This window comes from Micromonospora sp. U56 (assembly GCF_018070095.1).
GTDB classification, from domain to species: Bacteria; Actinomycetota; Actinomycetes; order Mycobacteriales; family Micromonosporaceae; genus Micromonospora; species Micromonospora purpureochromogenes.
Genome location: NZ_JAGPYL010000058.1, coordinates 1 through 42,154 on the forward strand (window position 1 = coordinate 1; position 42,154 = coordinate 42,154).

General features: G+C 72.3%; 38 protein-coding genes and 2 pseudogenes. 26 read left to right on the top strand and 14 right to left on the bottom strand.

The genetic code is table 11. The annotated features are described in order from the left end of the window. A pseudogene (locus KBX37_RS19555) lies at positions 1-1,323 on the bottom strand (permease); the annotation flags it as partial. Between the two features lie 157 nt (positions 1,324-1,480). Then, complete coding sequence (locus KBX37_RS19560; RefSeq protein WP_210777385.1) at positions 1,481-2,908, bottom strand: UDP-glucose/GDP-mannose dehydrogenase family protein; 1,428 nt, start codon at positions 2,906-2,908, stop codon at positions 1,481-1,483. Positions 2,909-3,157: 249 nt separating this feature from the next. On the opposite strand from KBX37_RS19560, the gene KBX37_RS19565 reads away from it, so the two are divergent. Next, entirely contained in the window at positions 3,158-4,321 is a 1,164-nt protein-coding gene (locus KBX37_RS19565) for an acyl-CoA dehydrogenase family protein (protein WP_210777386.1), read from the top strand. Between the two features lie 607 nt (positions 4,322-4,928). Continuing rightward, the gene (locus KBX37_RS19570) at positions 4,929-5,489 is read left to right on the top strand and encodes a GNAT family N-acetyltransferase (protein WP_210777387.1); all 561 of its coding nucleotides are present in this window, start codon (positions 4,929-4,931) and stop codon (positions 5,487-5,489) included. Here KBX37_RS19570 and KBX37_RS19575 read toward each other — a convergent pair. Further along, positions 5,479-5,912 (bottom strand): annotated as a pseudogene (locus tag KBX37_RS19575) (SitI3 family protein). The gene KBX37_RS19570 and the pseudogene KBX37_RS19575 overlap by 11 nt on opposite strands. A gap of 74 nt (positions 5,913-5,986) precedes the next feature. Here KBX37_RS19575 and KBX37_RS19580 point away from each other — a divergent pair. From KBX37_RS19580 to KBX37_RS19590, 3 genes are all read left to right on the top strand, one after another. Next, on the top strand, positions 5,987-6,430 hold the full coding sequence (locus KBX37_RS19580) for an HIT family protein (protein WP_210777388.1): 444 nt from the start codon (positions 5,987-5,989) through the stop codon (positions 6,428-6,430). A 414-nt stretch (positions 6,431-6,844) separates the two neighbouring features. Beyond that, entirely contained in the window at positions 6,845-8,098 is a 1,254-nt protein-coding gene (locus KBX37_RS19585; RefSeq protein WP_210777389.1) for an IS701 family transposase, read from the top strand. Between the two features lie 287 nt (positions 8,099-8,385). Beyond that, on the top strand, positions 8,386-9,027 hold the full coding sequence (locus KBX37_RS19590) for an IS701 family transposase (protein ID WP_374103801.1): 642 nt from the start codon (positions 8,386-8,388) through the stop codon (positions 9,025-9,027). Positions 9,028-9,227: 200 nt separating this feature from the next. Here KBX37_RS19590 and KBX37_RS19595 read toward each other — a convergent pair whose 3' ends face one another. Next, positions 9,228-9,890, bottom strand: coding sequence for a hypothetical protein (locus tag KBX37_RS19595; protein WP_210777390.1), 663 nt, complete (start codon positions 9,888-9,890; stop codon positions 9,228-9,230). Positions 9,891-9,913: 23 nt separating this feature from the next. Here KBX37_RS19595 and KBX37_RS19600 point away from each other — a divergent pair, with 23 nt between their 5' ends. Beyond that, positions 9,914-10,432 (top strand): acyl-CoA thioesterase, encoded by a 519-nt coding sequence (locus KBX37_RS19600; protein ID WP_154939395.1) that lies wholly within the window; start codon positions 9,914-9,916, stop codon positions 10,430-10,432. A gap of 171 nt (positions 10,433-10,603) precedes the next feature. Further along, entirely contained in the window at positions 10,604-12,652 is a 2,049-nt protein-coding gene (locus tag KBX37_RS19605) for an acetoacetate--CoA ligase (RefSeq protein WP_210777391.1), read from the top strand. Between the two features lie 44 nt (positions 12,653-12,696). On the opposite strand, the gene KBX37_RS19610 is transcribed toward KBX37_RS19605, so the two are convergent. Continuing rightward, the gene (locus KBX37_RS19610; protein ID WP_210777392.1) at positions 12,697-13,386 is read right to left on the bottom strand and encodes a TIGR03089 family protein; all 690 of its coding nucleotides are present in this window, start codon (positions 13,384-13,386) and stop codon (positions 12,697-12,699) included. Between the two features lie 151 nt (positions 13,387-13,537). Between KBX37_RS19610 and KBX37_RS19615 the strand changes: the two genes are divergently transcribed. Together KBX37_RS19615 and KBX37_RS19620 are read left to right on the top strand one after the other, a co-directional pair. Beyond that, positions 13,538-14,683, top strand: coding sequence for a glycosyltransferase family 1 protein (locus KBX37_RS19615; protein ID WP_210777393.1), 1,146 nt, complete (start codon positions 13,538-13,540; stop codon positions 14,681-14,683). 63 nt (positions 14,684-14,746) lie between these two features. Next, positions 14,747-15,838 (top strand): mannose-1-phosphate guanylyltransferase, encoded by a 1,092-nt coding sequence (locus tag KBX37_RS19620; RefSeq protein ID WP_210777394.1) that lies wholly within the window; start codon positions 14,747-14,749, stop codon positions 15,836-15,838. Positions 15,839-15,862: 24 nt separating this feature from the next. On the opposite strand, the gene KBX37_RS19625 is transcribed toward KBX37_RS19620, so the two are convergent. Further along, positions 15,863-16,468, bottom strand: coding sequence for an NUDIX domain-containing protein (locus tag KBX37_RS19625; RefSeq protein WP_210777395.1), 606 nt, complete (start codon positions 16,466-16,468; stop codon positions 15,863-15,865). 39 nt (positions 16,469-16,507) lie between these two features. On the opposite strand from KBX37_RS19625, the gene KBX37_RS19630 reads away from it, so the two are divergent. Further along, positions 16,508-17,548, top strand: coding sequence for a hypothetical protein (locus KBX37_RS19630; RefSeq protein ID WP_210777396.1), 1,041 nt, complete (start codon positions 16,508-16,510; stop codon positions 17,546-17,548). Positions 17,549-17,825: 277 nt separating this feature from the next. Further along, on the top strand, positions 17,826-18,830 hold the full coding sequence (locus KBX37_RS19635) for a helix-turn-helix transcriptional regulator (protein WP_210777397.1): 1,005 nt from the start codon (positions 17,826-17,828) through the stop codon (positions 18,828-18,830). Between the two features lie 44 nt (positions 18,831-18,874). On the opposite strand, the gene KBX37_RS19640 is transcribed toward KBX37_RS19635, so the two are convergent. Both KBX37_RS19640 and cofD read right to left on the bottom strand, forming a co-directional pair. Next, positions 18,875-19,963, bottom strand: coding sequence for a coenzyme F420-0:L-glutamate ligase (locus KBX37_RS19640; RefSeq protein ID WP_210777398.1), 1,089 nt, complete (start codon positions 19,961-19,963; stop codon positions 18,875-18,877). Next, the gene (gene cofD / locus KBX37_RS19645; RefSeq protein WP_210777399.1) at positions 19,960-20,907 is read right to left on the bottom strand and encodes a 2-phospho-L-lactate transferase; all 948 of its coding nucleotides are present in this window, start codon (positions 20,905-20,907) and stop codon (positions 19,960-19,962) included. The genes KBX37_RS19640 and cofD overlap by 4 nt, the downstream gene beginning before the upstream one ends. A gap of 97 nt (positions 20,908-21,004) precedes the next feature. On the opposite strand from cofD, the gene KBX37_RS19650 reads away from it, so the two are divergent. From KBX37_RS19650 to KBX37_RS19675, 6 genes are all read left to right on the top strand, one after another. Beyond that, the gene (locus KBX37_RS19650; protein ID WP_210777400.1) at positions 21,005-21,934 is read left to right on the top strand and encodes a hypothetical protein; all 930 of its coding nucleotides are present in this window, start codon (positions 21,005-21,007) and stop codon (positions 21,932-21,934) included. 220 nt (positions 21,935-22,154) lie between these two features. Next, positions 22,155-24,662: a bifunctional FO biosynthesis protein CofGH gene (locus KBX37_RS19655; RefSeq protein ID WP_210777401.1), complete on the top strand. Its 2,508-nt coding sequence runs from the start codon at positions 22,155-22,157 to the stop codon at positions 24,660-24,662. A 126-nt stretch (positions 24,663-24,788) separates the two neighbouring features. Continuing rightward, positions 24,789-25,070, top strand: coding sequence for a hypothetical protein (locus tag KBX37_RS19660; protein WP_088963882.1), 282 nt, complete (start codon positions 24,789-24,791; stop codon positions 25,068-25,070). Between the two features lie 103 nt (positions 25,071-25,173). Further along, positions 25,174-26,571 (top strand): DUF4331 domain-containing protein, encoded by a 1,398-nt coding sequence (locus KBX37_RS19665; RefSeq protein ID WP_210777402.1) that lies wholly within the window; start codon positions 25,174-25,176, stop codon positions 26,569-26,571. A gap of 16 nt (positions 26,572-26,587) precedes the next feature. Then, positions 26,588-26,932 carry a phospholipase gene (locus KBX37_RS19670; RefSeq protein ID WP_210777403.1) on the top strand — a complete coding sequence of 115 codons (345 nt, stop codon included), beginning with the start codon at positions 26,588-26,590 and terminating at the stop codon, positions 26,930-26,932. A 470-nt stretch (positions 26,933-27,402) separates the two neighbouring features. After that, the gene (locus KBX37_RS19675; protein ID WP_088980572.1) at positions 27,403-27,660 is read left to right on the top strand and encodes a WhiB family transcriptional regulator; all 258 of its coding nucleotides are present in this window, start codon (positions 27,403-27,405) and stop codon (positions 27,658-27,660) included. 83 nt (positions 27,661-27,743) lie between these two features. Here KBX37_RS19675 and KBX37_RS19680 read toward each other — a convergent pair whose 3' ends face one another. Then, positions 27,744-28,193 (bottom strand): metallopeptidase family protein, encoded by a 450-nt coding sequence (locus tag KBX37_RS19680; RefSeq protein WP_210777404.1) that lies wholly within the window; start codon positions 28,191-28,193, stop codon positions 27,744-27,746. Positions 28,194-28,347: 154 nt separating this feature from the next. Here KBX37_RS19680 and KBX37_RS19685 point away from each other — a divergent pair, with 154 nt between their 5' ends. Beyond that, positions 28,348-28,716, top strand: coding sequence for a DUF3499 domain-containing protein (locus KBX37_RS19685; RefSeq protein WP_179803193.1), 369 nt, complete (start codon positions 28,348-28,350; stop codon positions 28,714-28,716). Between the two features lie 144 nt (positions 28,717-28,860). On the opposite strand, the gene KBX37_RS19690 is transcribed toward KBX37_RS19685, so the two are convergent. The 4 genes from KBX37_RS19690 to KBX37_RS19705 form a co-directional block, all read right to left on the bottom strand. Next, positions 28,861-30,237, bottom strand: coding sequence for an FAD-binding oxidoreductase (locus KBX37_RS19690; protein ID WP_210777405.1), 1,377 nt, complete (start codon positions 30,235-30,237; stop codon positions 28,861-28,863). Next, a complete protein-coding gene (locus KBX37_RS19695) occupies positions 30,237-31,070 on the bottom strand; it encodes a pyridoxamine 5'-phosphate oxidase family protein (RefSeq protein ID WP_210777406.1) in 834 nt (277 codons plus the stop codon). Before KBX37_RS19695 ends, KBX37_RS19690 begins: the two co-directional genes overlap by 1 nt. After that, positions 31,055-32,401 carry an aspartate aminotransferase family protein gene (locus KBX37_RS19700; RefSeq protein WP_210777407.1) on the bottom strand — a complete coding sequence of 449 codons (1,347 nt, stop codon included), beginning with the start codon at positions 32,399-32,401 and terminating at the stop codon, positions 31,055-31,057. Before KBX37_RS19700 ends, KBX37_RS19695 begins: the two co-directional genes overlap by 16 nt. A 187-nt stretch (positions 32,402-32,588) precedes the next feature. Next, entirely contained in the window at positions 32,589-33,032 is a 444-nt protein-coding gene (locus KBX37_RS19705; protein ID WP_210777408.1) for a MarR family winged helix-turn-helix transcriptional regulator, read from the bottom strand. Between the two features lie 183 nt (positions 33,033-33,215). On the opposite strand from KBX37_RS19705, the gene KBX37_RS19710 reads away from it, so the two are divergent. After that, complete coding sequence (locus KBX37_RS19710) at positions 33,216-33,392, top strand: hypothetical protein (protein WP_210777409.1); 177 nt, start codon at positions 33,216-33,218, stop codon at positions 33,390-33,392. 247 nt (positions 33,393-33,639) lie between these two features. On the opposite strand, the gene KBX37_RS19715 is transcribed toward KBX37_RS19710, so the two are convergent. Further along, the gene (locus KBX37_RS19715) at positions 33,640-34,152 is read right to left on the bottom strand and encodes an Lrp/AsnC family transcriptional regulator (RefSeq protein WP_210777410.1); all 513 of its coding nucleotides are present in this window, start codon (positions 34,150-34,152) and stop codon (positions 33,640-33,642) included. 209 nt (positions 34,153-34,361) lie between these two features. Here KBX37_RS19715 and KBX37_RS19720 point away from each other — a divergent pair, with 209 nt between their 5' ends. The 7 genes from KBX37_RS19720 to speB are packed head-to-tail and all read left to right on the top strand — an operon-like array spanning position 34,362 to position 42,145. Next, complete coding sequence (locus KBX37_RS19720) at positions 34,362-35,546, top strand: spermidine/putrescine ABC transporter substrate-binding protein (RefSeq protein WP_210777411.1); 1,185 nt, start codon at positions 34,362-34,364, stop codon at positions 35,544-35,546. Positions 35,547-35,551: 5 nt separating this feature from the next. Further along, positions 35,552-36,703, top strand: coding sequence for an ABC transporter ATP-binding protein (locus KBX37_RS19725; RefSeq protein WP_210777412.1), 1,152 nt, complete (start codon positions 35,552-35,554; stop codon positions 36,701-36,703). Beyond that, positions 36,700-37,614 carry an ABC transporter permease gene (locus KBX37_RS19730; RefSeq protein WP_210777413.1) on the top strand — a complete coding sequence of 305 codons (915 nt, stop codon included), beginning with the start codon at positions 36,700-36,702 and terminating at the stop codon, positions 37,612-37,614. Before KBX37_RS19725 ends, KBX37_RS19730 begins: the two co-directional genes overlap by 4 nt. 58 nt (positions 37,615-37,672) lie before the next feature. Further along, the gene (locus KBX37_RS19735) at positions 37,673-38,515 is read left to right on the top strand and encodes an ABC transporter permease (RefSeq protein WP_210777414.1); all 843 of its coding nucleotides are present in this window, start codon (positions 37,673-37,675) and stop codon (positions 38,513-38,515) included. Beyond that, on the top strand, positions 38,512-39,933 hold the full coding sequence (locus KBX37_RS19740; protein ID WP_210777415.1) for an FAD-binding oxidoreductase: 1,422 nt from the start codon (positions 38,512-38,514) through the stop codon (positions 39,931-39,933). The genes KBX37_RS19735 and KBX37_RS19740 overlap by 4 nt, the downstream gene beginning before the upstream one ends. Then, positions 39,933-41,135 (top strand): saccharopine dehydrogenase family protein, encoded by a 1,203-nt coding sequence (locus KBX37_RS19745; RefSeq protein ID WP_210777416.1) that lies wholly within the window; start codon positions 39,933-39,935, stop codon positions 41,133-41,135. Before KBX37_RS19740 ends, KBX37_RS19745 begins: the two co-directional genes overlap by 1 nt. Further along, positions 41,132-42,145 carry an agmatinase gene (speB, locus tag KBX37_RS19750; RefSeq protein ID WP_210777417.1) on the top strand — a complete coding sequence of 338 codons (1,014 nt, stop codon included), beginning with the start codon at positions 41,132-41,134 and terminating at the stop codon, positions 42,143-42,145. Before KBX37_RS19745 ends, speB begins: the two co-directional genes overlap by 4 nt. The last annotated feature ends 9 nt before the right edge of the window (positions 42,146-42,154 follow it).

Sequence of the window (42,154 nt, forward strand, 5' to 3'; positions counted from 1 at the left end):
GACGGCCAGCGTCATGATGCCGGCGGCCACGTCGGGCAGCGGCGGTCGCCGCAGCACCAGCGCGCCGGCCAGGGCCACCGCCGCGGCCAGCAGCAGCGCGGCGCCGGCCACCGTGGCCGCCGGTACGGTGGCCGCCCTCAGCAGCGCGGTGACCGCGTACGCCAGGGCGAGCGCCACCGCCGCTCCGTGCAGCAGCCAGGTCACCTGGGGCAGCCAGGGCACCGGCCGGACGACCTCGCCCGGTGCCGGGGCCGCCGTCGCGCCGAGCACCTCGCCGGCCTCCTCGGGTGCCGCCTCGGGTCGGCCCTCGGTGGCGGGGCGCTGCCGGGGCGCGGTCGGCGCGGCCGGCGGGTCGACCGGCAGGTCGCGGCGGACCGGGCGTTCCAGCAGCAGCGACGAGCGGGCCAGCCAGAGGGCGAGCACGGCGACGACGGTCAGCGCGCACGCCCACCCGCCGGGGCCGGTGAGCCGGTCGTACGCCAGCAGCGGCACCACCGGTTGGGCGGCGAGCACGGCGGCGAAGCGGGGCGCGCGCAGGCCGGTGCCCCGGGCGTACCCGAGGGCGACGGCGGCGGTGACCGCGAAGATCACCCCGGAGAAGACCGCGCCGGAGGCGCCGCCGGCGCCGATCCGGTCCACCGCCCACAGCGCGTACCCGGCCAGCGGCACCAGCAGCAGGCCGACCGCGGCGATCGTCTCGGCGGTCGAGGTGAGCCCGCGCCGGGCGAGCACGGGCGGGGCGAGCAGCAGCAGCACGGTGGCGACCAGCAGGATGCCCAGCCGGGCGAGGGCGTCCATCGAGCTGGTGGCGACGGCGGCGAAGACCACCGCGGCCACGGCCAGCAGCAGCGCGCCGAGCCCGAGCGGGATGTTCTGCACCTCGCGGGAGGACGCCTCCGGCGGGTGCTCCGGATCGTCGGCGTCCAGCCAGGTGGCGGTGGCGCGCGGTGGCGGCGGCGGACCGTCGTCGGACCCGGGCGGCGCGGCGCCCTGCCGGGGCACCCGGGGCGGGGCGCCGGTGGCGGCGGTCGGCGGTCGGCGGCCGGGCTTGCGGCGCAGCACCCGGCGCGGGCGGGTGGCCTGCCTGGTCCGCTCCTCACCGGCGTGGGCGAGGATGTCGCGCTGGAAGAGGGCGGCCTGCATCTTGGCGGCGATCTGCCGCTGCTCGGCGAGGATGGCCGCCTCGCGCGCCTTCATCTCCGCGATGGACCGCTCGATCTCGGCCAGGTGTTCCCGCCACTGCGGCTGCTCGGCGCCGCAGTGCGGGCAACGGGCGGCCGGCTGAATCTGCCGCCCGCACGAGGAGCACTGAAAGCTCTCCACGACACCCCTCCACCCGGCCGGCCCGCACTGTGGACCTCCAGTGTCGAGCATGCCCTGCCCCGGCGCGGATTTCGACACCTGCCGCTGGCGATCCGGCACAACGACGAGCGCCGGCCGGGAAGCGGTGCTTCCCGGCCGGCGCGTCGGCGCGTATCCGTCAGGGGCGGCCCATGCCGCGGTATTCCCAGCCGGCCTGGGTCCACAGTGTGGAGTCGAGGCAGTTGCGCCCGTCGACCACCTTGCGCCCGGCGGCCAGCTCGCCGAGGACGAGCGGGTCGGCGTTGCGGAAGTCGGCCCACTCGGTGAGCACGCAGACCAGGTCGGCGCCGGTCACCGCGTCGTTCATGCTGGCCTCGTAGGTCAGCTCGGGGGCGACCCGGCGGGCGTTCTCGGTGCCCTGCGGGTCGTACACGTGCACGTCCGCGCCGGACTTGGCGAGCAGGGCGGCGACGGCGAGCGCCGGGGCGTCGCGGACGTCGTCGGTGTTGGGCTTGAAGGTGGCGCCCAGCACGGCGATCCGGGTGCCGGAGAAGTCCGGGCCGGCCGGGCCGGAGCGGCGGCCGAGCAGGTCGGCGGCGAGCTGGAGGACCCGGGTACGGCGGCGGAGGTTGATCAGGTCCACCTCGTGCAGGAAGCGCAGCGCCTCGCCGGCGCCCAGCTCCTGGGCCCGGGCCTGGAAGGCGCGGATGTCCTTGGGCAGGCAGGCGCCGCCGAAGCCGAGCCCGGCCTGGAGGAACCGGTTGCCGATGCGCGGGTCGTACCCGATCGCCCGGGCCAGCTGGGTCACGTCGCCGCCGGAGGCCTCGCAGACCTCGGCCATCGCGTTGATGAAGGAGATCTTGGTGGCCAGGAAGGCGTTCGCGGCGACCTTGACCAGCTCGGCGGTGGCGAAGTCGGTGACCACCAGGGGCACCTCGCGGTCCTCGGTGGCGGCCAGGTCGAAGACGCCCTTGTGGGCGGCGTAGAGCATGCCGTTGGCCCACTCGGTCTTGACGCCGACCACGATCCGGTTGGGGCGCAGCACGTCGTCGACGGCGAAGCCCTCCTGGAGGAACTCGGGGCTCCAGGCCACCTCGACGCCCAGGTCGTTGGGGGTGTGCTTGCCGACGAGCTGCTCCACCCACTCGGCGGTGCCAACCGGCACGGTGGACTTGCCGACGATCAGCGCCTTGCGGGTCAGGTGCTGGGCCAGGCTGGTCACCGACGCCTCGACGTACGACAGGTCGGCGCCCATCCCGTCGGCGCGCTGCGGGGTGCCCACGCAGATGAAGTGCACGTCGCCGAAGTCGGCGACCTCGCCGATGTCGGTGCTGAACCGCAGCCGACCGGCGGCGAGGTTGCGCCGGAGCAGCTCGTCCAGGCCCGGCTCGTGGATCGGGACCTCGCCCGCGTTCAGCTTGGCGATCTTGTTTGCGTCGACGTCGAAGCCGAGGACCTCGTAACCCAGCTCGGCATAGCAGATGGCGTACGTCGCGCCGAGGTAACCGGTCCCGAGGAAGGTCACCCGCGGTCGCGGGGCACCCGAGGGCGGCGTCACCGGGGTGATGGCCGGTACCGGCTGGATGTTCGGGTACGGGATCGTCACGCCTGTCTTCTCCGCTCGCACTGGCGGCGCGTCGCTGCGTCGCGTTCGGCTGGGGCGCCATGGCCGGCGCCGAGGGAACTTTGTCGTCTTGTGTGAGGATAGTCGTGCCGTGTCGACGCTGGTCGTGCGCGAGCCTACCCGCCGGTAAGGTCCGGCCGGACCTGGTAGCTATCCTTCACCCTGCGGCAGTCGGCGGACCCTCAGGACGCCACAGACTGCGCATGATAGCGGTGAAAGGGGAGGGCCGACATGGCCGCAGAGCAGTCGTTCGACGTCTACCGGTTGCCGGAGGAGCACGAGGCGATCCGGGAGGCGGTCCGTGAGGTCTGTGCCGCGAAGGTGGCCCCCAACGCCGCCGAGGCGGACGAGACCGGTGAGTTCCCCAAGGCGTCCTACGACGCGCTGCGGGCCGCGGACTTCCACGCCCCGCACATCCCCGTCGAGTACGGCGGCGCCGGCGCGGACGCGCTGGCCACGGCCATCGTGATCGAGGAGGTGGCGCGGGCCTGCGGCTCGTCCTCGCTGATCCCGGCGGTGAACAAGCTCGGCACCATGCCGCTGATCCTGGCCGGCTCCGAGGAGCTGAAGCAGAAGTACCTGACCCGGGTCGCCTCGGGCGACGCGATGTTCTCGTACTGCCTCTCCGAGCCGGAGGCGGGCAGCGACGCCGCGTCGATGACCACCCGGGCGGTGCGCGACGGCGACCACTGGGTGCTCAACGGCGTGAAGCGGTGGATCACCAACGCGGGCGTGTCGGAGTACTACACCGTCTTCGCTGTGACCGATCCCACAGCGCGTTCGCGGGGCATCTCCGCCTTCGTGGTGGAGAAGGCCGACACCGGCGTCAGCTTCGGCGCGCCGGAGAAGAAGCTCGGCATCAAGGGCTCGCCGACCCGCGAGGTCTACCTCGACAACGTCCGGATCCCGGCGGACCGCATGATCGGCGCCGAGGGCACCGGCTTCGCCACCGCGATGCAGACCCTGGACCACACCCGGGTCACCATCGCCGCGCAGGCCGTCGGCATCGCCCAGGGCGCGCTCGACTACGCCAAGGGATACGTCAGCGAGCGCAAGCAGTTCGGCAAGGCGATCGCGGAGTTCCAGGGCATCCAGTTCATGCTCGCCGACATGGGCATGAAGCTGGAGGCGGCCCGGCAGCTCACGTACGCCGCCGCCGGCAAGTCCGAGCGCGGCGACGCCGACCTGACCTACTTCGGCGCGGCGGCCAAGTGCTTCGCCTCCGACGCCGCCATGGAGATCACCACCGACGCGGTGCAGCTGCTCGGCGGCTACGGCTACACCCGCGACTACCCGGTCGAGCGGATGATGCGGGACGCCAAGATCACCCAGATCTATGAAGGAACGAACCAGGTGCAGCGCATCGTCATGGCCCGGCAGCTTCTGAAGGGCTGATTCGGGGCTGTTTTCGCAGCTCAGAGCAGGTGTGGCCGGGCCGACCGGCGCGGCCACGCAGCGTAGCTGAGTGATTACGTTGCGAGGTGTTTTCCGGTTACCCCAGAGCGCTTTTAGTTGGCGTTCTGGGGAGATCCTGGGGAGCTCCACCTATGCATCCGCATGTGCAGATTACATAGTGGACAATCCAGCGTGGTCGGGATATAGGTAGACGTCTCGGAAGAGACGTCTCGCCCAATCGATGGGGTTTGACTAAATGTCGCTGGGCTGGCGGTTACGTAGAGTGCGGGGCTGGGGCTCCGTCGGCCCGATCGTGGCGGCTGCGTCGTCCCTGGAGGTCCTCGGGCGGGAGCGGCCTGAGCCGGACCCGTCCGGCAATCAGCAAGCTCACGTAGGGGGACCGGCTGTGCGTCAGGCGGTGCAGGCGTTATCGGATTGGCCCTCACCCGATCACAGCGAACCTAGACAGTGGGGACGGGTTGGCCGCAGCGACGCCGATCAGCCCACCATGGCTGAGAGGTGGGCCCCCCGCTGTGGGCTGAACTGACGGCCTCGGGTCGCAGCCGCAGGAGTTGCTCCAGCGGAGCCCCGCAGGAGGTGTCGACAGGTGGATGTAGCGGTGGCCGGGTCGGCTGATCATGCTGGTTTCATCGCCTTGGCGGGTGAGGTTGAGCAGTGGTTCGGGCCGATGATCGACGATCCGGAGTTCCAGGAGACGCTGGACAAGAACATCCGGCGCGGCTCTGCGCTGTGCGTGAGGGGCGGCGACGATCAGGTGCTCGGTGGTTTGCTGCTGAGCGCGCGGCCCTCGAGGTATCGGATCGGTTGGCTGGTCGTGGCCGGCGACTTCCGTGGTCGGGGAGTGGGCAGAGCTCTTGTCGCTGAGTCGATCAAGAGGATGGTTCCACCCGTAAGCATCCTCGAAGTGTTGACCTTCGGAGCTGAGCACCCGGCCGCTGTCCCCAGCGGGGCCAGGCCCTCTACGAGAGGCTGGGATTCCAGCCGGGCGAGATCATCGAAAGTCCCGGGCAGGACGGCCCGCGTCAGTGGTTCAGGCGGGATCGGCTGTCACACGGTACCCATTTACGGGGATTCGAGTTCCGCAGAAAGCTGGGACGGGTCAAGTTGCCGAATGGTCGCGTGGAGCGCGGACGTGCTCAGGGGATGAGCTGGTTGGCGCCGTAGTTGTCCCACCAGGAGCGCCTGTGCTTGCGCACCAATCGAGTGAGCGGCACCCAGTTGCCGTCTAGTACAAGCGCGGCGTCCTCCGGCCGGGCAGCGAGCACCCGGGCTGCGGCCGCGACCATGTTGGGTGTCGCTCTGTCGGATGAGTCGTCCTTTGCCATGTGGAAGACGATGTTGACGTCGTGCTGGGTTCCCACTCTCACTGGGAATCGTTGTCGTCCTCGGCGTCGGAGTAGCCGTTGGTGCCCCCGTAGATGCTGGTCGTATATCCGGCCTCGTCTCGCAGGTCCGCACCGAGCAGCCGGGGGTAGCCAGGCAGCCTCGACTCCTCGACGCCTTTTCAAGCGGCGAGTTCGGCCACCTGGTCCAGCTGGATGTCGCCCGCCAGCGTCAGTTTGCGCGCGATCTCTGAGCCGGTCGCACCCGCCACCGGGGAGGATGGGCCATGAAGCGTGGGGCTCGAATCCGGGAGATGCGATCTTGAATCTGTCGTGCGTGTTTTGCTCGGTGACGGCGGGCGTTACCGATCCCGGCGTCTGCCTTGCCGTCAACAACGAGTTCGTTGTCTTCCCAGCACTTCACCAGCGGCCGAACAACCGAGGTCACATGCTGCTCGTTCCGGCCGGTCACTTCGGCGGCATCGCTGACGTGCCTCCCGAGAAGGCGGTCCCCATGCTGGCCGCGCTCCAGGTGACGACACAGGCGGTGAAGGCGGCGTTCGGCGCGAGCGGGACGACAGTGCGGCTTAACCTTGGGCCTCCCGCTCAAGACATCTTCCACCTGCACTGGCACATCGTTCCGCGGTACGTCGGCGATGACTTCAACAGTGCCAAGTCCACCGAGGTGCCTCTGAGTGAACGTTTGCAGCTCACGGCGAAGCTCGGCCCAGCACTTCGCCAGACGAGCTTCGGCCCGAGTCCGTAAGTGATCAGTCACCGGCGCTGGCACCAGCCGTGATCCCCACTGAAGCTGGAAGGCTCGCGACATCGCCCGCAGCCTCGGTTCTACTGCGGCGGGGACCAGAAAAGGTTCCTACGAACAGGTGACAGCCTGCACGTGCGGCAAGCAGCGGTTCGGGGCAGCGGCGCCTGGGTGGTTGGCGCGCGAGCAGCGGGTTCGCGGGGAAGGACGCAAGCCCCGGGTTAGCTCTTCCTCATCGGTACGGCGTCCAAGCAGCGTCGAGGTCGCCGTTGCGGAGGGTTCTCATTCGATGCCGCCACTGATCGCCAAGAGATGGATTCCCTCGTAGCACTGGAAGGACGCTGGTCACTAGTAGTACTTTGTCACGTTTTGGTCAAGGATGGTGGTTGTTGATAGCTGCTACTCGTTGGTTCCTGTGTGGACGGATTCGAAGTGACGCGGCTTCGTGATGACCTGGCTGATTTTGCTGGGGATGTGTTCGGGTCGTTGACCCGGGTCGGGTGGCGGGACCGGGCGGTGTCGTACCTGCAGGGGCTGATGTTGGACGGGCGGCGTAAGTCGATCCAGCCGATGGCGGCCCGGCTGGCCGGTGTGCACGATCAGGCGTTGAACCACTTCGTGACGAACAGCCCGTGGGACGCCACGCCCGTACGGCGTCGGTTGGCCCAGCGGATACATGAAGTGATCGGGCCGGTGGCGTGGGCGGTTGACGACACCGGGTGGCTCAAGTGCGGAGCCGCCTCCCCGGGGGTGGCCCGTCAGTACACGGGCACTGCGGGCAAGGTCACGAACTGCCAGATCGGGGTGAGCGTCAACCTGGTCACCGACACCGCGTCCTGTCCTACCAACTGGCGATTGTTCCTGCCCGCCGCCTGGGACCCCTGCTCGCCTGATGCCGGCCCGGACACGGTCCGGCGGCGGGAGCGGGCCGGGATCCCCGATGAGGTTGGGCATCGGGAGAAGTGGCGCCTGGCGTTGGACATGACCGACGAGCTGACCGGGTGGGGCCTGCGGGCCCCGCTGATCGTGGCCGACGCCGGATACGGCGACGCGGCCGAGTTCCGCCACGGCCTGGCCGAGCGGGGCCTGTCCTATGTGGTGCAGGTGTCAATACGCGCCGGCGTATACCCGCAGGAGGCGGTACGCAACACGCCGCCCTACCAGGGTGTCGGGAAGTATCCCGAACCGCGTTACCGGGAACCCGCCACCTCGGTGAAGGACCTGATCCTGACCTGCGGCCCAGCCCAGGCCCAGTCGGTGGCCTGGCGCGACGGCTCCCGAACCCGAGCCGGCAAGCCGGTCAAGATGCGGTCCCGGTTTGTGTTCACCCGCGTCCGACCGGCCGGGCGGACCCTCCTCGCCGCGCACCGCGGCCAGGACCTGCCCGAAGCGTGGCTGATCGCCGAATGGCCACCCGGCTGCGACGAGCCGACCAAGTACTGGCTGTCGAACCTTCCCACCACTACCGCGAAACGCACCCTCATCCGCTGGGCGAAACTGCGCTGGCGCATCGAACACGACTACCGCGAACTGAAAACCGGCCTCGGCCTGGACCACTACGAAGGCCGCACCTGGCAAGGCTGGCACCACCACGTCACCCTCGTCTCCGCAGCCCACGCCTTCTGCACCCTGCAACGCCTGCACCACCCAAAAGCAGCAGCGCCGGCCTGAGCCTCTACGCAGTCCCCCGCGACCTGCAACACCTCCTCGTCCGCCTCGCCGGCGCCTGCCCCACCTGCAAAACCCGTTTCCCTACCAGACGAAAACCCCGAAACCGTATCCGATCATGACAAAGCACTACTAGTACTCCAGCCGGAGATCTTGACCTTGGCTGATTGGGAGATGGTTCCCGGGGCTGACGTGGGAGCAGCCACCGTCGAACATGGACGGTTGGGTGGACTGACCATGATGCGGCGGTGGCTGCCGCCTACGGGGTAGGCGCCCGGCGGTGGCGGGAGTTGTTTGACGAGCTGATGGTGACCGTCGGAGTCCGTTTCCGCAGGCCGGAGCCCCGCTGGCGGGTGCTGGACTTCGTGCGGGGGTTGTTGGCGCCGTTGCCGCGGAAGAACTGCTGGACGATCGCTGAGCACGCCGGTGACGCCTCGCCGGACGGGGTGCAGGATCTGCTTGCCCGCGCTCGGTGGGACGACGGGCAGGTCCGCGCGGACGTGCGCGGGTTCATTGCTGGGCAGCTGGGTGACCCGGACGCGGTCCTGATCGTGGATGGGACGGGGGATCTGAAGAAGGGCCGACACACGGTCGGGGTCCAGCGCCAGTACTCGGGCACGGCCGGGAAGATCGAGAACTGCCAGCTCGCGGTGCATCTGGTCTATGCCACCGAGGCCGGGCACGCGCTGGTTGACGCGGCGCTCTACCTGCCGCGGGCCTGGTGTGAGGATCCGCAGCGCAGGGCCGAGGCCGGTGTCCCCGACGACACGACGTTCGCCACGAAGCCGCAGTTGGCCCGACGAATGATCGACTCCGCAGTCGCCGGCGGGCTGCCGTGTCGGTGGGTGGCAGCCGATGAGGCCATTCGACGTTCCATCGCGCAGCATTGGACGCTGCTAGTCGTTGCTGCGACGCGCCGTCACTCGCCGTGACCCGATTTCGGTAGGGCAGTTCAGCGAGTTTTCCCAGCTCAGCGGCTGTGCGCTCGTTGTTCACCCAGATCTACGAGGGCACCAACCAGGTGCAGCGCATCGTGATGGCCCGTCAGCTCCTCAAGGGCTGACGACGATCCTGAAGGGCTGACGACGACTCGTCGGGCGGGCGGGCCGGTTCTCCGGCCCGCCCGCAGCCGTCAACGGTTGTCGGTGCTGTCGCTCGCGGACCCGTAGCGGGGCGGCGCGGTCCACGGCGACTCCGTGCCGCTGCGCCGGGGCAGCGGCTCGGTGGAGGTGCCCACGTCCGGGTAGCCGAGGGTGAGCGGAGCGTTGTCCTGCTCGCTCCGCGCCCCGGACGGCGGCCAGTCGCCGAGCGTGAAGGTGTTCTCCGGCGGTGTGTCGTCGGCCGGGGTCAGCTCCGCCCCGGTGGACTGCGCCGGCCACTGTCGCCACCGCTGCACGCTGAAGGTCGCCATCAGCAGCAGCAGGCCGATCAAGAACAGCGTGCCGTTCCGCACCGGCTGGTCCAGCGGCAGCGGGTCCCCGAGCACCTTCCCGCCGTCCGGAATCTTGTCGAGCACGGTGAACGGGGCGATGAACATCCCCACGTACGGGATGACCAGCAGCAGCCCGGCGACGAGGGGGCCGAGCGGCGAGATGCGCAGGGTGCCGAGCAGACCGAGCAGAATGCCGGCGACGCCGAGGTAGACGGCCGGCTCGATCAGGTTGGGCGTGCTGTACGTACCGATCTCCACCCAGCGGTTCACGGTCCGACCCGACCCGTCCTGCCCGAGAGTGACCAGCACCCAGGTGATGGGCGCCACCACCAACCCGGCGAGGAAGCTCCAGAGATGTCGCATCCGCGCACCGTACCGTTTCCTCCATGACCGAGCACCCCTCCGCCGCCCCGCCGGGCAAGCCCACCTCGTACTCCCGGGTCACGCTGAGTCGCATCATGACCGCCGTCGACGTCAACCTCTACGGGACGGTGCACGGCGGAGTGCTGATGAAGTTCGTCGACGACGTGGCCGGGGCCGCCGCGGCGCGGCACAGCGGGGGCACCGCCGTCACCGCGGCCATCGACGAGATCGTCTTCTCCGAGGCGGTCCGGGTGGGCGACCTGGTGCACGCACACGCCCAGGTGAACTGGACCGGGCAGACCTCGATGGAGGTGGGCGTCCGGGTGGTCGCCGAGCGCTGGGACTCGGCCGAGGACGAGCCGGTCCGGGTGGCCACCGCGTACCTGGTCTTCGTCGGTGTCGACGTGGGCGGCGCGCCCCGGGCGGTCCGGCCGGTGCTGCCGGAGACCCTGGAGGACGAGCGCCGGTTCCGGGAGGCGGAGATCCGCCGGGCGCACCGGCTGGCCAGGCGGCGGGCCATCCAGGCGCACCGGGCCGGCTGAGGCGTCCCGCCCGTGCCTCGTGGCGCGACCCACACAGGTGGCCGGTCCGGCGTGTGGGCCGGCCACGCCCCCTCACCGGCGCCGGGTGCGGAGAATGACGCTTCGAGGTAGGGCAAGATGGCGCCACGGCCCATTCACAGTGTGGTGCGGGGCCCGAGGGAGGGTGGAGCAGTGGGTGACGTGCTGTGGACGCCGCCGGCGGACGTACTCCAGCGGTCGCGGATCGGGAACTACCTGCGCTGGCTGCGTGAGCACCGCGGGCTGGACTTCGCCGACTACGACGCGCTGTGGCGCTGGTCGGTCGACGACCTGGCCGCGTTCTGGCGCTCGGTCTGGGACCACTTCGAGGTCATCGCGCACACCCCGCCGACGGCGACCCTGACCGACCCGACGATGCCGGGCACCCGCTGGTTCCCCGGAGCCACGCTCAACTACGCCGAGAACGTGCTGCGGATGCCGGGCCGCTCGGACGACGACCCGGTGGTGATCGCGCACGGCCAGACCCGCGCGCCGGTCACGCTGACCGCCGCGCAGCTGCGCGAGCAGGTCCGCCGGGTGGCGGCCGGGCTGCGCCGGCTCGGCGTGGTCGCCGGGGACCGGGTGGCCGCGTACGCCCCGAACATCCCGGAGACGTACGTGCTGCTGCTGGCCACCAGCAGCCTCGGCGCGGTCTTCTCCTCCTGCGCGCCGGAGTTCGGCACCCGCAGCGTCACCGACCGCTGGCAGCAGATCGAGCCGAAGGTGCTGGTGGCCGTGGACGGCTACCGGTACGGCGACAAGCCGGTCGACCGGCGCGGCGAGGTGGCCGCCATCCGGGCCGCCCTGCCCTCGCTGGAGCACACCGTCGGCATCGCGTACCTCGACCCGGCGGGCGCCAACGGCCATAATTCGGCCTCCGCGCCGCTCGGCGGCACTCCGAACCGAATGACGGCCGCGCCGGAGGGCGCGCTGAGCTGGGACGAGCTGGCCGCCCCGACCGACGAGCCGCTGACCTTCACCCCGGTGCCGTTCGACCACCCGCTCTACGTGCTCTACTCCTCCGGCACCACCGGCCTGCCCAAGCCGATCGTGCACGGGCACGGGGGCATCCTGCTGGAGCACCTGAAGATGCTCGCCCTGCACCACGACCTGGGCCCGGCCGACCGGTTCTTCTGGTTCACCACCACCGGCTGGATGATGTGGAACTTCCTGGTCTCCGCCCCGGCGGTGGGCGCGACGATCGTGCTCTTCGACGGCAACCCGGGCCACCCCGACCTGGGTGCGCTCTGGCGGCTGGCCGAGGAGACCCAGACGACGTACTTCGGCACCTCGGCGCCGTTCCTGCTGGCCTGCCGCAAGGCCGGCCTGGTGCCCAGGGAGATCGCCGACCTCGCCGCGCTGCGCGGGGTCGGCTCGACCGGCGCGCCGCTGCCCGCCGAGGGCTTCACCTGGGTGTACGAGACGGTCGGTGAGAGCCTCCAGCTCCAGTCCCTCTCCGGCGGCACGGACGTCTGCACCGGGTTCGTCGGCGGGGTGCCGCTGCTGCCGGTGCACGCCGGTGAGATCACCTGCCGGGCCCTCGGCGCGCGGGTGGAGGCCCGCTCCGCCGACGGCACCCCGGTCATCGGCGAGCTGGGCGAGCTGGTGATCACCGCGCCGATGCCGAGCATGCCGGTGGGCTTCTGGAACGACCCGGACGGCCGCCGCTACCGGGAGGCGTACTTCGAGGTCTACCCCGGGGTGTGGCGGCACGGCGACTGGATCACGATCAACGACCGGGGCGGCTGCGTCATCACCGGCCGGTCGGACGCCACCCTGAACCGGGGCGGCGTGCGGCTCGGCACCGCCGAGTTCTACTCGGTGGTCGAGGGGCTGGACGAGGTCGTCGACTCGGTGGTCGTGCACCTGGAGGACGACGAGGGCGGCGCGGGCGAGCTGCTGCTCTTCGTGGTCCTCGCCGAGGGGCTGGAGCTGGACGACGCGCTGCGCCGGAAGATCTGCCGGGAGCTGCGCACCGCCCTGTCGCCCCGGCACGTCCCGGACGAGATCCACCAGGTCCGCGCCGTGCCGCGCACGCTGTCGGCCAAGAAGCTGGAGGTGCCGGTCAAGAAGATCCTCACCGGCACCCCGGTGGACTCGGCCGCCGCCAAGGGCGCCCTGGCCAACCCCGAGTCGCTGACCGCCTTCGCCACCTTCGCCCAGCGCCGCGCCAGCGACCACGACACCCCCACCCCCGCCTGACCCACCCCGCACCGCGCCCGTCGGCGCGGGTCGCCGGGCCCGGCTCAGGCGAGGATCCGGGTCACCTTCTCGGACGCCACCCGGCCGTCGAGCCGGGTGGCGTCGAGGTTGCCGCAGAGGACGATGCTGGCGCCCCGCACCAGCGGGGCGAGCAGCCAGTCGACCGGGTCGGGGTGCCGGGCGGCGTCGACCAGGAGGCGGTCGCCGGGGGCGATGCACAGCTCCGTCGCGCGGTCGGCCGCCGGGGCCAGCAGCGCCGCGTCGCCCGGGCCACCCTGAAAGTACGGCGTGAAGTGGTCGCCGTGGGTGCGTACCTCGACCACGTAGTCGGCGAAACCGGCCGGCACCGCGCGCAGTGGGGCGGCGAACGGGGCGAGCGCCAGGGCGTACCGGTCCCCGGCCGACCAGGCGGCCGCCTCGGCGACCCGGTCGGCGGCGGCGAAGAGCACGTCCACGTCGCCCGGCGTGTCGGCCACCGTCACCCCCGCCGACCAGCAGCCCAGCAGCACCGCGGCGGTCTGCCAGTGCGGCGGGAGCAGCACCGCGGCGGCATCGCCGGGGGAGAGGGCGAGCTCGTCGACGAGCAGGTTGGCGGTCTTGGCCACCCAGTTCGCCAGGGTCGCGCCGGACAGTTCGGTGCGCTCGCCGGTGGCGTCGTCGTACCAGGTCAGCAGGGGGCGGGCGGGGTCGGTCGCGATCGCGTCGGCGAAGACCCGGGCAATGTTCTCGGCCATCGGCGCGAACGATACGCCGCCGAGACCCGTACTCGATGACGATGACAAGTCGGCGTACCGTCGGGTCGCAGTCAGCGTCCGGACCGGGCTCCGGCGTAGGCTTGCCCGGAGTGTTGTTCCCCACAGACCCGCCAGTTCAAGGAGTCGCCCCGTGACCGCCGGTCGCCCGCCCCGCGTGCTCATCGACGCCACGAGTGTCCCCGCCGACCGTGGCGGCGTCGGTAGATACGTCGACGGCCTCCTCGGCGCCCTCGGCACCGTGTGCGGTTCGGGGGTGGACCTGGTCGTGGTCGGCCTCCGCACCGACCTGGAGCGCTACACCCGGATGCTGCCGGGCGCCGAGGTCATCCCCGCCCCGGCGGCCGTCGCGCACCGGCCCGCCCGCCTCGCCTGGGAGCAGACCGGCCTGCCGCTGCTCGCCCAGCAGGTCGGCGCGGAGGTGCTGCACTCGCCCTTCTACACCTGCCCGCTGCGGGCCGGCTGTCCGGTCACCGTGACCGTGCACGACGCGACCTTCTTCACCGAGCCGGAGCACTACGACAAGTCCCGGCGGACGTTCTTCCGCAGCGCGATCAAGACCTCGCTGCGCCGGGCCGACCGGGTGATCGTGCCGAGCAAGGCCACCCGGGACGAGCTGATCCGGCTGCTCGACGCCGACCCCACCCGGATCGACGTCGCCTACCACGGCGTCGACCACGCGGCCTTCCACGCGCCCAGCGAGGAGGAGAAGGCCCGGGTCCGGGCCCGGCTGGGGCTGGGCAACAGCAGCTACGTCGCCTTCCTCGGCGCCAAGGAGCCGCGCAAGAACGTCCCCAACCTGATCCGCGGCTGGGCCCGCGCGGTGGGCGACCGGGACAACCCGCCGGCCCTGGTGGTCGCCGGCGGCCAGGGGCACGACGACGACATCGACCGCGCCGTGGCCGAGGTGCCGTCGCACCTGCGCCTGCTGCGCCCGGGCTACCTGCGCTACGCCGACCTGCCCGGCTTCCTCGGCGGCGCGCTGGTGGCCGCCTACCCGTCGTACGGCGAGGGGTTCGGGCTGCCGATCCTGGAGGCGATGGCGTGCGCGGCCCCGGTGCTCACCACCCCGCGCCTCTCGCTGCCCGAGGTGGGTGGCGACGCGGTCGCCTACACCAGCGAGGACCCGGACCAGATCGCCACCGACCTGGCCGCCCTCCTCGACGACGAGCAACGCCGGCTCTCCCTGGCCAAGGCCGGTTTCGACCGGGCCAAGGAGTTCACCTGGGGGTCCAGCGCCGAGGTGCACATCGCGGCGTGGAGCCGGGCCCGGGCCTGAGCGTGCGACGACCCGGCGAACGACCCCGTGTCCGCCCCGAGACGGTTCGGGCATGATGTGCTGATGCTCTACGCCGTCATCCCGGCGGGAGGCAGCGGCACGAGACTGTGGCCGCTGTCCCGCGCGGGGCACCCCAAGTTCCTCCACCCGCTCACCGGCACCAGCGCCTCGCTGCTCCAGGCGACCGTCAACCGGCTGGCGCCGCTGACCACACCGGAGCACATCCTGGTCGTCACCGGCGCGGCGCACGCGGCGGCGGTGGCCCGGCAGCTCACCGGGGTGCCCGAGGAGAACATCCTGGTGGAGCCCTCGCCGCGGGACTCCTGCGCGGCGATCGCGCTGGCCGCCGCGGTGATCGCGCAGCGGGACCCGGAGGCGGTGATGGGCTCCTTCGCGGCCGACCACCTGATCCGGGACGCCGACGCCTGGGTGGAGACGGTGCGCGCGGCGGTACGCGGCGCGGAGCGGGGTCTGCTGATGACGGTGGGCATCACCCCGACCCGTGCCGAGACCGGGTACGGCTACCTGGAGACCGGCGAGCCGACCGGCGACGGTCCACTGCGTCCGGTCACCGAGTTCAAGGAGAAGCCGGCCGCGCCGGTCGCCGAGGCGTACCTGCGCTCGGGGCGGCACCTCTGGAACGCCAGCATGTTCGTCTGGCGGGTGGACGTCTTCCTCGCCGAACTGGCCCGCCAGCAGCCGGCCCTGCACTCCGGGGTGAGCGCCATCGCCGCCGCCTGGGGCACCCCCGAGCAGGACGACATCCTGGGCACGGTCTGGCCGACGCTGCCGAAGATCTCCGTCGACTACGCGGTGATGGAGGGCGCGGCGACCGCCGGTCGGGTCGCGACGGTGCCCGGCGACTTCGGCTGGAACGACGTCGGGGACTTCCACACCCTCGGTGACGTGCTCCCCGCCGACCCGGCCGGCAACGTGGTGCTGGGCACCGACGCCAAGCCGGGCGTGCTGCTGCACGACTGCGCCGACCTGGTGGTGGTGCCGCAGTCCGGCCGGCTGGTCGCCGCGCTCGGGGTACGGGACCTGATCGTGGTGGACACCCCGGACGCGGTGCTGGTCTGCCCGCGCGACCGCGCCCAGGACGTCAAGGTGCTGGTCGACGCGCTCAAGGAGCGGGGCGAGGAGGGCCTGGTCTGACCCGCCTCGCCGCCGGTCGCCTCCTCAGGCGCGGCGGCGCAGCGCGGCCAGGGCCGGCGCGACGAGCTGGACCGTCCCGCCGGCCAGCGGCTCGGGCAGCCGGTCCGGCGGGAACCAGCCCAGCGCCTCGGACTCGTCGCTGACCCGTTCCACCGCGCCGGGCGGGGCGAAGACCGCGAAGCGTACGTCGTGGTGCAGCGAGCCGCCCTGGCAGGCGACCGGGTGGATGTCCACGTCGATCGGCACCGGGTCGACGACCAGCCCGGCGATCCCCGACTCCTCGGTCGCCTCGCGCAGCGCGGCCCCGGCGAGGGTACGGTCGGCCGGCTCGCAGTGCCCGCCGAGCTGCACCCACCGGCGGAACTTGCCGTGCAGGCAGAGCAGCACCCGCTCTCCGGTGGCGTCCAGCACCAGCGCGCTGGCGGTGACGTGCCCGGGTCGGTGGCTGCGGCCCATCGCCACCGGCCCGGCGGTCAGCAGCTCCAGGGTGCGGTCCCGCGCCTCGGCGGCGGCGGGGCCGGTCGCCGTCCACCCGCTCAGCAGCGCCACCGCGTCGGCGTGCAGCGCCGCCTCGCCGGCGGACGGGGACGGGGGGCGGGCGGGGTCGGTCGGGGTGGAGACGTCGGGCACCCCGACACTCTACGAGCGTCGGCTCCGTACCCTGGCCCGGTGACCCTGCGACTCGTCGAGTTCGTCGTGGCCGGCAACGAGGCCAGTGACCTGCTGCCGGTCCGTTCCGCGGCGCTGCTGCGCGCGTACGGCGCCCGGCGCGGGTTCTGGACGGTGCTGGACGAGGGCCCGGTGGAGCGTTGCCTGGCCCTGCTGCTGGAACGCTCCGACGGCGCGTGGGTCGCCCGGCACGTGCCCGCCGACGCCGGCGTCGAGAACGGGCGCACCGAGGACGGCGAGGCGCTGGCCCACCACGACGGCTGGGTGTACGTCTTCGGCTCGCACTTCGGCTCGAAGGCCGGCCCGCTGCGCCCGCGCCGGGCGTTCGTGGCCCGGTTCCGCGAGGACGACGCGGCGGCGGGGACCCTGCCGGTGCGGGTGGTGCGCAACCGGTTCCGGGTGCACCGGGTGGTCAACGACGCGTTGGCGAAGTCGCCCTTCACCCCGCTGCCGCCCGGCGACCGGGTCCGCCGCCGGTTCATCGTCGAGACGCTGGCCCGGGGCACCGCCCGGGCGAAGAGCTGGGTGAGCCGGCTCGCCGAGGACGACCTGCCGCTGAACGTGGAGGCCGCCACGTTCACCCCGGACGGCACCGTGCTGCTCGGCCTCCGGTTCCCGGTGACCGCCGCCGGTGAGCCGATCCTGGTCGAGCTGGCCGGGGTGCCGGAAATGTTCGCCGGGGACGGCGACTGGCCGGTGGCCGGCCGGGCGTACGCGCTGACCGGGGTGACGCCGTCGGGCGCGCTGGTCGGCTTCCGCGCGATCGCCCCGACCGCCGACGGCGGCTACGCGGCGGTGGTCGGCTCGATCGACGCGCTGGGCAAGGGCTCGGTGCTGCTGGACGACCATCCGGCGGGGGGTGGGGTGACCTCCCGGCACGTCCGCTTCCGGTGGCGGCCGGGGGCCGAGGAGCATCTGGTCGCCGGGGAGCTGGTGGCCGACCTGGCGCCCTTCCACCACGTGGAGGGTCTGGCCGAGCTGGACGGGAGCTGCTTCTACGTCACCGACGAGGACCACCGGGTCGCGCTCTGGATCGGCTGACCGGCCCGCTCGGCGCGGAGCGCCCGGGGGACACCTCTGCGGACCAGGGCCGCAGACCCTCGTGGTGTCTCCCGGACGCGCCCACCGCCCCCAGGCGTCCCGGTCGGGTGGCTGGTGGACCCCTTCGTACGCCGGACCGGGCAGTAGGAGCATGCCAACCGGCGGTCGGGGGCGTCGAGGTTTTTCAGCCCACGCTTAAAAGTGGAGGTAAGTGCCGGGCGGGTAGAGTGCAGAGGGTCGGTGGGCAATCCCCCTGTCCGCCCTCAGGAGCGCTTCCATGCTGACGATCCACTTCTCTCAGGAGGACATTCTCCGGACCAGGGTGGCCCCCGCGGCCGACCCGATCTGGGAGCTGGTGCTGAGTCTGCACCTGCTGCAGGGCCGTACCCGGGACCCGCTGATGGCGCACTGGCGCCGGGGCGTCGCCCGCGAGCTGCGCCGCGACGTCACCTCCCACCAGCTCCGGTTGCTCTTCGCGCTGAACCCGCCGCGCGGCTACTTCCCGGACTTCCTCACCCCGTACCAGAGCGTGGCGGGGTTCGAGGCGGGGCTGGACGCGGTCCGGTCCACCCCGATCGACCTGCTGAACCGGGACCTGACCGTGCTGGCGGGGGCGAACTCGCTGCCCTCCTCCGCCGCCGCGCTGGCCCGCGGCGAGCCGGAGGTGCTGCAACTGCTCACCGACTCGATGACGCAGTACCGGTCGGTGGCGCTCGAGCCGTACTGGGGGCGGATCCAGGCGGCGGTGGAGGCCGACCGTAACCGGCGCGCCCGTGCCCTGCTCGACGGCGGGGCGGAGGGGCTGCTGGCCAGCCTGCGCCCCACCATGCGCTGGGACTCCGGGCGGTTGGAGGTGCTGGACTACCCGGACCGCCGGGAGCTGCACCTGGACGGGCGCGGGCTGCTGCTGGTGCCCTCGTTCTTCTGCGCGCGTACCCCGGTGGCCCTGCTCGACCCGGCGCTGCCCCCGGTGCTGGTCTATCCGGTGGACCGGCTGGGCGGTCTGGTCCCGGCGCCCGGCGAGGGCGCCGGCCCGAACCGCGAGGGGGCCGGGCGGGAGGCGCTCGCCGCGCTGCTCGGCCGGACCCGGGCCGCGGTGCTGGAGGTCAGCGACGACGGCTGCACCACCGGCGAGGTGGCCCGGCGGCTGCACATCTCGCCGGCCGCCGCCAGCCAGCACACCGCCGTGCTGCGCAACGCCGGGCTGCTGGTCAGCCAGCGGGACCGCAACACGGTGCTGCACACCCTGACCCCGCTGGGCCGGGCCATGCTGGACGCCTGACCCGGCCTCAGCGGGCCATGCTGGAGGCCTGACCCGGCCCGACGTCAGATCGCCAGGCAGGCGCTGGCCGTGCTGCCCGCCGGGGGCGGCAGCAGCGCCGAGGGCACCCCCTCGGCGGCCAGCGCGGTGCGCAGCCGTTGCAGGTCCGCGCCGAAGCGCACCAGGTCCGGCCGGTCGATCGGGGTGGGTGCCGCGCCGAGGATCAGCCCGGTGGCCCCCACCGGCCAGCCCGGGACGGTGGCGACCAGGCCGGCGCGTACCTCTTCGTCGGTGACGTGGGTGAAGGCGGTGCCGGGCGCGACCACGCCGGCGACCGCGGCGACGGCCCGCCGGACCGCCTCCGGGTCGGCCGGCGTCGGACCGGTGCCGTCGGCGAGGGTCGCGGCGGACCGGAGGCCGGCCGCCCGCGCCTCGGCGGTGCCGAGTGAGAAGAGGTCCATCGTCGCGTCCCGGACCAGGACGCTCGCGCCCGCGCCGTCGTCGGTGCGGCCGGCACCCAGGTACCCGCGCACCACCGCGACCGGGACCTGGTCGCATTTACCCTTGATCAACTCGCCGGCGCCGGCCAGCTCGTCGACCACGGCCATCTGGGTCAGCTGCAACTCGTTGCCGTACGGGTCGACCTCGCCCCGGTGGTCGCGGATGGCGGACATGCCGGCCACGCCGAGCGCCACGTCGGTGAGCCCGTTGCGCCAGGGCCGACCCATCGTGTCGCTGACGATCACCGCCACGTCGACGCCGTACCGCTCGGCCAGGGCGGCGCGCAGCGCCCGGGCCGAGGCGTCCGGGTCCTTGGGCAGCAGCACCAGCCGGGTCTTGTCGACGTTGGAGGCGTCGATCCCGGCGGAGGCCATCACGAAGCCGTGGTGCGTCTGGACGATCCGGGTCGCGCCACGGGTCGCCACCACCCGGGCGGTCTCGGCGGCCAGCACCTCGTCGCGCGCGGCGAGCCGTTCCGGCCCGTCCGCCGGCACGTCGACCAGCCGACCCTCCGCCTTCGAGACGATCTTGCTGGTCACCACCAGCACGTCCCCGTCGCGCAGCCACGGCGCGGCGGTCGCGATCAGCGCGGCCAGGTCGTCGCCCTCGGTCACGTCGCCGATGCCCAGCACCGGCAGGATCTCCAGTCTCACACCAGCTCCAACGCGGCCCGCACCAGCTGCGCGGTCGCCGCCTCGTCGGTCATCCGCAGCGGCGCGGACCGGACCGCCACCCCCGGCACCGAGGTGCCCTCGTCCTCCGGCGCGACCAGCCAGCCGTCGAGCAGGCCGCCCTCGCTCCGCCCGCCGTAGAGCCGGCCCACCCCGGCGGCGCTGCACTCCACACCCAGCACCGACAGGCACCGGTCGGCCATCCCGCGCACCGGAGCGCCGCCGATGATCGGAGAGACCCCGACCACCCGGGCCGGACGCTGGGCGACCGCGTCGCGCAGCCCCGGCACGGCGAGCACCGGGGCGACGCTCACCACCGGGTTGCTCGGCGCGACCAGCACGGCGTCCGCGCCGGCGATCGCCTCCAGCACCCCCGGCGCCGGCTTGGCGCTCTCCGCGCCGACGAAGACGAACCGGTGGGTGGGGATGTCCGCCCGGTAGCGCACCCACCACTCCTGGAAGTGGATCGCCCGCTGCCCCTCCTCGCCGTCGACCACCACGTGGGTCTCCAGCCGGTCGTCGGTCGCCGGCAGCAGGCGTACGCCGGGCTGCCAGCGGCTGGCCAGCGCCTCGGTCACCGCGGAGAGCGGGTACCCGGCGTTGAGCATGGTGGTCCGCACCAGATGGGTGGCGATGTCCTTGTCGCCGAGCCCGAACCAGGTCGGCTCCGCGCCGTACGCGGCCAGCTCCGCCTTGACCGTCCAGGTCTCACCGACCCGTCCCCAGCCGCGTTCCGGGTCGGCCCCGCCGCCCAGGGTGTACATGACGCTGTCCAGGTCGGGGCAGACCTTGAGCCCGTGCAGGAGCAGGTCGTCACCGACGTTGACCACGGCGGTCACCTCGGCGCCCACCTCGCGGGCGTACGCCCGGACGCCGAGCAGGAACCGGGCGCCCCCGATCCCGCCGGTCAGAACCACAATGCGCATGACGTCCATCCTGGCGTACGCGACGCCTGCGGTCCGTCGGTGGCCCGGGAGACTAGGCTCACGTCGGCATCTGTCCGTTTCGCCCGAGGGAGAACTCGTGACCAGCCCCGCCGAGCCGGCGCCGAAAGACGCGACGCAGGCCCGCCAGCTCACCGGTCCACTGCGCGAACTCGCCGCGTTCGTGCTGCTCGGCGCGAATGCCGTGCTGCTCTTCGTCGGACTGATCCGGCTGCTCGCGCCGGCCTCGGAGTACAGCACCTTCTCGAGCCGGGCCGGCAGCACCTTCTTCTCGTTCGTCGGCATCGAGGCGACCGTCCTGCCGCTGCTGGCCGTGCTGCTCGCCACGCACGTCCCGCCGGTCCTGCCGCGGGCGAAGCAGATCACCCAGGTCGCGGTCGGCGAGTACGCCTTCGGCGCGCTCTTCGGCACGCTGACCTTCCTGATCTGGCTGGTCAACCGGCTGGCCGACGCGGAGGTGCTGGACGCCCTGCTCGGCCTGCTGACCCGGGCCGCCTGGTTCGCGCTCTTCGCCCTCGCCGCGTTCGTCGTCTACCGGGTCTGGCGGGCGTTCTACCACGTCCCCCGTCCCAGGCCGCAGCCCGGCGTGTACGGCCAGCCGCAGCCCGGTTGGCCGCAGCAGTCCGGCCAGGGCTACCCCGCCGCCGGTTACCCGCCCCCGGGCCAGCCCGCCGGCCACCCCGGCACCGGCTACCCGCCCGCCGGTCAGCCGTCCGCCGGTTACCCGGCCGCCGGCCAGTACGGCCAGTACGGCCAGCCGGGCCCGTCCTCGGCCCCGCCGTTCGGCGCCGCTCCGCAGTCGGCACCGCCGTTCGGCACGCCGCAGTCCGCGCCGCCGTTCGCCAGCCCGAACACCGCTCCGCCGTTCGGCCAGCCGCCGTCGGCCGACCCCACCCAGACCATCCCACGCCAGCCGGGCGAGGTGGGCGGGCCGGCCGGGCCGCCCGGTGGCGAGGACGTCGACCGGACCCAGCGCTTCCACCGGGACGACCCGAACTCCCCACGCTGAGCCGAGCCGCCCGTCCGCTGTCGCCGGGCCGGGTCGGCTCAGCGAAGCACCACCGCGGTGAGCGTGATACCTCAGCGGCATCAAGATGACCCTGAGGTATCACGCTCGACGTGCCGCGCCCGGGACGCATCCGCCGGCAACCGACCGGCGCGGGGCGGGTTGATCTCACACCGTCTTCCGTGCCCGTCCGGCCGGCCGAGCCAGCGCATAGGCTGAGCGGATGGCTGACCGCACCGATCCCGCCCCGACCGAGGCGAGCGTGCAGCGCGCGCTGCGCCGGGCGGCCACCGGCCGCGCGCTGGACGTCGCGGAGGCGACCGCGCTGCTGGCGGCCCGGGGGGCCGAGCTCGACGAACTGCTCCGCGTCGCCGGGGAGATCCGCGACGCCGGGCTGCGCGACGCCGGCCGGCCGGGCGTGGTGACGTACTCGAAGAAGGTCTTCATCCCGCTGACCCGGCTCTGCCGGGACCGCTGCCACTACTGCACCTTCGCCACCGTGCCGCACCGGCTGCCGGCCGCCTTCCTGGAGCAGGACGAGGTGCTGGCGATCGCCCGGCAGGGCGCGGCGCTGGGCTGCAAGGAGGCCCTGTTCACCCTCGGTGACCGGCCGGAGGAGCGCTGGCCGGCGGCCCGCGAGTGGTTGGACGAGCGCGGGTACGACTCCACCCTGGACTACCTGCGTGCCTGCGCGGTGGCGGTGCTGGAGGAGACCGGCCTGCTGCCCCACCTCAACCCGGGCGTGCTGTCCTGGTCGGAGCTGCAACGGCTCAAGCCGGTCGCGCCGAGCATGGGGATGATGCTGGAGACCACCGCGACCCGGCTCTGGTCCGAGCCGGGTGGCCCGCACTTCGGCTCGCCGGACAAGGAACCCGCGGTGCGGCTGCGGGTGCTCGACGACGCCGGCCGGGTCGGGGTGCCGTTCACCACCGGCATCCTGATCGGCATCGGCGAGACCCCGGCCGAGCGGGTCGACGCGATCTTCGCGATCCGCCGGGCCATGCGGGAGTACGGCCACCTCCAGGAGGTGATCGTGCAGAACTTCCGCGCCAAGCCGGACACGGCGATGCGCGGCATGCCCGACGCCGAGCTGCACGACCTGGCCGCCACGGTGGCGGTGGCCCGGCTGCTGCTCGGCCCCAGGGCCCGGATCCAGGCCCCGCCCAACCTGATCGAGGGCGAGTACGACCTGCTGCTGCGCGCCGGCATCGACGACTGGGGCGGGGTGTCGCCGCTGACCCCGGACCACGTCAACCCGGAGCGGCCCTGGCCGCAGCTCGACGAGCTGGCCCGGCACACCGAGAAGTCCGGCTTCACCCTGCGCGAGCGGCTGACCGTCTACCCCGAGTACGTCCGGGCCGGTGACCCCTGGCTCGACCACCGGCTGCTGCCGCACGTCGGCGCGCTGGCCGACCCGGAGACGGGGCTCGCCGTCGAGTCCGCCCGGCCGGTGGGCCGGCCGTGGCAGGAGCCCGACGAGACGTACGGCGGGCGGACCGACCTGCACGTCACCATCGACACCACCGGGCGTACCGGGGACCGGCGGGGCGACTTCGACAGCGTCTACGGCGACTGGTCGGAGGTCGCCGGCAAGGTGACCGCGGGGGCCGCCCCCGGCGGCGACGCCGACGTACGGGCCGGGCTGCGGCTGGCCGCCGACGACCCGGCGGCGCTGCTGGAGCCCCGGCACGCCGAGCTGGCGCTGGCCCTCTTCGGCGCGGACGGTCCGGCGCTGGACGAGCTGTGCCGGCTCGCCGACGACGTCCGGCGCGACGCCGTCGGCGACGACGTCACCTACGTGGTCAACCGCAACATCAACTTCAGCAACGTCTGCTACGTGGGCTGCCGGTTCTGCGCGTTCGCCCAGCGGGAACGGGACGCCGACGCGTTCCGGCTCTCGGTGGAGCAGGTCGCCGACCGGGCCGAGGAGGCCTGGGCGGCCGGGGCCACCGAGGTCTGCCTCCAGGGCGGGATCGACCCGAAGATGCCGGTGACCGGCTACGCCGACCTGGTCCGGGCGATCAAGGCACGGGTGCCGGGGATGCACGTGCACGCCTTCTCCCCGATGGAGATCGTCACCGCCGCCGCGAAGGCCGGCGTGCCGGTGCGGGAGTGGCTGACCCGGCTGCGCGAGGCCGGGCTGGACACCATCCCGGGCACCGCCGCGGAGATCCTCGACGACGACGTGCGCTGGGTGCTCACCAAGGGCAAGCTGCCGGCCGCCGCCTGGGTCGACGTGGTCAGCACGGCCCACAAGCTGGGCATCCGGTCCAGCTCCACGATGATGTACGGCCACGTGGACCACCCCGGGCAGTGGTTGGCGCACTTCCGGGTGCTGGCCGGGGTGCAGGACCGCACCGGCGGGTTCACCGAGTTCGTGGCGCTGCCGTTCGTGCACACCAACGCGCCGATCTACCTCGCCGGCATCGCCCGGCCGGGGCCCACCTGGCGGGAGAACCGGGCGGTGCACGCGATGGCCCGGCTGCTGCTGCACGGCCGGATCGACAACATCCAGTGCTCCTGGGTGAAGCTGGGCGATGCCGGCACGGTGGCGATGCTCCAGGGCGGCTGCAACGACCTGGGCGGCACGCTGATGGAGGAGACCATCTCTCGGATGGCCGGGTCCGGCAACGGTTCGGCGCGTACCGAGGAGCAGTTGCGGGCCATCGCGGCGGCCGCCGGTCGACCGGCGCGCAAGCGGACGACCGCGTACGGTCACCACCCCGCGTAGCGTCGAACCTTTCCCCGGCACCGGCCGTACCACTGGTCGCCGGCGGCGGTTGAGGCGAGGGCCGCCGTCGGCAGCCCCTCGCGAGCCATCGCGGGCGCGTACGCGCCGCCGGAGGAAAGGTTCCCCATGACGAGTGACGAGCGGAAGCGGCCCTGGCCGCGACTGACCCGCCGGCAGACGTTGACCGCCGCGGCGAGCGCCACGCTGGGCGCCGCCGCCCTCACCGTGCCGGGCCTGTCGGCCGCGCAGAACGCCCCCTCGGCCGCCGGCGCGAAGGACGACCCGATCGTGGTCCACCTGCGCGACGCCGCCACCGGGACGATGGACGTCTTCGTCGGCACGTCCCGGATCGAGGTACGCGACCGCGGGCTGGCGGACCGGTTGCGGCGCGCCGCCGGGCGGCGCTGACCCGCCGGCGTACGGCCTCCCGCCCTCCCCGTCCGGCCCGGCGCGGGCTCTCGGCGCCCGGCCACCCTCACCTCACTCCTGATCCCGCAAAGGTTGGTCCGCCATGTCCTCCCATCGCGAAGCACCGGAGATAAGCAAGGATCCGGTCGCCGACAGCTCCGACCTGTACGCGTTCGTCAGCCCCGACCGGCCCGACTCGGTGACGCTGATCGCCAACTACGTGCCGTTGCAGCTCCCCTCCGGCGGACCGAACTTCTTCGAGTTCGGCGACGACGTGCGGTACGAGATTCACATTGACAACGACGGTGACGGCCGTCCCGACGTGAGCTACCGGTTCGAATTCAGCACCGAGATCACGAATCCGAACAGCTTTCTTTACAACACCGGCCCGATCGAGTCGTTGGACAGCGAGAACTGGAATCGGCGCCAGTTCTACAAGCTGACCCGGGTGGCCGACGGCCGGGAGCACGTGCTCGCAAACAAGCTGCCCTGCCCGCCGTGCAACGTCGGGCCGCTCTCCACCCCGAACTACGCCCAGCTGGCTCGCCAGGCGACGTACAGCCTCTCCACCGGGGAGCGGGTCTTCGCCGGGCAGCGCGCGGACGGCTTCTTCGTCGACCTCGGGGCCATCTTCGACCTGGGTACGCTGCGGCCGTTCCAGCAGTTGCACGTCGCCGGCAAGAAGCTGTTCAAGGCCGAGGGCGAGCCGGTCAACGCCCTGGACCGGATGAACGTGCACAGCATCGCGGTGCAGGTGCCGCTGAGCAAGGTGCGCCGCAAGGCCAACCGGTACGCTCCCGCCGACCGCGCCTCGGTGATCGGCGTGTGGACGTCGGCCTCGCGGCAGCAGGTGCGGGTGCTCGGCGACCGGGCCGCCGCGGACACCGCCACCGGCCCGTGGACCCAGGTGTCCCGGCTGGGCAACCCGTTGTTCAACGAGGTCATCGTGCCAATGTCCAAGAAGGACCTGTGGAACACCCTGCCGCCATCGGAGGACAAGCGGTTCGCCCGCTTCGTCGAGCAGCCGGAGCTGGCCGCCCTGCTGCCGGCCCTCTATCCGGGCGTCTTCCCCAAGCTGGACGCGCTGAACAAGGCCAAGAAGGCCCGGGCGGACCTGGCGGCGATCCTGCTCACCGGCATCCCGGCCGGGCTGATCGACGGCTTCACCAACAACACCGGCGACGTGCAGGCCGACATGCTGCGGCTGAACACCGCGATCAAGCCGACCGCCAAGCCGGACCGGTTCGGCGTGCTCGGCGGCGACCTGGCCGGCTTCCCCAACGGCCGGCGGGTCGGCGACGACGTGGTGAGCATCGCGCTGCGGGCCATCGCCGGGCTCACCGTGCCGCTGGTGGACAAGGCCTTCACCCCCGACGTGGCGGCCGGCGCGGTCACCCCGGGGCTGAGCGCCGCCGACGTGACCGCGCCCTTCCTGGCCGGCTTCCCATTCCTGGGTACGCCGTACGACGGGTTCAACAACCCGCCGGTGGCGAAGTCCTGAGCGGAGGGAGGACGTCATGCACGGGCACGATCACCGGTACGGGCCGACGGAGAGCGGCACCGTCCTGCTCGACCTGGGCGCGGACACCGGCGCGCTGATCGTCCACACCGGCCGTCGGCTGCACGGGCGGGAGATCGAGATCAGCCCGGCCGACCGGCCTGACGGGCCGCGTACCCATTCGGCCGTGCGGGAGCGGGTCGTCCGGGACGGGGTGTTCCACAGTGCCGTGTACCCGGACCTGCCGGCCGGTCTCTATACCGTCTGGTGGGACGAGCGGACACCCGCCGGCGCGATCTCCGTCACCGGCGGGGCCGTCGCCGAGTTCGTCTGGCCGAGCAGCGCTCCGCCGGGGGTGAGCTGATCACCGCTCCGCGTCCGAGCCGTCGCGCCCCGTCCACATCATGGACGGGGCGCTGTCGGCATTTTCGGCTCGACGGGCGGCCGTGGCAGAACCGCGTTAACCTGTGCCCCACCAAGAACTCGATCTTGATGGCTGGTCCACCGGAGCCTCCGCCGGCGTACCCCGGCGGCGTCCACGATGGGCACGCCACGGCAGAAATCTCGGGCAACTCGCCGGAGAGGGCGTTACTCGGCCGGGGTCTGAATCGATAGGGCAGGTTGCGAGGCGGGCGACCGAAGTGGTCGCTCGAACGGTGTCGGGAGGGCGACTCCATTATCAAGTTCAGCTTGACGGCGCACGCATTACACGCGTGTAATTTGAATGGGGTTGTTCGCACGGAACGCAACAAATGGGGACCGTACGGACAAGCACGCCTTTCGCGTGGGGGGTTGCAGCGGCGATGACGCCGGTGCGCGACAAGGAGGCATCTGATGGACGGCCAGCTTGAGGTGGCCGACCTGCTCGGAAACGCGCCGGAGTGGCAGGAGCGGGCGCTCTGCTCGCAGACCGATCCGGAAGCGTTCTTTCCCGAGAAGGGCGGCTCGACCCGCGAGGCGAAGCGGATCTGCTCGCGGTGCGAGGTCAAGACGGAATGCCTCGAATACGCTCTCGGTCACGACGAGCGGTTCGGGATCTGGGGCGGGCTCTCCGAGCGGGAGCGGCGCAAGCTCAAGCGGCGAGTCGCCTGAGCTGACGTGTGGGGCCGGGGCGGTGGGGGCCGCCCGGCTCACGCCTTGGTCGGTGCCGCGGGGGCGGCCCGACCGAGAGGGGGTCAGGCCAGCTCGTCCGGGTCGACCCCGAGCAGGTTCGCCACCTGCTCGATGATCACGTCGTGCACCAGGTCGGCCAGGTCCTCGCGGTCCATCGCGCGGAACTCCAGCGGCCGGCGGTAGAGCACGATGCGGGGCGGCGCCTCCTGCCGGCCGGGGCGCCCCGGCAGCAGCCGGGCCAGCGGCACCTCGCCGTCCTCGAGCACGTCCGAGTCGTAGACGTTCAGGTCCGGCGGGACGTCCTCGACGGCGAACTCGACACCGGCCAGCTCCTTGGCGAAGCGGCGCTCCAGCGTCTCGACGGTGTCCAGCACCAGGTCGTCGAAGACCTCGGCCTTGGTGCGGGCCAGCGGGACGGTCGCCGGCACCAGCCGCCCCCGCAGGCCACGACCGTGGCGGTCGCGGTGGGTGCGCCGGCCGGAGCCGGGGCGGCGGTGTTCCGGGCTCGTCATGAGGCACAGGGTAGCTCCCGGGCCGGCCTGGCCTGCGGCAGCGCCGCACTCCTGGCGCGGCGGGGTCGAGCGGGCGCGAATTGTGATCACCGTGACGGGCGTGTCGCAACGCGAACCGGTGCGCCGGACCCGGTAATGGGGATACCCTGCCGCCGTGAGGTCACCACGGCGCTGCTCCCGTAACGGCTGCCCCCGGCAAGCGGTCGCCACATTGACCTATGTCTACAACGAGTCGACCGCGGTGGTGGGCCCGTTGGCGGCCTTCGCCGAGCCGCACACGTACGACCTCTGTGAGCCGCACGCCCGGAGCCTGACCGCTCCCCGGGGCTGGGACGTGGTCCGGCACGAGGGCGAGTTCGAGCCGCCGCCGCCCACCACCGACGACCTGGTGGCCCTGGCCGAGGCCGTCCGCGAGGCCGCCCGCCCCGTGACCCCCCGCCCTCCCGAGGACGACCAGACCGCCCACCCCTCACCCCACACCGGCCGCCGAGGCCACCTCCGCGTAATCCCCCCCAACCACTAACCCCCACGCCCTCGTCCCCGGGCTCCCCGGCTCCCTGGTTGCCCGGCTCCCCAGGTTGATCATGAAGTTGTTGCCACGACACGCCGAGGCGGATGACAACAACTTCATGATCAACGGGATGGGGCGGGGTCGGGGCAGGTGGGGTCAGTGGCCGAGGAGGCGGGAGAAGGCGGCGGCGCGGCGGGAGGGGCGACCCTTGCGGGCCTCGGCGGCGTCCGCTGAGAACATCAGCTTGAGGCCGGCGTTGACCGCCAGCCAGCGTAGGGGCTCCGGTTCCCACTTCGGGGAGCGGTGGTTGACCCAGGGGAGCGTCGTCAGGTCGCTGTCGACGCCGCGGATCAGGTCGGCGAGGGTACGGCCGGCCAGGTTGCTGGTGGCCACCCCGTCGCCGACGTAGCCGCCCGCCCAGCCGAGACCCGTCGCGCGGTCCAGCCCCACGGAGGCGGACCAGTCCCGGGCCACCCCCAGCGGGCCGCCCCAGGTGTGGGTGACCGGCACCTCGGGGCCGAGCACGGGGAAGAGTTCGCCCAGCACCCGGCGCAGCGCGCGGAAGACCGCCGGCTCCCGGTCGTAGGCGGGGGAGACCCGGGAGCCGAAGTGGTAGGGCGCGCCCCGCCCGCCGAAGGCCAACCGGCCGTCGGCGGTGCGCTGGCCGTAGATGATGACGTGCCGGTGGTCGGAGAACGTCTCCCGCTCGGCCAGCCCGATCCGGTCCCAGGTCTGCGCGGGCAGCGGCTCGGTGGCCACCATCAGCGAGTAGACCGGGGCGATGGCGCGCCGCTGCCCGGGCAGCGCCGGCGTGTACCCCTCGGCGGCCCGGACCACCACGGGTGCCCGGACCGTGCCGTACGGGGTGACCGCGGCGCCGGCCCGGATCGCGGTGACCGGGGTGCGTTCGTGCAGGCGTACCCCGTGGCGCTCGACCGCTCGGGCCAGCCCACGGACCAGCTTCGCCGGGTGCACCGCCGCGCAGTGCGGGGTGTACGTCGCCCCGAGGACGCCCTCGGCCGCGCACCGGGCGGACGCCTCGGCGGCGTCGAGCAGGACCAGGTCGTCGGGATCGAGACCGTGCTCGCGGGCCGTGGCCACCTCGGCCCGGGCCCGGCCGAGCTGGGCCTGCGACCGGGCCAGCACCACCGTCCCGCCCTGGTGCCAGTCGCAGTCGATGCCCTCGGCGGCGACCACCCGGCCGACCTCGCGCACCGTCTCCTGCATGGCCCGCTGCATGGCCAGCGCCCGGTCGCGGCCGTGCCGGCGGGCCAGCGCGGGCAGCGAGGTGGGGAAGAGCGCGGAGCACCAGCCGCCGTTGCGCCCCGAGGCGCCGTACCCGGCGATCTCGGCCTCCAGCACGGTGATCCGCAGCGACGGGTCGGCGGTCGCGAGGTGGTACGCCGTCCACAGCCCGGTGTAGCCGGCGCCGACGATCACCACGTCGGCGTCGGCGTCGCCGGGCAGCGACGGGCGCGGCTCCAGCGACTCGTCCACCGTGGACAACCAGTGGGACAGCTCCTGGTAACGCATCACCACTCCGGTGGGGGCAGGTCGTGGCGCAGCCGTGGGTCGGGCTGCGGGGTGGCGAGCGTTTCCACCACCGGCACCACCCCGGCCCAGACCGGCCGGTCGAGGTCGTCGTCGGGGTCGTCGGGCGGGCCGGCGCTGACCTTCACCGAGCACTCGTCCAGCCGCAGGGCGAGCACCAGCGTGGCGGCCAGCTCCTTCGCCGACGGCGGCCGGATCGCCGCCCAGCGGCCGGGCAGCAGCTGCTCGGAGATGCGTTCCAGGGCGGCCAGCCGGTCGTCGCCGTCGACCACGCTCAGCTCGCCGAGCACCATCGCGCACCGGTAGTTCATCGAGGAGGCGAAGGCGCTGCGGGCCAGCACGAGACCGTCGAGCAGGGTCACCGTCAGGCAGGCCGGCGCGCCCGCCGCGAGGTGCCGGAACAGTCGGCTGCCGGTCGAGCCGTGCAGCAGCACCCGCTCGCCGTCGCGGGCGTAGGCCACCGGCAGCGCGTACGGCTGACGCTCGTCGGCGATGGCCAGGTGACCGACCCGGCCGGCGTCGAGGACCGCGTGCAGGGTGGCCCGGTCGTGGACGGCGAGCTCGGGCAGCCGGCGTACCCGGGTGCGGTCGGTGCCGCCGACGGCCGCGCTGCTCCCGGTCCCGCCGGTGGCCGGTGCGGCCGGCTGGGTGCTCGCGGTCCGGCTCCCGGTGTCGGCGGTGGCCGGTGCGGTCGCCTGGGTGCTCGCGGTCCGGCTCCCGGTGTCGGCGGTGGCCGGTGCGGTGCGGGGCCGGTTCCCGGTGTCCCGGGAGCCGGCCCCGCCCAGCCCGGGCCCGCCGCTCAGAGGCGGTTCCATGCCTCGGTCAGCACGGCGCGCAGGATCTGCTCGATCTCGTCGAACTGCTGCTGATCGGCGATCAGCGGCGGGGCGAGCTGCACCACGGGGTCGCCCCGGTCGTCGGCGCGGCAGTAGAGCCCGGCCTGGAAGAGCGCGGTGGAGAGGTACCCGCGCAGCAGCCGCTCGGACTCGGCCTCGTCGAAGGTCTCCCGGGTCGTCTTGTCCTTGACCAGCTCGATGCCGTAGAAGTAGCCGTCGCCCCGGACGTCGCCGACGATGGGCAGGTCGTGGAGCTTCTCCAGGGTGGACCGGAAGGCGCCCTCGTTGGCCCGGACGTGGCCGATGAGGTCCTCGCGGGCGAAGACCTCCAGGTTGGCCAGGGCCACCGCGCAGGAGACCGGGTGGCCGCCGAAGGTCACCCCGTGGGCGAACATGCCGGTCTCGGTGAGGAACGGCTCCATCAGCCGCTCGCTGGCGATCATCGCGCCGAGCGGGGCGTACCCGGAGGTGATGCCCTTGGCGGTGGTGATGATGTCGGGCTGGTAGCCGTACCGGACGGCGCCGAAGTACTCGCCGAGCCGGCCCCAGGAGCAGATCACCTCGTCGGAGACGAGCAGCACGTCGTACGCGTCGCAGATCTCCCGGACCCGCTCGAAGTAGCCGGGCGGCGGCGGGAAGCAGCCGCCGGAGTTCTGCACCGGCTCGAGGAAGACCGCGGCGACGGTGTCCGGCCCCTCGCGCTCGATGGCGCGGCGGATCTCCTCGGCGGCCCAGCGGCCGAACGCCTCGGGCGAGTCGCCGTGCTCGGGGGCGCGGTAGAAGTTGGTGTTCGGCACCTTGATGCCGCCGGGCACCAGCGGCTCGAAGTCGCTTTTGATGCCGGGCAGGCCGGTGATCGACAGCGCGCCCATCGAGGTGCCGTGGTAGGCGATGTACCGGCTGACCACCTTGTGCTTGTTCGGCTGGCCGGTGCGCTTGAAGTACGCCCGGGCCAGCTTCCACGCCGCCTCGACGGCCTCGGAGCCGCCGGTGGTGAAGAAGACCCGGTTCAGGTCGCCCGGGGCGAGCGAGGCGATCTTCTCCGCCAGCTCGACGGCCTTGGGGTGGGCGTACGACCAGAGCGGGAAGTAGGCCAGCTCGCCGGCCTGCTTGGCGGCCGCCTCGGCCAGCTCGGTACGCCCGTGGCCGGCGTTGACGACGAAGAGCCCGGCGAGTCCGTCCAGGTACCGGCGGCCCTGGGAGTCCCAGACGTACGCGCCCTCGCCGCGGACGATGGTCGGCACCTCGCCGGCGGAGTAGCTGGCCATCCGGGTGAAGTGCATCCAGAGGTGGTCGGTGGCGTTGGCCATGTCAGCCCCATAGCGTCTCGGGCCGGTCCAAGGGGTGACGCCGGCCGCTCTGCCCACGGTTATCGCACAGCCGTCCCGGTAAAGGCAAGTGCTATCAGTGGCGTAGATGCGCTACAGCGACGGATTCAGCGCCCGTATGGCGAACGCGCAATGGATTCCGCACGATGGGCGACCTGTCCGGCGAGGCTCACTCGGCCCAGGGCTGGAAGCCGGTGTCGAGGACGGCCCCGAGCGACGCGCGCAGTCGGGCCGCCTCGTCGACGCCGAGTGTGTCCTCGAAGCGGGCTTGCGCGGCTCGCCAGAGCGGTAGGGCCGCGTCGACGCGGGCGAGGCCGTCCGGCGTGATCGAGACGACCCGTGCCCGGCGGTCGGCGGTCGACGGCTCGACGGTGACCAGGCCCTCCCGCACGAGCGGCTTGAGGTTGGTGGCCATCGTCGTCCGGTCCATGAAGATCTGCTCGGCGAGGCTGGTGATCGTCAGCTCGCTCTGAGCGCGGAGCTTCCGCAGGATGGAGAACTGCGTCGTACGCAGACCGACCGGGCCGAGGGCCTTGTCGTAGGCCGCGGTGAGATACCGGGACGCTTTGCGCAATGCGAGGCAGTTGCACGGGTTTTCAAGGTCTGTCTGCATAGCGACCGATTTCTCCTCCCGGCTTCCCTTTCCCGATAGGCGTCTGCGCCTTGCTGCGCGGCCGGTCACCGACGGGGCGCCGTCCTGGCGGCTCGGCAGATAGGAGCATAAGCTCGCATCTGTCACCCTTCCACTCCGGGTGCTCTGAGGAGAGTCTCACCAAGCCGCCGAGGAGGCGATGCGATGCGACCCGCGCAGGCCGGCCCCGACCGCGCAGCAGCGGTACGCAAGGCCCGGTTCGGCACGCTCCCGGAGCGAATCCGCCCCGAGGACATGGTCGAGGAGCAGGCGACCACGGTGCCGGACCCGGCGAGAGACAGCTACAACTCCGACGAATGGCTCATTCGGCACGCCGTCTGAGCTCGTCACCTACCGCACGGAGGACTCTGATGCGCCTTTCCAAGCCGTTCCTGACCGTGTCGGTGGCGGTGCTCTCCCTGGCCGTCACCGTGGCCTGCTTCGCCCAGGTCATCTGACCGTGGGTGGTCTCACTCGGGTCCTCGGGACCCTGGGTGGTTTCGCGCGGGTTGGCTGACCGCGCGCCACGGGCGATCGGGGCGTGGCGCGGCCACCGGCCGGGCCACGCGACCGTGCCCACCGTTGGGGGTCAGGCCGTACCCCAGCTGTAGGTCTGCTTGCGCAGCTTGAGGTAGACGAACGCCTCGGTCGCCAGCACCCCGGGGACGGCGCGCAGCTTCTGCAGGATCTCCAGCAGGTGGGCGTCGTTGCGGCAGACCACCTCGGCCAGCAGGTCGAACGAGCCGGCGGTGATCACCACGTAGTCGATCTCCTCGAACTCGGCGAGCCGGTCGGCCACCGCCTCCAGGTCGCCGTCGGTACGCAGCCCGATCATGGCCTGGCGGGGGAACCCGAGCTGGAGCGGGTCGGTGACGGCGACGATCTGCATCACCCCGGCGTCGAGCAGCCGCTGCACCCGCTGCCGCACCGCCGCCTCGGAGAGCCCGACGGCCTTGCCGATGGTCGCGTACGGCCGGCGGCCGTCCTCCTGGAGCTGCTCGATGATCTGCTTCGCCACGTCGTCGAGCAGAGCGTGGCTGGCGCCCTCACGGACCGCCACCCGCCGCCCGCCGTTGCCGTTCTCCTGCTGCCGGTTCGTCATCGACCACTCCCCATGTCCGTTCCCCCGGGTGAGCCTAGTGCCATCGGGCAGTGTGGCGTATTTCGTCGTCCATTGCTATTCCCGCAACGGAATCCCTTGTGGGGTCGGTCACCTCATGTCAGGATCAGTCGTCCCAGGCACCTGACCCCTCCCGCCGGCGCGTCACCCCCGTCCCCGCCGCCGACGGACGACCCCCTAGGAGTCGTCACATGCGAACTCCCCTGAAGCCCTTCACCCGGCGTGGACTGCTCACCGGCACCCTCTCCTCGGCCGCCCTGCTCGCCGCGGGCGGCGCGCTCGCCGGCTGCGGCACCAAGGCCGCGACCCAGACCGAGGAGGGCTGCAAGAGCGAGGACCTCTCCGCGACGGAGAAGAAACTGGCCTTCGCCAACTGGCCGCAGTACATGGACGTGGACGAGAAGGACGAGTCGAAGCGGCCCAGCCTCGACGCGTTCGTCCAGAAGACCGGCATCCAGGTCACCTACACCGAGGACATCAACGACAACAACGAGTTCTTCGGCAAGGTGCAGAACCAGCTGGCCAGCTGCCAGAGCACCGACCGGGACATCATCGTCCTCACCGACTGGATGGCCGCCCGGATGATCCGGCTCGGCTGGATCCAGAAGCTCGACCCGGCGAAGATTCCGAACGTGGCGGCCAACCTGCTGCCGTCGCTGATCAACCGGTCCTTCGACCCGGACAACCGGATCGCCATCCCGTGGCAGTCCGGCCTGGCCGGCCTGGCCTACAACGGCAACGTCACCAAGGAGCTCCGCACCGTCGACGAGCTGCTGACCCGCCCCGACCTGAAGGGCAAGGTGACCGCGCTGTCCGAGATGCGGGACACCATGGGTCTGCTGCTGCAGTCCAACGGGCACGACCCGGCCAACTTCACCGGGGCCCAGTTCGACGACGCGCTCAACAAGCTCAAGAAGGCCGTCGACTCCGGGCAGATCCGCAAGTTCACCGGCAACGACTACGCCCCGGACCTCGCCAAGGGCGACATCGCCGCCTGCATCGGCTGGTCCGGCGACGTCATCCAGCTCACCGGCGAGGACGAGAAGATCAAGTTCGTCTCGCCCGAGTCGGGCGTGATGCTGTTCAGCGACAACATGATGGTGCCGAACAAGGCCACCCACAAGGCCAACGCCGAAGCGCTGATCAACTACTACTACGACCCGGCCGTCGCGGCGCAGCTCGCCGCGTACGTCAACTACATCTGCCCGGTCAAGGGCGCGCAGGCCGAGATGGAGAAGATCGACCCGGAGCTGGCGGCCAACCCGCTGATCTTCCCGGACGAGGCCCTGCTGTCGAAGTCCAAGGTCTTCATGGCCCTGGACGAGAAGCAGGAGAAGGAGTACGAAACGAAGTTCCAGCAGGTCATCGGGGCGTGAGGACGATGGGACACGAGTCACCGGCCGGCGACCTGAGGCTGGCCAACCTCACCAAGCGGTTCGGCGTCTTCACCGCGGTGGACGACCTCAGCCTGACCATCCCGCAGGGCTCGTTCTTCGCCCTGCTCGGGGCGTCCGGCTGCGGCAAGACCACCACCCTGCGGATGATCGCCGGACTGGAGGAACCGACCAGCGGGCAGGTGCTGCTCGGCGACCGGGACATCGCCCGGTTGCGGCCGTACAAGCGGCCGGTGAACACCGTGTTCCAGAGCTACGCTCTCTTCCCGCACCTGAACATCTTCGAGAACGTGGCGTTCGGGCTGCGCCGGCGCGGCATCCGCTCGGTCGACGACGAGGTCATGCGGATGCTGTCGCTGGTGCAGCTCGACGACTACGGCAGCCGGCGCCCCGCGCAGCTCTCCGGCGGGCAGCAGCAGCGGGTCGCCCTGGCCCGCGCGCTGATCAACCGCCCGCAGGTGCTGCTGCTCGACGAGCCGCTGGGCGCGCTCGACCTGAAGCTGCGGCGGCAGATGCAGATCGAGCTGAAGCGGATCCAGATCGAGGTCGGGATCACCTTCGTGCACGTCACCCACGACCAGGAGGAGGCCATGACCATGGCCGACACGGTCGCGGTGATGAACGCGGGCCGGATCGAGCAGTTGGGCGCACCGGCCGACATCTACGAGTTCCCGGCCACCGCGTTCGTGGCGAACTTCCTCGGCCAGTCCAACCTGCTGGCCGCCGAGGCCGCGGGCACCGCCGGCACCGCGGTGCCGGTCACCGCCCACGGCGCCCGCTTCTCGGTGCCCGCCGATCGCGCCCGCGCCGACCGGGGCGCGGTCTACCTGGGGGTACGCCCGGAGAAGCTGCACCTGGTCGGCTCCGCCGACCAGGTGCCCGACGGACACCAGCACATCGAGGGTGTGGTCACCGACGCCTCCTACGTGGGCGTCAGCACCCAGTACCTGGTCCGCACCGGCTGGGGGAGCGAGATCTCCGCGTTCGCGGCGAACAGCGGCGCCGGCGGCCAGTTGCCGGTCGGCATCCGGGTGGTGGCGCACTGGCACCCCCGGCACGCCTTCCTGCTGCCCCGCGAGCCGGGCCAGGACGACAGCACCACCCCGCTGCTCGACGAGCCGGTGGGTGCGGCCTCATGACCGCGCTGTCCCACGTACCGACCCCGTCGGGGCAGGTGGCCGCCGCGCCGGCACCGCCCCGGCGGGGCCGGCACCGGCTGCTGCCGTACCTGCTGTTGCTGCCCGGCGCGGCCTGGCTGTTCGTCTTCTTCGGCCTGCCGCTGCTGCAACTGGCCGCGGCCAGCCTCTACGACCCCAGCGGCTCGCTCTCCACCGGGTACGCGCTGACCTGGGCGTTCGGCAACTACCCGGACGCGTTGCAAACGTACTGGCCGCAGTTCGCCCGCTCCTTCGGCTACGCCGGGATCGCGCTGGTGCTGGCCCTGCTGATGGGCTACCCGCTGGCCTACGCGATCGCGCAGAAGGCCGGCCGGTGGAAGAACCTGCTGCTGGTCTGCGTGGTCGCCCCGATGTTCACCAGTTTCCTGGTGCGCACCCTGGCCTGGAAGACCATCCTGTCGGACAACGGCGCGCTGGTCGGCCTGCTGCGCGACCTGCACCTGCTCGCGCCCGACGGCCGGCTGCTCGCCACCCCGGTCGCGGTGATCCTCGGCCTGACCTACAACTTCCTGCCGTTCCTGGTGCTGCCGCTGTACGCGAGCCTGGAGCGGCTGGACTACCGGCTGCTGGAGGCGGCGAGCGACCTGTACGCCAGCCCGGTGCAGGCGTTCCGCCGGGTCACCCTGCCGCTGTCGATGCCCGGCCTGATCGCCGGCACGCTGCTCTTCTTCATCCCGGCCACCGGTGACTACATCAACGCGGAACTGCTCGGCACCCCGAACGAATACATGATCGGCAACGTCATCGACTCGGCGTTCCTGGTCCGGCTGGACTACCCGCAGGGCGCGGCGCTGTCGTTCCTGCTGATGGCGGCGATCCTCGCGGTGGTCTTCGTCTACCTGCGCCGCGCCGGCACGGATGAGGTGGTCTGATGAGCGCGAGGAGTGCAGCGGAGCGGAGCCCCGCAGTCGCGAATGAAGGTGGGCTCTGATGCGGATCTCCCGATGGCTGGCCGACCGCTGGGTGATGGGCGTGGCCCTGCTGGTGCTCGGCTACCTCTCGCTGCCGATCCTGGTGGTGGCCGGCCTCTCCTTCAACCGCCCGTCCAGCCGGCTGTCGTACGACTTCAACGAGTTCACCCTGGACAACTGGCGGCAGCCCTGCGCCACCTCCGAGATGTGCGACGCGGTGGTCCGCAGCGTGCAGATCGGCTTCATCGCCACCGTCGTCGCCACCGTGATCGGCACCCTGATGGCGTTCGCCCTGGTCCGGCACCGGTTCCGCGGCCGGACCGGGATCAACCTGCTGATCTTCCTGCCGATGGCCACCCCGGAGCTGGTGATGGGCACCTCGCTGCTCGCCCTCTTCGTCTCCGCCGGCGTGCCGCAGGGCTTCTGGACCATCGTCATCGCGCACGTCATGTTCTGCGTGTCGTTCGTGGTGGTGACGGTCAAGGCGCGGCTGGCCGGGATGGACCGGCGGCTGGAGGAGGCCGCGATGGACCTCTACGCCAGCGAGTGGCAGACGTTCCGGCGGATCACCCTGCCGCTGGTGCTGCCCGGCATCGTGGCCGCCGCGCTGCTCGCCTTCTCGCTGAGCTTCGACGACTTCATCATCACGAACTTCAACGCCGGCACCACGGTCACCTTCCCGATGTACGTCTGGGGCGCCGCCCAGCGGGGCATCCCGCCGCAGGTCAACGTGATCGGCACGGCGATGTTCGTGATCGCACTGCTGCTGGTCGGGGCCAGCTCGCTGCGCGGACGAAAGGCCAGGCGCGCCGACCTCGCGGCCGCCCCGGCGGCCGGCCGGCGGGCGAAGAGCCCGTCATGATCCTCCCGCATACCGGCCGGGCGCTCGCCGAGGCGGCGCCCGTGCCCTACTGGCTCGACCGCCCGGAACGCCCCGACCCGCTGCCGCCGCTGCACGGTACGCACACCGCCGACCTGCTGGTCGTCGGCGGCGGCTACAGCGGCCTGTGGGCGGCGCTGCTCGCCAAGCGCGACGATCCCGCGCGGGACGTGCTGCTGGTCGAGGCGGGCACCTGCGGCTGGGCGGCGTCCGGGCGCAACGGCGGGTTCTGCGCCGCCTCGCTGACCCACGGGCTGGCCAACGGCGTGGACCGCTTCCCCGGCGAGATCGACGAGCTGGAGCGGCTCGGCCGGGAGAACCTGGCCGCGATCGCGGCGACCGTCGAGGCGTACGGGATCGACTGCGAGTTCGAGCGTACCGGCGAGCTGGCGGTGGCGGTCGAGCCGTACCAGCTCGCCGGGCTGGCCGAGGACGCCGAGCTGGCCCGCCGGTACGGCCACGACGTGCGGCTGCTCGACCGCGACGAGGTGCGCGCCGAGGTCGACTCGCCGACGTACCTCGGTGGGCTGTGGGACGCCGACCGGGTGGCCATGCTGGACCCGGCGAAGCTGGCCTGGGGCCTGCGCCGGGCCTGCCTCGACGAGGGGGTGCGGATCCACGAGCACACCCGGGTGACCGGGCTGCGCCGCGACGGCGCGGCGCTGCGGGCGGCGACCGCCGGCGGGCCGGGCGCGGCGCCGGGGGCGGTGCGGGCCCGGCAGGTGGTGCTCGCCACCAACGCCTTCCCGCCGCTGCTGCGCCGGCTGCGCGCCTGGCTCGTGCCGGTCTACGACTACGCCCTGATGACCGAGCCGCTGACCCCGGCGCAGCGGGACGCGATCGGCTGGCGCAACCGGCAGGGGCTGGCGGACACCGGCAACCAGTTCCACTACTACCGGATCACCGGCGATCAGCGGATCCTCTTCGGCGGCTACGACGCGGTCTACCACTACGGCAACCGGGTCGCCCCCGCGCTGGAGCAGCGACCGGCCACCTTCACCGCCCTCGCCGACCACTTCTTCACCACGTTCCCGCAGCTGGAGGGCTTGCGCTTCAGCCACCGGTGGGGCGGGGTGATCGACACCTGCACCCGGTTCTGCCCGTTCTTCGGCACCGCCTACGACGGCCGGTTGGCGTACGCGGCCGGCTACACCGGGCTCGGCGTCGGCGCCACCCGGTTCGGCGCGCGGGTGATGCTCGACCTGCTCAGCGGCGAGGAAACCCCGCTGACCCGGCTCGACCTCGTCCGCAGCACGCCGCTGCCGTTCCCGCCGGAGCCCGTCCGGGCCGCCGGCATCAACCTCACCCGCTGGTCGCTCGCCCGCGCCGACGCGCGCGAGGGCCGGCGCAACGTCTGGCTCCGTACTCTCGATCGCCTTGGTTTGGGGTTTGATTCCTGATGCGCATCCTGCTCGTCGGCGCCGGTGGCGTCGGCTCCGCCGCTGTCGCCATCGCCGCCCGCCGTTCCTTCTTCGAGACCATGGTCGTCGCCGACTACGACCTCGGCCGCGCCGAGCGTGCCGTGGCCGGGCACGGTGACCGGTTCGTCGCCGCCAAGGTGGACGCCTCCGCCGCCGACGCGGTCGCCGCGCTCTGCCGGGAGCACCGGATCACCCACGTGCTCAACGCGGTCGACCCGCGCTTCGTCATGTCGATCTTCGACGGCGCCTTCGCCGCCGGGGCCGACTACCTCGACATGGCGATGTCGCTGTCCCACCCGCACCCGTCCCGCCCCTACGCCGAGACCGGGGTGAAGCTCGGCGACGACCAGTTCGCCGTCGCCGACCGGTGGGCGGCGGCCGGCCGGCTGGCGCTCTGCGGCATCGGCATCGAGCCGGGCCTGTCGGACGTCTTCGCCCGGTACGCCGCCGACGAACTGTTCGACGAGATCGACGAGATCGGCGTCCGCGACGGCGCGAACCTCACCGTCGACGGCTACGACTTCGCGCCGTCGTTCTCCATCTGGACCACCATCGAGGAGTGCCTGAACCCGCCGGTGATCTGGGAGGCCGGCCGGGGCTGGTACACCACCGAGCCGTTCAGCGAGCCGGAGGTCTTCGACTTCCCGGAGGGGATCGGCCCGGTCGAGTGCGTCAACGTCGAGCACGAGGAGGTGCTGCTGATCCCGCGCTGGGTGCGGGCGAAGCGGGTCACCTTCAAGTACGGCCTGGGCGACGAGTTCATCGAGGTGCTGAAGGCCCTGCACAAGGTCGGCCTCGACTCGACCGCTCCGGTCACCGTCCGGGGTGTCGAGGTGTCGCCCCGGGACGTGGTGGCCGCCAGCCTGCCCGACCCGGCCACCCTGGGCGACCGGATGCGCGGCAAGACCTGCGCCGGCACCTGGGTCACCGGCACCGGCAAGGACGGGCAGCCGCGTGAGGTGTACCTCTACCACGTGGTCGACAACGAGTGGTCCATGCGGGAGTACGGCCACCAGGCCGTCGTCTGGCAGACCGCGGTGAACCCGGTGGTGGCCCTGGAACTGCTCGCCACCGGCGCCTGGTCCGGCGCCGGGGTGATCGGCCCCGAGGCGCTGCCGCCCCGCCCCTTCCTCGACCTGCTCACCGGGTACGGCTCGCCGTGGGGGATCCAGGAGCGATGAACCGCTACGGCCCGATGTACGGCCCCGACATCACCTTCCTCGGGGTGGACCGCTGCACCCTGGACGACCCCACGTCGTACGCCGACGCCGACGTCGTCATCGTCGGGGCGCCCTTCGACGGCGGTACCTCGCACCGGCCCGGCACCCGCTTCGGCCCGTCCGCCATCCGGCAGGCCTGCTACCTGCCGCACGACGGCTCCCGCCCGTCCCTGGCGATGCGCGTCGACGGGCTGCGCGACCTGCGGGTCTACGACGCCGGCGACGTGGAGATGTTCTCCGGCGACATCGAGCGGTCGCTGGCGTCGCTGGAGGCCGCCGTGTACGCCGTCGCCGCCGCCGGCGCGATCCCGATCGTCCTCGGCGGGGACCACTCCATCGCCCTGCCCGACGCCACCGGGGTCGCCCGGCAGCACGGGCTCGGCCGGGTGTCGCTGGTGCATTTCGACGCGCACGCCGACACCGGACACATCGAGTTCGGCTCGCTGCACGGGCACGGCCAGCCGATGCGCCGGCTCATCGAGTCCGGCGCGGTACGCGGCGACCGGTTCCTCCAGATCGGCCTGCGCGGCTACTGGCCCGACCCGCCCACCCTGGCGTGGATGGCCGCCCAGCGGATGCGCTCCTACGAGATGACCGAGCTGGTGTCGCGCGGCCTCGACACCTGCCTGTCGGAGGCCTTCACGATCGCGACCGACGAGTGCGAGGGGGTGTTCCTCTCCGTCGACGTTGACGTGGTCGACCCGGGCATGGCACCGGGCACCGGCACTCCCGAGCCGGGCGGCCTGACCTCCCGGCAGTTGCTCGACGCGGTCCGCCGGGTCTGCTACGAACTGCCCGTGGTCGGGGTGGACGTGGTCGAGGTCGCCCCGCCGTACGACCACGCCGACATCACCGCGTACCTGGGCAACCGGGTGGTCCTGGAGGCGTTGTCGGCCATCGCCCGGCGCCGCCGGGACGCGGCCGGCGGCCCCCCATGGGACCCGCGACAGCCGCTGCTGGACGCCCGCTGACCAGCGCCC

Excerpts from the sequence above, each read along its gene's own strand:
- KBX37_RS19735 (WP_210777414.1), top strand. The coding sequence starts at position 37,673 with ATGCGGATCTCCCGATGGCTGGCCGACCGCTGGGTGATGGGCGTGGCC.
- KBX37_RS19725 (WP_210777412.1), top strand. The coding sequence starts at position 35,552 with ATGGGACACGAGTCACCGGCCGGCGACCTGAGGCTGGCCAACCTCACC.
- KBX37_RS19705 (WP_210777408.1), bottom strand. The coding sequence starts at position 33,032 with ATGCAGACAGACCTTGAAAACCCGTGCAACTGCCTCGCATTGCGCAAA.
- cofD (WP_210777399.1), bottom strand. The coding sequence starts at position 20,907 with ATGCGCATTGTGGTTCTGACCGGCGGGATCGGGGGCGCCCGGTTCCTG.
- KBX37_RS19720 (WP_210777411.1), top strand. The coding sequence starts at position 34,362 with ATGCGAACTCCCCTGAAGCCCTTCACCCGGCGTGGACTGCTCACCGGC.
- KBX37_RS19695 (WP_210777406.1), bottom strand. The coding sequence starts at position 31,070 with ATGGAACCGCCTCTGAGCGGCGGGCCCGGGCTGGGCGGGGCCGGCTCC.
- KBX37_RS19660 (WP_088963882.1), top strand. The coding sequence starts at position 24,789 with ATGACGAGTGACGAGCGGAAGCGGCCCTGGCCGCGACTGACCCGCCGG.
- KBX37_RS19600 (WP_154939395.1), top strand. The coding sequence starts at position 9,914 with ATGACCGAGCACCCCTCCGCCGCCCCGCCGGGCAAGCCCACCTCGTAC.
- KBX37_RS19620 (WP_210777394.1), top strand. The coding sequence starts at position 14,747 with ATGCTCTACGCCGTCATCCCGGCGGGAGGCAGCGGCACGAGACTGTGG.
- KBX37_RS19690 (WP_210777405.1), bottom strand. The coding sequence starts at position 30,237 with ATGCGTTACCAGGAGCTGTCCCACTGGTTGTCCACGGTGGACGAGTCG.
- KBX37_RS19700 (WP_210777407.1), bottom strand. The coding sequence starts at position 32,401 with ATGGCCAACGCCACCGACCACCTCTGGATGCACTTCACCCGGATGGCC.
- speB (WP_210777417.1), top strand. The coding sequence starts at position 41,132 with ATGAACCGCTACGGCCCGATGTACGGCCCCGACATCACCTTCCTCGGG.
- KBX37_RS19655 (WP_210777401.1), top strand. The coding sequence starts at position 22,155 with ATGGCTGACCGCACCGATCCCGCCCCGACCGAGGCGAGCGTGCAGCGC.
- KBX37_RS19635 (WP_210777397.1), top strand. The coding sequence starts at position 17,826 with ATGCTGACGATCCACTTCTCTCAGGAGGACATTCTCCGGACCAGGGTG.
- KBX37_RS19745 (WP_210777416.1), top strand. The coding sequence starts at position 39,933 with ATGCGCATCCTGCTCGTCGGCGCCGGTGGCGTCGGCTCCGCCGCTGTC.
- KBX37_RS19610 (WP_210777392.1), bottom strand. The coding sequence starts at position 13,386 with ATGGCCGAGAACATTGCCCGGGTCTTCGCCGACGCGATCGCGACCGAC.
- KBX37_RS19665 (WP_210777402.1), top strand. The coding sequence starts at position 25,174 with ATGTCCTCCCATCGCGAAGCACCGGAGATAAGCAAGGATCCGGTCGCC.
- KBX37_RS19730 (WP_210777413.1), top strand. The coding sequence starts at position 36,700 with ATGACCGCGCTGTCCCACGTACCGACCCCGTCGGGGCAGGTGGCCGCC.
- KBX37_RS19595 (WP_210777390.1), bottom strand. The coding sequence starts at position 9,890 with ATGCGACATCTCTGGAGCTTCCTCGCCGGGTTGGTGGTGGCGCCCATC.
- KBX37_RS19680 (WP_210777404.1), bottom strand. The coding sequence starts at position 28,193 with ATGACGAGCCCGGAACACCGCCGCCCCGGCTCCGGCCGGCGCACCCAC.
- KBX37_RS19740 (WP_210777415.1), top strand. The coding sequence starts at position 38,512 with ATGATCCTCCCGCATACCGGCCGGGCGCTCGCCGAGGCGGCGCCCGTG.
- KBX37_RS19565 (WP_210777386.1), top strand. The coding sequence starts at position 3,158 with ATGGCCGCAGAGCAGTCGTTCGACGTCTACCGGTTGCCGGAGGAGCAC.
- KBX37_RS19675 (WP_088980572.1), top strand. The coding sequence starts at position 27,403 with ATGGACGGCCAGCTTGAGGTGGCCGACCTGCTCGGAAACGCGCCGGAG.
- KBX37_RS19710 (WP_210777409.1), top strand. The coding sequence starts at position 33,216 with ATGCGACCCGCGCAGGCCGGCCCCGACCGCGCAGCAGCGGTACGCAAG.
- KBX37_RS19670 (WP_210777403.1), top strand. The coding sequence starts at position 26,588 with ATGCACGGGCACGATCACCGGTACGGGCCGACGGAGAGCGGCACCGTC.
- KBX37_RS19715 (WP_210777410.1), bottom strand. The coding sequence starts at position 34,152 with ATGACGAACCGGCAGCAGGAGAACGGCAACGGCGGGCGGCGGGTGGCG.